40 protein-coding genes (1 of these 40 running past the window's edge) are annotated in these 57,671 nt (G+C 47.5%); 23 read left to right on the plus strand and 17 right to left on the minus strand.

Annotated elements, in window-relative coordinates; genetic code table 11:
- Positions 1-514: 514 nt before the first annotated feature.
- The gene (locus L2712_RS09695) at positions 515-11,551 is read left to right on the plus strand and encodes an Lcl domain-containing protein (RefSeq protein WP_248977677.1); all 11,037 of its coding nucleotides are present in this window, start codon (positions 515-517) and stop codon (positions 11,549-11,551) included.
- 1 nt (position 11,552) lies between these two features.
- Positions 11,553-12,242, plus strand: a complete 690-nt coding sequence (locus tag L2712_RS09700) for a hypothetical protein (RefSeq protein ID WP_248977678.1) — start codon at positions 11,553-11,555, stop codon at positions 12,240-12,242.
- Positions 12,243-12,671: 429 nt separating this feature from the next.
- On the opposite strand, the gene L2712_RS09705 is transcribed toward L2712_RS09700, so the two are convergent.
- From L2712_RS09705 to trhP, 3 genes are all read right to left on the minus strand, one after another.
- Positions 12,672-13,073 carry a hypothetical protein gene (locus L2712_RS09705; protein WP_248977679.1) on the minus strand — a complete coding sequence of 134 codons (402 nt, stop codon included), beginning with the start codon at positions 13,071-13,073 and terminating at the stop codon, positions 12,672-12,674.
- An 8-nt stretch (positions 13,074-13,081) separates the two neighbouring features.
- A complete protein-coding gene (locus tag L2712_RS09710; RefSeq protein WP_248977680.1) occupies positions 13,082-13,360 on the minus strand; it encodes a hypothetical protein in 279 nt (92 codons plus the stop codon).
- 694 nt (positions 13,361-14,054) lie between these two features.
- Positions 14,055-15,413 carry a prephenate-dependent tRNA uridine(34) hydroxylase TrhP gene (gene trhP, locus L2712_RS09715; RefSeq protein ID WP_248977842.1) on the minus strand — a complete coding sequence of 453 codons (1,359 nt, stop codon included), beginning with the start codon at positions 15,411-15,413 and terminating at the stop codon, positions 14,055-14,057.
- 290 nt (positions 15,414-15,703) lie between these two features.
- Here trhP and L2712_RS09720 point away from each other — a divergent pair, with 290 nt between their 5' ends.
- Positions 15,704-16,546: an HDOD domain-containing protein gene (locus tag L2712_RS09720; protein WP_033537449.1), complete on the plus strand. Its 843-nt coding sequence runs from the start codon at positions 15,704-15,706 to the stop codon at positions 16,544-16,546.
- Positions 16,547-16,615: 69 nt separating this feature from the next.
- On the plus strand, positions 16,616-18,124 hold the full coding sequence (locus L2712_RS09725; protein ID WP_248977681.1) for a putative bifunctional diguanylate cyclase/phosphodiesterase: 1,509 nt from the start codon (positions 16,616-16,618) through the stop codon (positions 18,122-18,124).
- Positions 18,125-18,152: 28 nt separating this feature from the next.
- Here the strand turns inward: L2712_RS09725 and L2712_RS09730 are convergent, their stop codons facing one another.
- Positions 18,153-18,596 carry a thioesterase family protein gene (locus L2712_RS09730; protein ID WP_088904128.1) on the minus strand — a complete coding sequence of 148 codons (444 nt, stop codon included), beginning with the start codon at positions 18,594-18,596 and terminating at the stop codon, positions 18,153-18,155.
- A gap of 65 nt (positions 18,597-18,661) precedes the next feature.
- Positions 18,662-19,456: a substrate-binding periplasmic protein gene (locus L2712_RS09735; protein ID WP_248977682.1), complete on the minus strand. Its 795-nt coding sequence runs from the start codon at positions 19,454-19,456 to the stop codon at positions 18,662-18,664.
- A gap of 311 nt (positions 19,457-19,767) precedes the next feature.
- On the opposite strand from L2712_RS09735, the gene L2712_RS09740 reads away from it, so the two are divergent.
- The 5 genes from L2712_RS09740 to L2712_RS09760 all read left to right on the plus strand — a co-directional run bounded on the left by L2712_RS09740 (position 19,768) and on the right by L2712_RS09760 (position 27,966).
- Entirely contained in the window at positions 19,768-22,800 is a 3,033-nt protein-coding gene (locus L2712_RS09740) for an EAL domain-containing protein (protein ID WP_248977683.1), read from the plus strand.
- Positions 22,801-22,886: 86 nt separating this feature from the next.
- Positions 22,887-24,197, plus strand: a complete 1,311-nt coding sequence (locus tag L2712_RS09745; protein ID WP_248977684.1) for a DEAD/DEAH box helicase — start codon at positions 22,887-22,889, stop codon at positions 24,195-24,197.
- Between the two features lie 119 nt (positions 24,198-24,316).
- Positions 24,317-25,366 carry a CobW family GTP-binding protein gene (locus L2712_RS09750; RefSeq protein WP_248977685.1) on the plus strand — a complete coding sequence of 350 codons (1,050 nt, stop codon included), beginning with the start codon at positions 24,317-24,319 and terminating at the stop codon, positions 25,364-25,366.
- A gap of 45 nt (positions 25,367-25,411) precedes the next feature.
- Positions 25,412-26,758, plus strand: a complete 1,347-nt coding sequence (locus L2712_RS09755) for an MATE family efflux transporter (protein WP_033537455.1) — start codon at positions 25,412-25,414, stop codon at positions 26,756-26,758.
- A 143-nt stretch (positions 26,759-26,901) separates the two neighbouring features.
- The gene (locus L2712_RS09760; protein WP_033537456.1) at positions 26,902-27,966 is read left to right on the plus strand and encodes a TonB family protein; all 1,065 of its coding nucleotides are present in this window, start codon (positions 26,902-26,904) and stop codon (positions 27,964-27,966) included.
- A gap of 102 nt (positions 27,967-28,068) precedes the next feature.
- Here L2712_RS09760 and nadK read toward each other — a convergent pair whose 3' ends face one another.
- Positions 28,069-28,947: an NAD(+) kinase gene (gene nadK, locus L2712_RS09765; RefSeq protein ID WP_248977686.1), complete on the minus strand. Its 879-nt coding sequence runs from the start codon at positions 28,945-28,947 to the stop codon at positions 28,069-28,071.
- Positions 28,948-29,308: 361 nt separating this feature from the next.
- Between nadK and grpE the strand changes: the two genes are divergently transcribed.
- A complete protein-coding gene (grpE, locus tag L2712_RS09770) occupies positions 29,309-29,926 on the plus strand; it encodes a nucleotide exchange factor GrpE (protein WP_248977687.1) in 618 nt (205 codons plus the stop codon).
- Positions 29,927-29,993: 67 nt separating this feature from the next.
- Here grpE and dxs read toward each other — a convergent pair whose 3' ends face one another.
- Genes dxs through xseB form a run of 3 tightly spaced genes read right to left on the minus strand, consistent with a single transcriptional unit; the run spans position 29,994 to position 33,006 of the window.
- Positions 29,994-31,862: a 1-deoxy-D-xylulose-5-phosphate synthase gene (dxs, locus tag L2712_RS09775; protein ID WP_088904135.1), complete on the minus strand. Its 1,869-nt coding sequence runs from the start codon at positions 31,860-31,862 to the stop codon at positions 29,994-29,996.
- Positions 31,863-31,884: 22 nt separating this feature from the next.
- On the minus strand, positions 31,885-32,766 hold the full coding sequence (gene ispA / locus L2712_RS09780) for a (2E,6E)-farnesyl diphosphate synthase (protein ID WP_033537460.1): 882 nt from the start codon (positions 32,764-32,766) through the stop codon (positions 31,885-31,887).
- Positions 32,767-33,006 (minus strand): exodeoxyribonuclease VII small subunit, encoded by a 240-nt coding sequence (gene xseB, locus L2712_RS09785; RefSeq protein ID WP_033537461.1) that lies wholly within the window; start codon positions 33,004-33,006, stop codon positions 32,767-32,769.
- Positions 33,007-33,401: 395 nt separating this feature from the next.
- Here xseB and pomA point away from each other — a divergent pair, with 395 nt between their 5' ends.
- The 3 genes from pomA to thiI all read left to right on the plus strand — a co-directional run bounded on the left by pomA (position 33,402) and on the right by thiI (position 36,809).
- Positions 33,402-34,169 carry a flagellar motor protein PomA gene (gene pomA, locus L2712_RS09790; protein ID WP_033537462.1) on the plus strand — a complete coding sequence of 256 codons (768 nt, stop codon included), beginning with the start codon at positions 33,402-33,404 and terminating at the stop codon, positions 34,167-34,169.
- A 4-nt stretch (positions 34,170-34,173) separates the two neighbouring features.
- The gene (locus L2712_RS09795) at positions 34,174-35,118 is read left to right on the plus strand and encodes a flagellar motor protein MotB (RefSeq protein ID WP_088904137.1); all 945 of its coding nucleotides are present in this window, start codon (positions 34,174-34,176) and stop codon (positions 35,116-35,118) included.
- Between the two features lie 233 nt (positions 35,119-35,351).
- The gene (gene thiI, locus L2712_RS09800) at positions 35,352-36,809 is read left to right on the plus strand and encodes a tRNA uracil 4-sulfurtransferase ThiI (RefSeq protein WP_248977688.1); all 1,458 of its coding nucleotides are present in this window, start codon (positions 35,352-35,354) and stop codon (positions 36,807-36,809) included.
- A 234-nt stretch (positions 36,810-37,043) separates the two neighbouring features.
- Here the strand turns inward: thiI and L2712_RS09805 are convergent, their stop codons facing one another.
- On the minus strand, positions 37,044-37,274 hold the full coding sequence (locus L2712_RS09805; RefSeq protein WP_248977689.1) for a hypothetical protein: 231 nt from the start codon (positions 37,272-37,274) through the stop codon (positions 37,044-37,046).
- 182 nt (positions 37,275-37,456) lie between these two features.
- Between L2712_RS09805 and L2712_RS09810 the strand changes: the two genes are divergently transcribed.
- From L2712_RS09810 to rlmM, 4 genes are all read left to right on the plus strand, one after another.
- Positions 37,457-38,368 (plus strand): transcriptional regulator GcvA, encoded by a 912-nt coding sequence (locus tag L2712_RS09810; protein WP_033537466.1) that lies wholly within the window; start codon positions 37,457-37,459, stop codon positions 38,366-38,368.
- 46 nt (positions 38,369-38,414) lie between these two features.
- Entirely contained in the window at positions 38,415-39,110 is a 696-nt protein-coding gene (locus tag L2712_RS09815; RefSeq protein WP_248977690.1) for an alpha/beta fold hydrolase, read from the plus strand.
- Positions 39,103-39,492: a DUF423 domain-containing protein gene (locus L2712_RS09820; RefSeq protein WP_033537467.1), complete on the plus strand. Its 390-nt coding sequence runs from the start codon at positions 39,103-39,105 to the stop codon at positions 39,490-39,492. The genes L2712_RS09815 and L2712_RS09820 overlap by 8 nt, the downstream gene beginning before the upstream one ends.
- Positions 39,493-39,590: 98 nt before the next feature.
- On the plus strand, positions 39,591-40,682 hold the full coding sequence (gene rlmM / locus L2712_RS09825) for a 23S rRNA (cytidine(2498)-2'-O)-methyltransferase RlmM (RefSeq protein ID WP_033537468.1): 1,092 nt from the start codon (positions 39,591-39,593) through the stop codon (positions 40,680-40,682).
- A gap of 95 nt (positions 40,683-40,777) precedes the next feature.
- Here rlmM and L2712_RS09830 read toward each other — a convergent pair whose 3' ends face one another.
- Complete coding sequence (locus tag L2712_RS09830) at positions 40,778-41,785, minus strand: isocitrate dehydrogenase (RefSeq protein ID WP_033537469.1); 1,008 nt, start codon at positions 41,783-41,785, stop codon at positions 40,778-40,780.
- Between the two features lie 266 nt (positions 41,786-42,051).
- Between L2712_RS09830 and L2712_RS09835 the strand changes: the two genes are divergently transcribed.
- Complete coding sequence (locus tag L2712_RS09835; RefSeq protein ID WP_248977691.1) at positions 42,052-44,865, plus strand: S9 family peptidase; 2,814 nt, start codon at positions 42,052-42,054, stop codon at positions 44,863-44,865.
- Positions 44,866-44,961: 96 nt separating this feature from the next.
- A complete protein-coding gene (locus tag L2712_RS09840) occupies positions 44,962-45,432 on the plus strand; it encodes a methyltransferase family protein (protein ID WP_248977692.1) in 471 nt (156 codons plus the stop codon).
- 24 nt (positions 45,433-45,456) lie between these two features.
- Here L2712_RS09840 and L2712_RS09845 read toward each other — a convergent pair whose 3' ends face one another.
- The 5 genes from L2712_RS09845 to L2712_RS09865 all read right to left on the minus strand — a co-directional run bounded on the left by L2712_RS09845 (position 45,457) and on the right by L2712_RS09865 (position 52,111).
- On the minus strand, positions 45,457-45,843 hold the full coding sequence (locus tag L2712_RS09845) for a DUF3192 domain-containing protein (RefSeq protein WP_033537472.1): 387 nt from the start codon (positions 45,841-45,843) through the stop codon (positions 45,457-45,459).
- A gap of 151 nt (positions 45,844-45,994) precedes the next feature.
- Complete coding sequence (xni, locus tag L2712_RS09850) at positions 45,995-46,765, minus strand: flap endonuclease Xni (RefSeq protein ID WP_248977693.1); 771 nt, start codon at positions 46,763-46,765, stop codon at positions 45,995-45,997.
- An 18-nt stretch (positions 46,766-46,783) separates the two neighbouring features.
- Positions 46,784-48,136 (minus strand): nucleotide 5'-monophosphate nucleosidase PpnN, encoded by a 1,353-nt coding sequence (gene ppnN, locus L2712_RS09855; protein WP_033537474.1) that lies wholly within the window; start codon positions 48,134-48,136, stop codon positions 46,784-46,786.
- Between the two features lie 70 nt (positions 48,137-48,206).
- Positions 48,207-49,763: a GGDEF domain-containing protein gene (locus tag L2712_RS09860; RefSeq protein WP_248977694.1), complete on the minus strand. Its 1,557-nt coding sequence runs from the start codon at positions 49,761-49,763 to the stop codon at positions 48,207-48,209.
- 197 nt (positions 49,764-49,960) lie between these two features.
- Complete coding sequence (locus L2712_RS09865) at positions 49,961-52,111, minus strand: tetratricopeptide repeat protein (protein WP_248977695.1); 2,151 nt, start codon at positions 52,109-52,111, stop codon at positions 49,961-49,963.
- A gap of 125 nt (positions 52,112-52,236) precedes the next feature.
- Here L2712_RS09865 and L2712_RS09870 point away from each other — a divergent pair, with 125 nt between their 5' ends.
- Positions 52,237-54,030 carry a M61 family metallopeptidase gene (locus L2712_RS09870; protein WP_248977696.1) on the plus strand — a complete coding sequence of 598 codons (1,794 nt, stop codon included), beginning with the start codon at positions 52,237-52,239 and terminating at the stop codon, positions 54,028-54,030.
- 83 nt (positions 54,031-54,113) lie between these two features.
- On the opposite strand, the gene rdgC is transcribed toward L2712_RS09870, so the two are convergent.
- Positions 54,114-55,025, minus strand: a complete 912-nt coding sequence (gene rdgC / locus L2712_RS09875) for a recombination-associated protein RdgC (protein WP_033537478.1) — start codon at positions 55,023-55,025, stop codon at positions 54,114-54,116.
- Positions 55,026-55,326: 301 nt separating this feature from the next.
- Between rdgC and L2712_RS09880 the strand changes: the two genes are divergently transcribed.
- From L2712_RS09880 to phoR, 3 genes are all read left to right on the plus strand, one after another.
- Positions 55,327-56,277: a porin gene (locus L2712_RS09880; protein ID WP_033537479.1), complete on the plus strand. Its 951-nt coding sequence runs from the start codon at positions 55,327-55,329 to the stop codon at positions 56,275-56,277.
- 187 nt (positions 56,278-56,464) lie between these two features.
- Positions 56,465-57,154, plus strand: a complete 690-nt coding sequence (phoB, locus tag L2712_RS09885) for a phosphate regulon transcriptional regulator PhoB (RefSeq protein ID WP_033537480.1) — start codon at positions 56,465-56,467, stop codon at positions 57,152-57,154.
- A gap of 282 nt (positions 57,155-57,436) precedes the next feature.
- Positions 57,437-57,671, plus strand: the 5' end (the start) of a protein-coding gene (gene phoR, locus L2712_RS09890; RefSeq protein ID WP_033537481.1) for a phosphate regulon sensor histidine kinase PhoR. Its footprint extends 1,064 nt past the window's final position; the window shows 235 of its 1,299 coding nt (coding positions 1-235); the start codon lies at positions 57,437-57,439; its stop codon lies beyond the right edge, outside the window.

Consider the following 57,671-nt stretch of genomic DNA (forward strand, 5'->3'; position numbering starts at 1 on the left):
AACTCTGCACTGAATGTCGGTCTTGTGTTCTTCATTTCTACCACCTTTTTTCTGGAAGTGAGTCTATCACTTCGTCTATTCAGGTGGCCAAATTCACTATGCCACTACATAGCCACCTCCTTGGTTCAGGAATCATCTACAAGGGCGCGCGCTCCCTTGTATTAATAAGTAGTGTCGACTAGGGAGAAGTTACTGATTATTTAATGTACTAGATTGAATTAAAACTGCTTTTTTATGAGCTTTTATTGATTGAAAATAAATTATATTGCCGACTCTGCAATTCACTTTTCGGATACCTATATCTGGGTAGCAGAACTGCTCCAACTCTGATATGGAAAGATTTCATCTAAGTTTGGACGGTTTGAATCGTTATGATTTGCTCATGACTTTTTCATCAACAGTTCATGCTTTCTTCTGAACCACATTCTTTACAGTTGTGATGCGTTTATCGAGATTAATTATGTGAAGATAGTTGATTGTTTTTTGTCCATCATGTAAACATATTGATAACGGAATGGTGGAATACCATATTTCAGGGATGACTGATATGCATTATTTACGGACGGTTGTGTTACTTGTTCTTTTAACTCCAATCTATTCTTTTGCAGTTAATGATACCCAAACTTGTGAGGTATACCCAATAACGGTGCCTCATTCATTGGTTTACGGGGCTGCAAGCGGGACATCCTTTGATGCCATTGCATTCGGCAATGCTACAGATAATCATTCTTGGGTAACTTGGAGTGGAGATACAAGTGGTTCAGCTGCTGCCATTAGCCTAACTCCTCCAGGTAACGATAGCAGTTACGTTAATCCTAATGATGCAACAGACTCAGTACTTGGAATAGGCGATTGGATTTCAGGGCTATCTTCTTTCCCAATTTCTGGGGGGGTGACCGATGCATTAGATTCACAGCTTGGCAATGATTTAATCATTCCGCTATGGGGTCAAGTAGATTCAAATTCTGGAACTGAAAAGTTTAAAGTTGAACAGTTTGGAATCATTAATATTACTTCATATAAATTGAAAGGTAAAACTCCTAGTATATCTTTCTTATATAAAGGAAAAGCTTATTGTGACAATAATTCTCCCATCGCAAATAATATTAACTTAACTACCCCACAAGATGCAGAACTTCTGTTGACCCTAATTGCATCAGATAAAGATGATGACCTGCTAACGTATTCTGTCACTGCCCACCCTCTGAATGGTAATATTGAGGTTCAAGGACAGCATGTGACCTATTCTCCTAATGAAGGTTTTTCTGGAATAGATAGATTTAACTACATTGTGAATGATGGACTGGCTAGTTCAAATATTGCGACTGTGACAATCGATGTAACATTACCAGAAACAAAAAACCTTCCTCCCTATGTAACGGGGTTTAAGTTGTTTACTTCAATGTCGCAACCTGTTGATATTGTTTTGGTTGGTCATGATCCTGAAAATGAACCGGTAGAAATACAAATTGTTACCCCACCTAAATATGGAAAGCTTCAATACGAATCAGGTGTTTATACTTATACTCCAAATTCTCAATATTTCGGTCTAGACAGCTTTTTATATATTGCTGACGATGGAGTAAAAAAGTCTGATGCTGCGAAAGTTTACATTGCTGTAAAAGCTGAAAATGAAGGTGACTATCCATATGCCTATGATCTAGAGAGGGTAATTCCTGAGTATACAAACTTCTACATGTCATTAGATATTTTTAACCCAGATAATATAAGTATGCTTCACTGGAATTATCCGAGTGCTGTCGGAAATGTTGGGGCTTTTAAAGAACTTTATGTAAGATATCATGCTGATGAAGGCTATGTTGGTCAAGATTATTTTAAGTACTGGGGCTATCCTTATTTAGAGAGTACTGCGGAAGAGCAGAGGAGAGCTAAAGAAAATAAAGCTAACGTTAAAATTCATGTTATTCCTAAGAACCATGAGTTTGATTGTAAACTTTTTCCTTTGACCCTTCCAAAGTCTTCTGTAGCTTCAATGTCACAAGGCTCGGTGTTAAGTCGTTTAACAAGAGGTCATGGTGATGGAAGCGACGGGAATGCACCTAACTATGATATTTTACGATGGTCAAAGTATAACTCTGATGCTTATGCATTATATACTTTAGAGCAGAGTTATTTGTACGAAAATCCTTACGATGTTAATGATACTTATTTGGATTATCATGATTGGGTCAGATCGCTTGGTTATAATCTTGCCAGTAACGATTATCCAACTCTTCAATTGTTAGGCAAGACGGTTATATTGCCATTATGGACAGAAGTAAAACCATATAGCGATATTTTTTTATCCGGAATAGTTGAAAGAGAAGCGTATCTAATTGAAGGCTACGCTCGATTTAATATCATTGAGTATTCAGACAAAGGACAGGGGTATATCAGCTTTGAATATATAGAGGATGTTGAATGTAGTAATACTGCGCCTTTAGTTAATAATATAATAGTAGAAGTAGCAGAAAACAAATCAACCATTATACCTTTAAATATTCTTGACCAAGAAGGTGATAGTTACGAATTTTTTATTAACAATTTCCCGACTCGTATGGGAGAATTTGTTAATGAAGAAAATAGTATAATATTCACACCGACGTCAAATACAAGTGGTGAGTTTGAATTTACATACTTTTCTAGTGATTATAAGGAGTTGTCGCGTGATGCCATTCTAACTATTCGTATTATTCCCAATGCATCTGTAGGAAACCTATACCAGTACCGTATTAGTTTAGATGAGAATGACTTTGATGCTATCAGTTTTGTGCTCGGGCCGTCAGCACCGAGTGGAATGACGATAGATGCACAAGGCGTAATCTCTTGGACGCCAGATAGTAGCGAAATTGGAGTTAACTATGTTGAAATCATTGCAACAGATGCATCGGGTAATAATAGGGTAAAGAACTTTAGTATCGATGTTGTCTATGCTGATAAAGATTTCGATGGGGTTTTAGATAGTATAGATCTGTGTTCAGAGACACATGTTACTGAGAGTATTGATAATAATGGCTGCTCTGCCGCTCAATTAAATTTCAAAAAAATAGGTATTTCATTAATTCCAAGTACAGGGGCCGATGAAATAGTTCAAGATTACGATGATGCTTATACCAGAGTTGGGTACACCAAACAATTCTCTCGAGATAATGTTGACGAAATCGTTACTGACTCTGTTAGTGGGTTGCGATGGCAAGACAGTGCTGATTCGAGAGATTTATTATATAGTTGGGTCCAGGCTAATCAATATTGTGAGAATTTGAACCACGCTGGTATTACAGATTGGAGGTTGCCTACTAGTTCGGAGCTGTTTTATCTGGTAGACCGAGCATCGATCTACTCTGACGTGAAGATTCATACCGCGTTCAAATACATTAACGACGATTTATATTGGACCTCAGAAGTAAGTCAGCCATTCTTAGTTGATTTGGTTTTTGGAGGGATAATTTCAATAACAAAAGCTCCTCAAGTAAACTTTGGTTCTGGAAACATTATTTATACTACTGACAGTTCTAGAAGCGATATTACAAAGTCAAATGTTCGTTGTGTTAGTGGTGAACAACAAATAATTGCTAAGCCTTACACTAGCGGTGGAGCAGGTTTTAAGAGTGGATCTAATCTTGCCTTTAGCTCTGAAATAAATCAGGGGGGATGGGATGAGTCTCTAGATTTTTGTAGTTCTTTATCAGAGGGTGGTGCTAATAATTGGAGGTTACCAAATGCTAATGAAATAATTAAAGCCGAGTCATTTGGATCTTATACGCCATCAAGAACTTATTGGACTTCTTCGAGTAATGCTTCAACACCTCTTAAGTTTACCTATTATGGTACGGCTACTTCCAGCGAAATTGACTTTGGAAATTATACCTTAGGCGTTGCTGATTCTTTAGAACAATATACAGCAAAGTGTGTAAGGGAAGCTACAGCTCCTATAATTTCAGCCGAAGTGACTAAACAACAGATTGTTGGATATCCTGTGGATTTTGATGCAACAAATAGCTCGCATGAAAACGGAGAGATTATCAGCTATGAATGGAGTGTTCAACGTATCTACCAATCTGGTAACGGCCCAACCAATATTCTTAGCACAGAGCCTGCATTTTCCGTAAATAATTTAAGTCCAGGTGGTTATAAGGTTTTTTTGAACGTAACGGATAATTTCGGAGTTTGGAGTCGGCAAACATTTGATGTTGTCATTCTTAATGATCCAAATGATTTACCTCCAGTTGCAGTTGCAGGTAGTGATATAACTGTATTTGTAGGAGAAATATTTATACTGGATGGGTCAGGGAGTTATGATGATAATGGGATCATTGAATATAATTGGTATACAGGTAATAATAATTGGCTTGGAGATGGTTCAATATATTCTAATAGTTATTCTACTACAGGTGTTAGATATCTTGAACTTAGAGTTACCGATTTAAATGGTAGTGTGGATAAAGATACCATCATAATTACAGTTGTAGATAAAGACTTTATTGCTCCCACAGCTATCGCTGGTGCAGATCTATCTATACCCGAAGGTGTACAGTTTACTCTAGATGGCTCTGCAAGCACCGATAACCATGCCATAGCCTCATACCGTTGGGAGCTAAACTCAATGACTGTGAGTAATGAAAGTAGTTATTCACCTACTGGTTTAACAGAAGGGGTTTATAACTATACGCTTTGGGTTGAGGATTACGGTGGTAATAGTGCATCGGATACAGTGACTATTACTGTTTTGCCTCAGGATATAATTCCTCCTGTAGCTAATGCAGGGAGCGATAAATTCGTTCGAGTGGGGACTAGTATCTTCTTTGATGGTTCGATGAGTTCTGATAACCATCAGATCAGCACTTTTGAGTGGACGCTAGCTGGCTTACCAATTAGTGATTCTCCTAGTTTTTCTAAAGCAGATTTTTCTGAAGGAACTTATACTCTTGAGTTAACAATCACCGACGCGAGTAATAACTCTTCTACTGATACCGTCTTCGTAACCGTATATCCGCAAATAGAGTTGCAACAGTGTGCAGGTATCGTTGTTACCGACGATTCCAATTATGTGGATGAGTATCCATTGGATGATATCGAATGGTCAGGAGTAACTGCTACCGATGTTGTTGAAATAGAAAAGGCATTTAATTATGCACGGTCAATAGATAAAACCATTAATAAGTTCTTAAAAATGCCATCCCAATCGGTGTGGGACTCATGGTCATCACAACAAAAAGGTCTATTTCTTATTAATAGTGAGAGACAAGCTAGAGGAATAAAACCCTATGAGGGGGTTAGTAGTGAAGTTGTTGCGGTGGCCTCTAATTATGCAGATTATTTATTAAGTAATAATGAAATAATTACTCATTATCGAAGTAGTGATAATGCAAGCCCCAGTGAACGCTTGATGGAAGATCTAAATATATTAAATAGTCATGACGGTTTATTTTTGGAGAATATTTATTCTGGGCCAAAGTTCTCTGAGGGGGAATCTATTGTCTGGGCCATATATCTATGGACTTATGCCGATAAATCTCCATATCAGGGGGCTTCTTGGGGGCATAGAAGTTTTATTCTAAGAACTGGATTGAAAGAAAATAGTGGTGTAAGTGACTTACAAGAGGGCTTGATAGGGTTTGGTATTGCGACCGGCAGTTATGAACCAGGTGTTAATCCACCAACAATTGAGGGAACTATTGTTGTACTAAATCACTTCGATCCATCTAGTAACTGGGAGCATAGTAGTACAGTTTCGGTTGATTTAAGCAATGCTCATCAATGTTATGAGAATGCCACTTTAGAAGTTGACGCGATAAATGCCCCTTCAGATGGACTAAAAGCATTGTCGCTCACACCAGGAAATATAGCTCTTAACCCCGGTGACACAGTTGATCTACAACTTACTGGTTTTTATGATGATGGTTCATCATTTGATCTAACGCCTTACGCCAACTTTGTCCCAGGCAAGAATTCAGTGATAAGTGTTCAAGCTGGGGTCGCTACAGCCTTAACGACAGGGTTCGACTCCTTGTCAGCTAAATTTAATGGCGTAAGCTCTAACAATGTTTCAGTTTGGGTGCGAGACGAAACAGACGTTAGCAATTTAACCGGTACATTTGCTGAAGACTATCTGCAATATTTGCCAACGAATGGCAGTATTGACAGCTACGATCCTAAGGCGTTTAGTCTATTCGTTGGTTTAGTTGTTGATAGGGATGGCAACCCATTGTCAGGAGTCAACATCTCATTTCACGACCAGCCTGAGTTTGGTAGCGTTTTAACCGATATGAATGGACGCTTTATTCTCGCCGGTGAAGCTGGATCACGAAAGTTAGTTTATGCCAAGGACGGGCACCTTACCGTTCATCGTTCAATAATAAGCGCGAGTAATACTTGGGCATCACTGGAAGATGTGACTCTCTTGTCTGTGGATACATTGAAGACGTTCATTGACCTCTCGCTAGGTACACCACAAATTCATCAATCAAGCGTTATTTCCGACGAGTTTGGCGAACGCTCTACAACCTTGGTGTTCACTGGCATCAACTCCGCGACAGTAACAGCAACAGATGGTTCGACTCGCCAGTTAACCGATTTTTTTGTTAGAGCAACCGAATATGAAACTCCTAGTTCAATGCCTGGTGAGTTGCCACAAGAAACTGCTTTTACTTATTGCTCAGAATTAGGGATACCAGGTGTCGGTGATGAAGAGTATGTAACTTTTGATAAGCCAGTCCAAATCTATGTCGATAATTTTCTTAACTTCGCCGTAGGTGAAATCGTTCCTATGGGGTATTACGACAGAGTCGATGGTCAGTGGAAAGCTGAAGATAATGGTGTAGTAGTGAAGCTACTCGATGCCAATCAAGATGGTATTATTGAAGGACTAGATTACACTGGTGACGATGTTGCCGATGATATCGATGGCGATGGGCAAACTGTAGATGAGGTTGTTGGTCTAGGTACTTATCCTGCCGGGCAAACCTATTGGCGGGGCAGTATTACTCATTTCTCGCCCCATGATCTTAACTGGTCGGCAAATGCCGATGGTAGAGGCCCTTCAGATATAGGTGCTGATGCTAATGAAGAGAATGAAGATGAGGATCAATGTGTAGCGGTAAGTTCTTACATAAAGCCTAAATCACTTGTTTTACATGAAGATATCGCCATTACTGGGACTGGATTAACACTTCATTATTCCAGTCAGAGAACCCATGGCTATCACCATAAAATTAGCGCAAACGTCAGTGGAACGGATTTACCAGATGGCGTTATCGAAATGATTGCAGTATTGGAGATCGGCGGAAATCGATTTGAACAATCCTTTGCTCCTTCTTTACTGCAAGATGTTGAATTCGTATGGGATGGAAAAGACCCCTCGGGAGAGTTGATACACGGATTCGTGCGCGGACGAATAAGTATCGGCTATAAGTACCAGTCTGAGTATTATAGCGCTGGAAATGCAGCGACTTCTGAACAACCATTATCAAGTTTTCCTATTGCATGGGCGCAGTGGGGAGAAGTTACAACATCTGTTGTTGGGCGTGAGGATATTATTCGTTGGAGTAACAATGTTGTAACTGTACTCAATGCTCCTGAGAGTCAGATTGCTAATGGGTGGTCACTGTCAAATCACCATATGACCAGCCCTTTTAATATGGTTTATAAGGGGGATGGGGATGTAATTGAGGTAGAGGCTGGCACGAATGTTATAAGAACCAATATTACTCAAAGTCACTATATGGGTGATGATGGCTATTACCAAAAAGGTGGACTCGATATTGACTACAGAATCGATGAGAAAGGAATTCTTATCGATAATGTTACTGGTTTACAGTGGCAATATGTAACCGAACAGCATGCAAAGTATATTGATAAGAGCGATGCTATTGCTTATTGTTCAAGTCTAACTCTTGGTAGTGATGGACAAATATGGCGGCTACCAACATGGAAAGAGGTTGGTTATATAATCGATAAGTCTGGTGAACAACAGAATTATCCTATTTTTACTCTCGAGGCTAGACAGTTTTGGACGGATTCTACTGCAAATCCTACTAATAAGCTGATTCCGGTGAATTGTGTTTCTGGTGAATTACTTGATGATAAATATGTCTCAGGTTTACAGAGGAACAATACAGATGAAGTGGTCATAGATAAGCAGAATGGCTTGATGTGGCAGGATGATATTACTAACAGTACAGCAACTTATAGCTGGATGGAGAGTATAGACTATTGTGAAAATTTAATTCATGCAGGTTTTAGTGATTGGCGTCTACCTAATATCAATGAGTTACTCTATACATTGCCAAATTCTATCTTCGTAAATCAGACTGAACTTGATGTACCTCCTGGAGAGTTATGGTCACCGGGTGTTAGTTTCAGAAAGCCTTACTGGGCATCTACGCCAAATATAACTAATCTAGAGGAACAAGCTTGGGCTGTAGAAAGTCTTAGTTACGCGTATCAAGGGTATAGTAAAACCGAAGAAAACTACTATGCTCGGTGTGTGAGGGACGATCTGACCCGCAGCCGCAGTCCCTATGTATTCGATCATAAAGGACGTCATATTCGAACTATCGATATGACCAGTGGGATCACCCTTACAACCTTTCATTATGATAGTGAAGATAGGCTTATTGAGATTAAAGATAGGTTCGAAAACACTATCACCATTACTCGTGATACTAATGGCCTCGCGACAGAGATAGTCTCACCTGATGGTTACATAACTAAGTTAACAGTCGATCAGTTTAATGACTTAAAAGAAGCTGAATATGCCGATGGTGCTCGTTATTCCTTTGTCTACCAAGACAGCTTGATGATAGAAGAGTTAGATCTAAGAGGGAATCTGTTTACGCGTAGTTTCGATAGTACAGGACGCATCTATCAGAGTCGCGATCCCGAGGGCGGAGTGTGGGATTTCTTCAGTAATAAAGATCCCAGTACCAAAGATCTTACCTATGGTTATTCCACGGCTGAGAGTAATTACTGGCAGTCGCTTATATCCCTGCTACCCAATGGTGATAAACAGAGAAGCACAACTGAGCCAGATAGCACTATACACGTGTTGACAACTCAAGCGGATGACCTGAAAGAGACGATTAGTGCTGCATCTATTAATACCATTATTGATAAAGTCATCGACCCCAAAACTGGGCAGGAGATCCCTCAGCTTATTACAACCAATTTGCCCAGTGGCCTTAAGCGCGTGACGCAAATTGATAAGGCTTATGCCGAAAATGGCACTGATACGACAAAGACCACGTTGACCGTGACTCAAGATGGCCACTTGGCAACGATAGTTAATGATTCCCTTACAGGTATGATGCAAATGACTTCTGCTGCCAAACGTACCGCCAGCTATCAGTATGATCCATTGACGCAACTTCCAATAAAGGAACAGGTAAGTGGCTTACAAGAGGTGCTTTACCATTATGATAGTCGAGGCCGAGTCAAGAGTATCACGGTTGGAGATCGCATTAGCACCTTCTCTTACGACGACCAGGCCAGCAAAGGTGCATTAACGTCAATGACCGACGCTTTGGGACATGTTACTGCGTTTGAATATGATGTGTTAGGACGTTTAAATAAGACCATTTACCCAGATGGTAGAGTGCTAGAACAGAGCTACGATAGTAATGGTAACCTAGCATCACTGACCCCACCAGGGCGCCCTGTACATCTGTTTAATTACAATAGTGTTGATAAAGAAACCGACTATACACCACCAAGTGTAACGGGAGTGGCTACGCCACAAACACGCTATGATTACGACCGTGATCGCAAGTTAACCAGTATTACCCGTCCCGATAATCAACAGTTACTGTTTAATTACACCACAGCAAGCACTGAGTTTATTAGCTTAGATATTCCACGTGGACGCTATAGTTATGGCTATGATACTCATGGCTATCTTACTAATGTGACCGCTCCTGATAGTGGCAGCATTGATTTTGTTTATGATGGGGGCTTGCTGTTATCACAAACTTGGTCAGGTGTCGTCAATGGTGCGGTTAGTCAAAGTTTCAGCGAGGGCTTTGTTGTCAATCAGCAGTGCGTTAATGGCGCTAGCTGTGTCGATATTTTGTTTGATGTTGATAGTTTATTGACTCAAGTGGGGGACTTAACCTATACCAGAGAGTCACAAAAAGCGGGCTTGGTGAATGCCAGCTCACTCTTTAATATCAATACTACGCTGAGTCATAACAACTTTGGGGAGCTCGATAGTGAAACCGTTAAATACAACTCATCAGATCTGCTTGTTGCTGGCTATACCCGAGACAAGCTAGGCCGTATTGCTCAACGAAACCTGACTATCGATGGTGTTAGTCATAATGAAGCTTATGATTACGATCAAAGTGGCAGACTGACAACGGTCACCAAAGTCGATGCAACCGTCACGTATAGCTACGATGATAATGGCAATCGCTTAGCTAAGCAGGTGGTTGATGGGGCTGGTACCACCCTGTTATATGGGACCTATGACAATCAAGACAGGCTGTTAACCTACAATGATTGCAGTTATCAATACACCGATAACGGTGAACTTAAACAAAAGCGCTGCGGCACTGGAGTGGATGAAGAGGTAACACTTTATCAATATGATGTCTTGGGCAACTTGCTCAAGGTGACCCTGCCTGATACCACTGTGATTGAGTATATCATCGATGGTAGTGATAGGCGCATAGGTAAAAAGGTCGATGGCAGCTTGCAGCAAGGCTTCTTGTATGGTGATCAGCTAAACCCTGTTGCAGAGCTTGATGCCAATAACAATGTGGTTTCACGTTTTGTTTATGGCGTTAGGGTTAATGTACCTGAATATATGATCAAAGCAGGTGTAACTTACAAGATTATCAGCGACCACCTTGGATCACCCAGATTAGTCGTTAACGCGCAAACAGGCGTAATTGCTCAGCGTATAGATTATGACGAGTTTGGTATTGTATCGTTAGACACGAATCCCGGCTTCCAGCCCTTTGGTTTTGCTGGCGGATTATATGATTCGTCAACAGGATTAACTCGTTTTGGTGCCAGAGACTATGATGCCTTCACAGGGCGCTGGACGAATAAGGACCCGATACGGTTTGCGGGGGGGGATAGTAATCTCTATGGTTATGTACTGAGTGACCCAGTTCAATTTATTGATATTAATGGTTTTAATGCTCTTAGGCCGAGTAGTGGCAAACCTCGCATCAGACTTAGGCCCGGACAATTTCAAACCCCGACAAAAATAGAAACTGTGGGGATGAGTCAATATAATGAACACGTAGCTAACACATATAACTCCAGATTAAACACGTGGATTAACATATTCAGTATGGTTGATGGTTATCAAAGATTCTTGGCTGATAGAACTGAAATTCAGTGTGAGTGTCCTACAGGAGTTAAGGGGGAATGCTCGGCCAAGGATCCTGATGGGGACGGTATGTATAAGGCTGATGGACCACAGGCACTACCTTCTGGCTATTCGATAGTAAACTCAGGGTGTCAATGCACTGTCACTAATCCTATGGGAGTCTTTTTTTACGGAACTCCACCATCAAATGTAAGCTTAAGTAAGCGAAACTACTGATATGAAAAAATTTAATAAAAGGCAGAGAATTGCTGAAAATATAGCATATACATTCTTGCTTTGTATTTTTTTAACCTTATTGCTAGCAACTTTAAAATCAAGTTCAGTTGATATTGGTTATATCGGCTCTCCTGTTGTTTTTGGTTCTGTTAATGATATAAGTATTGCGATGGTCTCTACGATTATGGTTTTGATTATTTCTTACAAATTGCTTAGGGATATAGTAATGTCAATATTGAAAGGCTCCGGTAAAGATAACATGACAGAAAGAAAAGATACTCTTGGTGTAAGGGAGGTTAAACATTTTAACATATTGATATTTATATATGTATGTTTTTACTTGTGGTATTTTGTCTTGTTGTTCAGAAATATGGATCCTTTATCTGTAAGGTTTCAACATTTAGAGCCGTACGAACTAATTGTAAACCCTGACTTTGTATTTTTACTTAATGTTTTTTTATCTGTCACGTCAATGGTGAGTGCATTCTTTATGTTGTATTTCAACAGGTTGGCGAGATGTTGTTTTACTTTTATATTTGTATATTGGATAGTGGTTTCTATTTTTGAAGAGCCAGTGGTGACAAGTTCTTTGGATGCTTTTTTTGGATACTTTATTGGCTATTCATCATCGGTTATCTTGTATTTGTCTTGGTTTAGTGAAGTAAAAACACTATTTGAAAGGGTTAAATGAAAATAAATGCAATTCCTTTTTGCGGTATTGCTTTTAAATTTAAATTGATTTGTACCACCTTGTCAAATGCAAAGCTTATTCTAGTTTTTTTTGGCCACTTCGTTGCGATAGATTATGCGTTTTGACAGCCTTTGTTAATGTTGTGTCCACTTATGAAATCTTATGTCCATAACTGTATCTAAATACAATGTTTCAATCATCTATCATTAAAATGGTTTGGAAATGCGCCTAGACACGATATTATTGTATGTAGGTGGACGTTAAATTGACGGTGCCGAAGTGTGAATAATAAAATCCTTTAATCGAGTCATTGCGTTAGCAGGGAAAACAGCCCAGATTCTATAGGATGTCTATTTAATAGAGCTAACTTCGGTAATTCTTAGATTAGTTTATAAAAAAAAAGCGAGCCAATTAGCTCGCTAGTAGGTGTTACAAGTCATCATTTAACCTGTCTGCCCAGTGTTGCTCCGCTTGGTCAAAGTACTCATGAGGATAGAGGCCGAATACTTCCAAAAACTCTTGTTTGAACAGGTTACAGAAAGTTCTGATCTCTTCCTTTAGCAAGAGGAGGATGATGTACATATCAATGCCCTCAAGATATTGACTAGTGAACTCAGGAAAGTCCTCTAAGATTGATTTGCTTACGCTGATCCCCAAAATCCTGCCAGCTGAATCCCTATGCTGATAGATGTACTGTCCAAAATTAAGTTCAATTGTTCCCTGAACATCCCCTTGCTGTTCAGCTAGCAAAAGAACTGTGCAGTGGTCATCCCAGGGACTTTTCGATTTCCTTTGATACTCTCTAATGAATAGTGACTTGTTGGTGCTCATAGCTCCTCCTAGTTAATGAAAGGTGTGTCCTCTTCAGTAGCTAGGTTCGTTAGTGGCATATTAATTAAGCATTGATACAAGAACTCCAAAACAAGTTCGCATTCAATTTCTTTCAAGCCATTTTTGCCAAGGTATGATTCAACCGAGTAGAGCAGAAATTCCTGTTCAGTAATTAGTCCGAGTTGAATATCGCTAACGTTTTCAAGCTCTATGTTTATCGCCTTATAAAGTTGTTTAATGATGGCTCTTAGCTTGATGAGCTGAAGAGCGATAGTGTTGTTTTTCATTGGTACTCCTAGTTATGGATATAGCGACCCAAGTGGCCGCATGATTAACTAGGGGAGAGCCGAGCGAATTGTATGAGTTTTCAAATGGTCAATGGGTAATGCGCTGCAGTACGAGCGTTGTTAAAGCATGACCATAATGGGGTTCGGTGAGCAATGTTGGTCGAGTTAAGAATTTATAACAAAAAGAAGCGGTTATGAATTCAGTAGTGATTCGCAAGAGGAAGCGATTTGGGTGGAAGAAACTAGACGGGCTTAGACAAAACTAGTCAAAATGATTTGTGTTACTGAGTGAATAAATAAAATTTTTGGCTGTAACACAAAAAGTAACACAAATTGTTTTTTTCAAATAAGGCATTGTTATTAAAGTAAAATATAATTTGTCTCACACATGTCGCAGTTAATACAGCTGTCGTCGATCAGTAATGCCATCTATTTGTCTTGCCTTCTAAAAAATCTCTATTAGTGCCTTGGGTCATGACCCCGTCAGGTAAGCGTCTTGGCAGACCGCCTGTCGGCCGGCCATTATAGCACAGGCACAGAGTAAGCCTAATCACCAGCTTCGTCTCTACTAACAGTATAGGAAAAATGCCAGGGTCCCCCAAGGGACTGCTTGAGTCCAAAGGCCGTTGGGTTAAGCTTGGGGGGAGAGGCTCATAAAAAAACAGCCCGAAAGGTTCGGGCTGTTGCTGTTGTTTTACGGATGGGGCTGGCGAGTGCTCTGGCCATCGGTGAGGTTACGCATCAAGATGGCGCGCTCAACCTCGACTTCGGCGGGAACCGGTAGGTAGACGAAGTGACCCGAACCTAGTCCTGCCTCGACGCTCTCGCCTTTGCGGTTTTCCAGCTGTTCTATGGTCAGATTCATGTTGCCCTGTTGCGTCATCAACTCGACGCTGTCGCCCACGGAGAACTTGTTCTTCACATCGATCTCCGCCATTCCTTTAGCGTTGCGCTTGCCGGTAAACTCGCCGACAAACTGTTGGGTGTCGCTGATAGAGTAGCCGTAGTCGTAGTTTTGGTACTCGTCATGTACGTGGCGACGCAGGAAGCCTTCGGTGTAACCACGGTGCGCTAGCCCTTCGAGCTGATACATGAGCGCTGGATTAAACTCACGGCCGGCAGCGGCATCTTCGATTGCCTGGCGATAGAGCTGGGCGGTACGCGCCACATAGTAGAAGGACTTGGTGCGGCCTTCAATTTTCAGTGAATCTATGCCCATCTTAGTTAGACGCTCGACGTGCTGGATGGCGCGCAGATCCTTAGAGTTCATGATATAGGTGCCGTGTTCATCTTCGAAGGCGGGCATATATTCGCCCGGACGTCCGGCTTCTTGCAGCAAGACCACTTCGCTACTCGGCGTACCTTCGCCCAGAGTTGGATTATGCATCTGCACCTCAGGGTTAACCGCCACTATGTCACCCGTTTCGGTTTGCACTGCTTCGTGGGCGTCATATTTCCAGCGACAGGCGTTGGTGCAGGTGCCTTGGTTAGGGTCACGCTTGTTGATATAGCCAGAGAGCAGGCAGCGTCCAGAGTAGGCCATGCACAGGGCGCCGTGGACGAAGACTTCGAGTTCAATATCGGGGCAGCGCTGGCGGATCTCTTCGATCTCATCGAGCGACAGCTCGCGAGAGAGGATCACACGTTTGATGCCTTGCTGCTGCCAAAACTTGACCGAGGCCCAGTTGATGGCATTGGCCTGTACCGACAGGTGAACGGTCTGATCCGGAAAGGCTTCGCGTACCATCATGATAAGACCCGGGTCTGACATGATCAGCGCATCGGGCTGCATGGCGACCACAGGCTCCATATCCTTGATATAGGTTTTGAGCTTAGTGTTGTGGGGGGCGATATTGCTCACCACATAGAGTTTTTTGCCTAGGCTATGGGCCTCTTGGATACCTGTTGCGAGGTTTTCCATCTTGAAATCATTGTTTCTGACACGCAGGCTATATCTCGGTTGGCCTGCGTAGACCGCATCGGCGCCATATGCGAAGGCATAACGCATATTTTTAAGGGTCCCGGCAGGAGACAGCAGCTCAGGTTTAAACATCATTTCTCTCAATTAACAGGTATCGAACAAACTTGGGGCGGGCATTTTACTCAATGGGGCAAGGCTTATGCAAATCAGAAATTGATTATTTTATGTTCAACAGGTGGCAAAGGCGGTTGAAGGCCTCATATTCTGATAAAAATAAGGCAATTAATAACCTATAATCTGAAACTTAGCTAAAATTACACAAATTCTTAACTGGATGGGTGATTTTTACCATCGCGGTTAGCAAGAGTGCTGATATACTCTGTGGCAACATCATTTAGGGTATAGTTTTTTAAGGAGTTAGAATGTCTAGCGAGCATCAACTACTGGTTGGGTTACTCAAAAAGTTAAAGGCGGATGCGCTAATTCTGCCCACTTTGCCCGAGGTAGCAATGCGCGTTCAAGAGGTGGTCTCCCGCCCCGACTCCAGCCCGAAGCAGGTGGCCGAAATTATCGGTCAAGACGCTGCCATTTCGGCTCGTATGATCAAGGTGGCCAACAGTGCCATGTACAGCCGTGGCATTAAGGCCGAAAACATTAATGCAGCGGTGACCCGTATCGGCCTGACTCAGATCAAGGCAATTGCCACCTCGGTAGCCATGGAGCAGCTCTTCATCTCGACCAACGAGATGGTGTGGGAGGTGATGGATGAGGTGTGGCGTTCATCCATTGAGGTGACTTCTGCGGCCTGTGCCTTACTGCTTAAGTATTCTAAGACCCATAAGCAGTGTGGTTTAAACTATGACACCTTGACCCTGGCTAGCTTGGTTCACAATATCGGCGCCTTGCCTGTGTTAACCGAGGCTGAGGCAAACCCACACTTGTTTACCAGTATCGAGCAGCTCAGAGCCTTGGTGAGAAAGATGCAGGGACCACTGGGGCGCGCCGTACTCAAGAGCTGGGACTTCTCACCCGAGGTGATGGAAGTGGTCGAGCGCTGGGCCGATCTCCCTTATCTTCCTGATCATGTCACCTATCTGGATTTCGTGCGTTCTGCGGCCTTCTACACTGGCGAACTACGTGCCGGCCATGAGCTGGAAGAGCGTCTGGATGTGTTTGTAAAACGTGGTTTGCCTGTGACGCCGGAGTATCTGGGATCGGATGAGTTTCTCGATAATTATCATTCTATTAAGTTAAGTTATGAATAGTCTAGCGAGCTATGCATCAGGCATAGCCGCTTTTGTTGTTTCTCCTTTCATTTAAGCACTAGGGATAGCGTGGCTGCGACTGAGCTGATTTGGTTAATTGTATATCTGATAGCAATCGGCATCGCTGGTATCATTTATTGTTACTGGCATAGGCGCACTGAGCTTAAGTTTCTTAAACGCTTGGTTACTCAGCTGAGTCAGCAACATAAAGTGCGCCAGCCCCTCAACCTCGTCTCCATTCCCTATCGTTTCATTCCCTTGTATGTGCAGCTACAGCATCTGCTCAAGCAACTGCCTCCCCCAAAAGGGCGCGATAAGCTGACCGGACTGCTCAATCGGGTCGGTCTTAAGGCCGAGCTGACTCGCAAGATGCCGCTGACTCACGGTATGTTTGTGCTTATCGATATTCATCGTTTTCGTTATGTAAACGATCTCTTTGGCTTCTCCCTGGGAGATAAGCTGCTGCAGGCGCTGGCGGAGCGATTGGCGCGCCGTATCGGCCATAAAGATATCTTGGCGAGAATGAATGAAGATGAGTTTCTGATCTATTTTAAGACTCCCATGAGTGAGGCTGAACTTAGCGTTTTGCAGCAGAGTCTGCAGCAGCCAATCGGTATCAAAGGGACTGTTATTAATCTGCAACTGCAAATTGGATATTTGGATTTATCTTTACACCACGCCGATGTCAGTCAGATGCTGCGCCGTCTGGATTTGGCCTTGGTGCGAGCTAAGGAGAGTAGCAATTATATCGCCGCTTACCGAGAGGGCGATGATCGCAGCCAGCACAGGCAGTTGACCATAGTCAGTTGCTTCCCTAAGGCGCTTGAGCAGAACGAGCTCTATCTGGTGTATCAGCCCAAATATAACCTGGCAACGGGCAATTGTACCCATGCCGAAGCCTTGATCCGTTGGGAGAGTTCGGTACTGGGCACACTCTCTCCCGGGGAGTTTATTCCCTTGCTCGAGTGCGCCGGGATGATCAGTCTGCTGAGTCAGTGGGTGATCGATCAGGTGTTGCAGCAGCAGGTGCGCTGGCAAGAGAGCAATATTAGGTTGCAGGTGGCTATCAATCTGGCGATTGACGATCTTAGTGAGAGGCAGCTTAGCGAGCGGATTATCTCACGACTTAAGCAGCAGGGCCTCAGCGCTAATCTGTTAGCGATAGAGATCACCGAGAGCCAGTTGATGACAGACATGGTGCGCACCGTAGCGGTATTGAATCGCCTTAAACGCGCAGGCGTGAATGTAGCCATCGATGACTTTGGTACAGGGCACTCCTCCTTGGCCTACCTTAAACATCTGCCTGTGGATGAGGTTAAGATAGACAGAGCGTTTCTTATGGGACTGGAATCTGACCCCCGAGCCCAGCATATCGTTAGCAGCGCCATCGAATTGGCGAAAGGCTTAGATTTCTCGGTAACGGTTGAAGGAGTGGAGCAGATGAGCGTGTTTAATCTGCTTAAAGATATGGGGGCGGATAAGGTGCAGGGGGATATTTTCGCTAAACCTATGACGGCGGCAGAGCTAGAGATGCACTGGCGCCGGCTTAATCGCCCCATAGGTGAACAGGCCTCTTAGGTTCATCGCGTTTTGAGGCCTGCAGATGTTACAGGCTAATAGGCTGATCAAAACTTTGGCTCAGCTTGGCAATAAGTGGCCCTGACATTGGGGACAGTTGCCTTGCCTTATTCATACAAACCATTTCGATATGCGCCGTAACAGCCGGCTTCTTACCATTAGGCCGCCAGATCTCTTGTTGCCATATGGTGCGGTATTTACTCTCAAAATAGAAGCGGGTACGCACATCTATGATGTCGGCAAATTCCACGCCCTCATGGCACAGCATGTCACTGCGGTAGACGGCAAAGCCGAGCCCTTCTTGATGCCATAACTGAGCCAGATTATCGGCCCCAATCACATGCTCGCGAGCCCGCTCGAAATATTTGAGAAAGTTGGGGTGGTAGACCACACCTGAAAAGTCTGTGTCTTCGTAATAGATCTGAACCGGGAAGTGAAAGGTGGCGCTGAATTTATCTTGCTTACTGCTCATCTACACGTATGCCTAGGCTACAAAGAAAGGCGCTAGCTTAGCATATTCTTATTGTAACTCGCGCCCTAATCTGTCCCGATCGCCTTGAGACTGTTCATGATTGCCTGATAACTACCATCTTGTTTTAAAGCGGTTAGTCCCTGGTCTAATTTTTCGGCATAGTGCTGAGCATTGGGGCTCTGTTTAGAGAAGGCGACATAGAGATCGCCGGTATGATTGTGCACGCTTGGCCCAATCACTCGATCAACCCCCATTTGCTGCAGGTATTGCTTGGCAACCTCGTCATACATAATGGCGGCGTCAATACGGTTGAGCAGTAGTAAATTGATTAACTGATTATGATTGTCCAGTTCGATCAATTTGAGTTGATTTAGCTGCTCTAGCTCGTCGCCGTATTCATATCCCTTGATAATGCCGACCACAAATCCTTGGGGCAGGTGCCACTTGTCTTCGGCCGTTATCGGGTGAGCATTATTTTGATAAAAAGAGGCCGATGCAGTAAACAGGGGCTGTTTACCGAAGATAAACTCCGACTCGGTTTTACGCTCTTTATGCAGGTTAAACACCCCATCGACAAGCCCTTGTTTGGTCATGACCACCCCTCTCGCGTAGGAGATCACTATACTATCGACATCGATATCAACGCGGGCGAAGGCCTGCTTAACCAGCTTGTGGGATAGTCCTTTGCCATAGGGATCGGCAAATGGGGCCCAATTATCTTCCGCCGCTAGTCTTACTTTGGTCGGTTCTGTGGCCACTTGGGGGGCTAGTTGAGATTGGGTCTCGGCCGTAACGCTAAAACTGACAAGCGTCAGCAGCAGGCTCAAGCTGAGTCCAAAAGTGGTGAATAATTGCAGCATCAGATTCCTTGCAGAGTGCGTATCCTTAATGCGCCCATGATAAGGGGTTTTTAGGGGAGATCAACTGCATAGCTTCGTGTTTTCTAATGATTTTTGTAGCCTTATTGCTACAATTGGGCAGATTTGCGGCGTGTCTCGCTGCAACTTATGCCAATCTTGGTGTGATCTCCTGTAGTGAAGGCTGTGCAGGAAGGAGTGAGTTACTTTCAAAATCATTGGCTTAAACTGATTTTTGTCAGTCCTTTTTTGTGGGGCTTCTGCTACACTCAGATTGATGTTATCAGATTGATAATAAAAACCTTAGATCCTCTATGAACCAAGATATTTTATTTGCGCTTTCTCAAAATGCCGCACTCTTGTTGATTTTGGTGTTTATCTACGATGCGGTGCCTCGTCAGCAACGCAGCGAGTATTTTCTATTGTGGCGTTTGGGTATAGGTGTCGTTATAGGTGGCATGACTGTGTTAATCATGGTCACCTCCTGGGAGTATCAAGAGGGCTTTTTCATTGATACCCGCTCAGTCGTCTTAGCCATTAGTGGTCTCTTTTTTGGTGGCTTACCGACCTTTATTGCCGCGTCGTGTGCCGCAGCTTACCGCCTGATTCAAGGTGGAGAGGGCATGTTTCTTGGACTAATCGTCATCATTGCCTCCGCCTTGTTTGGCAGTATTTGGCGCTACAATCGAAAGAGTGCTATTGCCGATTTAACTTTTACCGAACTCTATCTGTTTGGTTTTTTACTCCATTTTTCAATACTTTCTCTGCTTTTTGTTGTGCCATTCGCAATGTTTGTTGAGCTCCTGCTTCAGGTCGCTCTACCTGTGATGTTGATTTTCCCCTTGGTGACCGCGTTGATCGGGCTGCTGCTTGCAAGGCGGCTGGAGATTGAGCGCGACGCTAAGATTTTGCTACAAGACGATTTTATTTTTCGTTCGCAGTTTAATGTCGGCAACATGGGGATCGCCATTACCTCAGTCGATCAACGTTGGATGAAGGTAAACCCTCGCTTGTGCAAGATGCTTAAATACACAGAGGCTGAGCTGTTAAATCGTACCTGGTCGGAACTCACCTACTTTGAGGATCTTAATGCTGATTTAGAGCAGTTTGAGCGCATGCTTAAGGGGGAGATTGACGCTTACGAGATGGATAAACGTTTCGTTGCCAAGGATGGAGAGATTGTTTATACCCACCTGACCGTAGGGTGTCGACGCACCCACAATATGGTTGATATGGTGATCGCCGGTTTTATCGATATTACCGAACATAAAAGGGCTGAAATGGCGATGCGTACCAGTCAGGAGCGGCTAGCCTTGGTACTGGAGAGTAGCGATCTTGGCCTGTGGGATTGGGATATAAAGAGCAATCAAACCAAACGTAACCCATGGTGTGCCAGGGTGCTGGGTTGTGAGCTGGAGCAGCTCAATCAGGATAGTCGACTCTGGATCGACGCGATTCATCCCCAGGACAGAATGGAGGTGCTTAATTCTATCGAGCGCCATCTGAAAGGGGAGACGCAAAAACACAGCATAGAGTATCGCTTGATAAGCCACAGCGGAGAAGAGCATTGGATTTTAGATACGGGTAAGGTGGTGAGCCGGGACCGCAATGGTTTACCTACCCGTATGTGCGGCGTGCATTCAGATATTACCGAGCAGAAGCAGGTGCAGGAGTCACTGGAATTGGCAGCATCTGTGTATAACAACTCGAGCGAAGCTATGAGCGTGCAAGATGACCAGGGATTCATCATCACCATCAATGCCGCCTTTACCTCAATCACAGGTTATACAGAAGATGAGGCGCTGCAAAAAAATATCCGTATCTTACAGTGCTCGCGGACGCCCAAAAGTCAATATGATGAGATGAACCGCGCCATTCGCGACAGTGGCTATTGGCAGGGGGAGCTCTGGATTAAGAGCAAGAGTGGTGATGAATACATGGTCTGGCTCACCATTAACACCATTTTCGACCAGTACGGTGAGGTTTACCGCCGGGTGGCCTTATTCTCCGATATTACCGAGAAGAAGGAGGCGGAGCAGATCATCTGGAAGCAGGCTAACTATGACCCGCTGACAGGCTTACCTAATCGCCGTATGTTACTGGAATACTTAAGTACCGAGATACTGCGAATCGATCGTAATAAAAGTCATTTTGCGCTGATGTTTCTCGATCTGGATTTCTTCAAAGAGGTTAACGATACCTTAGGTCATGATATGGGGGATCTGCTTCTGCAGGAAACCGCTAAGCGCCTTAAGGGCTGTATTCGTGAGTCGGATGTGGTGGCACGTTTAGGCGGTGATGAGTTTACCGTGGTGCTGACGGGCATTGATGCGCCCAGCGGCGTCGAGCGGGTGGCGCAGAGTATTCTGGAGCGGATTGCCGAGCCCTATAGTTTAGGCGATGAAACCGCCTATATCAGTGCCAGTATTGGTATCACCATCTATCCCGACGATGCGACCAGTATCGAAGGTTTGCTTAAGCATGCCGATCAGGCGATGTACGCCGCCAAGGAGCAGGGGCGCAATCGTTTTCACTATTTCACCCCTTCGATGCAGGAGTACGCCCGCTATCGTATGGCTTTGATTAAAGATTTGCGTAATGCCATCAATCGTAAGGAATTTGAGCTGTATTATCAGCCGATTGTCGATATGCAAAAGCAAGGTGTTTACAAGGCGGAAGCCTTGATCCGTTGGCAGCACCCCGAGCGGGGGCTGGTGTCGCCGGGTGAATTTATTCCTATCGCCGAGGAAACGGGGTTGATCAACGATATCGGCAACTGGGTATTTGAGAAGGCGGCCCAGCAAAGTGCACGTTGGCGCACTCAGTATGGCGTTGAGATCCAGATCAGTATCAACAAGTCGCCCATCCAGTTCCGTGATGAAGGAGATACCTTTGCCGAATGGCTGGCGCTGCTGCGTCATTTAGAGCTATCGAGCAATGCGATTTGTGTCGAGATCACCGAGGGCTTACTGCTCGATGCATCCATGGGGGTCAAAGATAAGCTGCTGGCCTACCGTGATGCGGGGATTCAGGTGTCACTGGATGACTTTGGTACAGGTTATTCTTCTTTGGCTTACCTGAAAAAGTTTGATATCGATTATCTCAAGATTGATCAATCTTTTACTCGCCACCTAGAATCAGACAGCGATGGTGTCGCCCTGTGTGAGGCCATCATAGTGATGGCCCATAAATTAGGGATCAAGGTAATTGCCGAAGGGGTTGAGACCCAGTTTCAGCATGACATTCTCGCTAACGCCGGCTGCGATTTCGGCCAGGGGTATCTCTACTCACGGCCTGTATCGCTGGCTGAATTTGAGCGCTGCTATGTGGTTAATCGTGATAGCTAGCCCTTTCCTACTCGATATAGCGATACCTTTAGTCCGGCATTTTTGCTAGACTCCGCGCTCACTTTTTGTCACCTCATAGGTCCCCCATGAATTTTGATGCACTCTCATTAAACCCACTGCTCGCTCAGGCTGCCGAGGCATGTGGTTATCAGGCATTGACTCAGGTGCAGGCCAAGGTGATCCCCAGCGCCTTAGCTGGGCAGGATCTGATGGCCTGTGCCGAAACGGGCACGGGCAAGACGGCGGCCTTTAGCTTTGTCCTCTTGCAGCGTTTGCTGAATGAGCCAAGAAGGCTAGGACAGCTCACGGCCTTGGTATTGACCCCGACCAGAGAGTTAGCCATGCAGGTCGCTGAGAGTATCAGCCGCTACAGCCAGTTTACCGAGCTGACGACCCTGGCCATTTATGGCGGCGCCAACATCAATCCTCAGCGTAAAGCTTTAGCCAAAGGGGTGGACATTTTGGTAGCGACCCCAGGACGTCTATTTGACCTGATTGGTCAGCAGGCGCTGGATCTTGGCGAGGTCGCGCATCTGGTGATCGACGAAGCGGATCGCATGTTGGATATGGGGTTTGTCAAAGATATCGAGCGAACCAAGCGTCTGCTGGCTGAGCCTCATTCCACTATGATGTTTTCCGCGACCTTTAGCCCGCAGGTCAAAGCCCTGGCAACCACTATGCTGGATAACCCTGAGTGGATTAACGTTGTCCGCCAAGGCAGTGGCCCCAAGATAGAGCAGAAGGTCTATACCTTGGATGGCCGTCGCAAGGCCGAGCTGCTCGCCGAATGGGTAGGGCGTCATAACTGGCAGCAGGTGCTGGTGTTTGTGAACACTAAGGAGAGCGCCGAGCGTCTGCACAGGGAATTGACGCTGGATGGCATTAAAAACGCCGTATTTCATGGTGATAAAACCCAGGGGGCGCGCAATCGAGCGTTAGAGCAGTTTAAGGCTGGTGAGCTCAGGGTATTGGTGGCAACCGATGTGGCCGCCCGTGGTCTGGATATTGCCGCCTTGCCTTTGGTGATCAACCTGGAGCTGCCAGATGATCCTCAGGATTATGTGCACCGCATAGGTCGTACCGGCCGTGCAGGGTTAAGCGGTGTCAGTATTTCTTTGGTGGCCAAGAAAGATGAAGCCGCCCTGGCGACCATAGAGAGCCTTATCGGCATGACACTAGCGCGTCATGTTGAGCCTGGCTATGAACTCGGGGCGCCACTACCGGCCAGATACCGTGAGCTGGAGAGTGCGTCTCAGCCGAAGGCTGCAAAACGCGATAAGTTTAACAGCAAATTTAAGGGTAAGTCCCAGGGGCGATCAAATGGGGGCAAGCCTGGTGGCGCGAAACGTGGTGCTGGGCGTACACACAAGAGCGGCCCTAAAGTAAACAAAGGCTGACCCAAACGAGCCGCCAATTAGCCCTGCCGTGTTATTGAGTCCTTATATATCCTAGGGCGTGTCGTGGTATCTTGTTATCACTCGCGCCGTCCTAGTGATTGTTGATGTTGGAGCCTTGCATGATCCTCAAACCTATACCTACCCATGTTATCACCGGCTTTCTTGGCGTAGGTAAAACCAGCCTTATTAAATATTTGCTGTCGAATAAGCCTGCCGATGAAACCTGGGCCGTACTGGTGAATGAGTTTGGTGAGATAGGCATAGACGGCGAGCTGTTAAAAGGAAGTGATACGGGGATTGCCATCAAAGAGGTGGCGGGTGGTTGCCTGTGCTGCGCCGCTGGCGTACCGACTCAGGTGGCGGTGAATCAACTGATTGCCCGGGCCAAACCCGACAGACTCTTGATTGAACCGACGGGTCTTGGGCACCCCAAGGAGATCGTCGAGGTGTTAAGTCAGGGGCATTTTCAGCAGGTGATCGCGCTAAAGAGCACTATCTGTCTGGTGGACCCGAGAAAACTACAAGATGATCGTTATCTACAGAGCAGTCTGTTCATCGATCAGTTAAGGATTGCCGACCTTATCCTGGCGACCAAGATGGATCTTAGCGATGAGGCGGATCTTACGCGTCTGCAAGGTTTTTTAACCCAGCAGGGGATCACGGCAACTCCCGTACCTGTCAGTTTGATGCAGACACCTAAGGTGGGTGAGCAATCTCTGTTTGCCTTTATTTGCAGCCACTATTTTGAGCGGGCTACGGCCTGGCACACTCAGCCAGCTACCAAGGCGCCTGCTAACGCTATGATGCGGCCAGCACTGCCGTTTGAAGAGGCACCAGAAACAGAGATTGCATTTGATGAGCAGGGGATCTACCGCGCCAGTAATCAGCATGAGGGAAACTATAGCGCCGGTTGGGTGTTCGATTGCCGGTTTGAGTTTGATTTCGAGGGGCTGATCGCCTGGGTGAAGGGACTGGAGTGCTTACGTTTTAAGGCTGTGGTGATCACCGATGAGGGGATTGCTGCGCTTAACTTGGTGGATGGTCAACTGACGGTGATGGAGCTCGATGATAGTCTGGATTCTCGTCTCGAATTGATCGCCTCAACGGCTATCAATGTGACTAATATCGAAGCGGCGCTGCTGCAGCTATCTAAACCGCTTGCTATCTGATATCTTCGCATCCCAACAGCCGTTTGTGTCGATTTATTAACCCCTATGCTTGAAAGCAGCCAGAGTTCTCCCTTAGCCACTGAGCCCATCCCTAAACTGGTGTGGCGTTATGCCATTCCCACCATTCTCTCTATGGTGGTGACAGGCGTCTATGTGGCTATCGACGGTATGTTTGTGGGCCACTATCTGGGTGAGGTGGGTCTGGCCGGCATGATGTTGGCCTATCCTGTGGGCGCCATTCTCTATGCCATCGGCGCCCTGATCGGCATGGGCGCTGCTGCGTTAGTCTCGATTAATCTCGGGCTCAACGACGTTAGCCGGGCCAGACACCTGTTGGGTAACGCCTTTACTCTCTGTTTGCTGGCGGGGGCGGTTTTTGCGCTGGTGGGTACCCAATGGAGCGAAGCTGTGCTGATCTGGCTTGGCGCCGAAGGTGAGGTGCTGAGTAGTGCTCTGGAATATCTGTTTTGGTATTTTGCCCTCGGCGTCTTCCCCATCCTCGCCATCGCCTTTACCGCTTTGCTGCGAAACGATGGCAGGCCAGGATTTGTCACTGTTGTATTGATTATATCCGGATGCCTGAATGTGTTGTTAGACTGGCTCCTGATTGTCGTTTACCCCTTTGGATTAGCCGGGGCGGCGATTGCGACCATGATCTGTCAGGCCGTTACCGGGCTTCTTTGTCTGCAGCATTTCTTCACGTCTAAGACACGCCTGGGGATTAACTGGCAGCAGATGCGTCTTAATCTGGACCACTGCATTAATATCCTCAGAGTGGGCTTTCCCAGTTTCCTGATGAACCTCTATCTGTCTATCGTGCTCACCTTGCACAATATGGCGTTTCTTTGGGTGGGCGGCCCTATCCATGTGGCGGCTTATGGTGTGGTCAGTTATGCCGAAGCCCTCTTTTATCTCATTTTCGAAGGGATAGCTTTTGGCACGCAGCCGCTTTTGAGTTTCAATACCGGGGCTAAGCGTTTTGACCGGGTCTTTGAGACCCTGAAAATCGTTATCATCATGACGCTGGTAACGGCGCTGGCTGGTGTTGCCTTTATCTATTGGGTACCAGAGTACCTGGTCTACATCTTTGCCGGCGATAACCCTGAATTAACGCCTGTGGCGATTGAGGGCATGCGTCTCTATTTCTGGGGGCTGCCGTTCGAAGGGCTGATCTTGGTGGGCGCGGCGTTTTTCCAGGCCATTAACCGTCCGCGCGAGGCGTCGATACTGACCGGCAGTAAGCTCGTGTTAATTGCTCTGGTGCTGTATCTGTTTGCTTGGTTGTTTGGCGTAGCTGGCGTGTGGGTCTCTCTAGCGACTTGCTCTTTAGTGCTGACACTTTGGATGATTTACGTTATGAGTAAGCTTTCAAAGGATTTAAGTCAGTCCTGATTCCTGATACCCTAGAGGGGATTTTCGTTTCCAGACCGAGAGTGGATACGCAGGATGTGCCAAGGTGGGCCTATCCTGGCTGTTAGCGGTAAGGCTGACAACGGAAACCTATGTTGGACGTTCACAAATAAGGATATTTGTTCATGAAAAAGTTTTTCTCCGGTGCGGCGTTATTAGTCTGCGCGCATCTTATTGCCCCGTTTGGCATCGCTTCCCCTTTTAGTGACAGTTACACGGCCTATCAGCAGGCACTTGCCGAGCAAGATAAGGCGAAGGTGGTGCTCACCGCAGCGAAAGCCTATGAGCTTGGGCAGGGCTATTTTGAGCCAGGCAGTGTGGATGTCGCCAACCTTGAGCTTAATTTGGCCACGGCGCTACAAGACAATGATGAGATACAGACTGCTCATCAACACTTCAACAATGTTATTGAGATCTATCGCCAGCACTTTGGTCGCGATGCCTTGGAGCTTATTGACCCCTTGATTGGTGCGGCGCAGACCATGGAAGCTTCTAAAGAGAAGGTGAAATTATTCCAACAGGCGATCTCTATCGCCCAGGATAGCGATAAGCCTCTGCTGCAGGCAGAAGTAAAGATGCTGACTTTTCATGGTTTGGTTTCGACCCAATTCTATACCCGAGATATTCGAGACGAGGCCTTAGAAGCCTACCAAATCTATCGTCATGAGCTGCCAGCCGATGCAATGGCGCGGATTAAGGCTACTTACTATGCCGGGATGATTAAGGCGGCGGAGAAAGATGAGGATGAGGCGATCGCCCTGCTGGAGGAGGTCGTCAAGCAATTCTCTGTACTGGACTATAGTCACCCCTATAAACTGGCCGCCCATGCTCGGTTGGTGGAGCTTTACGAGGCAGAAGGCCTCAGTGACAAGTCGACTCAGCATTGTGTGGCCATTGGCAGCATGAGGCCTTGGTCAGATGAACAGGATCAGGCACCTATCTACCGTGAGCCACCTAAATACCCTCTCTCATACGCCAGAGATGGCCGGGAGGGGTGGACTCAGATGAGCTTTACTGTGGATGAGCAGGGCTTTGTGCGCGACCCAGTGGTGCTTGCCTCTGAAGGGGGACAGTTGTTTACCCGAGAATCGTTGAAGGTGATAAAACGTTGGCGATATGCGCCTAAGTTTGTCGACGGAAAGCCGATACCGGCAGAGGTCACAGTTCAGCTACACTATCAGCTGAATTAATCTTAACGCCCGAGCTCAGCTCGGGCTTTTTGTTGCCAGTCTATAATCAGCTTTACCCACTTAAATTACTTGCTATATCGCCGCAGAGTGTTTCCAGCGAGGTTAAAACAGCTTGCTGCCCCAGCCAAGCTTGTTTCTTAGTACGTGGAAATAGTTGTAGCCCTTGGGGTGGATCAGTCTGAGCCGCTCTGAGCTGCGGCGCACTAGGATCTCATCGCCAGGCAAGACTGGCAGGGTGACGTGACCGTCACAACTAACCTCTAAGGCGTCGCCATTATGGGGAGACACAACCAGCTTGATGATGCTGCAGGCGTCGACCACGATAGGACGGCAGGAGAGGGTGTGTGGGAACATGGGGACTAAGATTAATGCCTCAAGATTGGGCGTTAAAATTGCACCGCCAGCCGATAGCGAATAGGCGGTCGAGCCTGTTGGCGTCGAGACTATCATGCCGTCAGCCCGCTGGCTGTACATGAACTTGTCGTCGATGTAGACCTCAAATTCGATCATATGGGCAATCTTTCCTGGGTGAAGTACCGCCTCGTTGACCGCGGTATTGCTGGACTTCATCTCGCCGTGCCTGTGCACCTCAGATTCCAGCAGGAACCTGTGCTCTGTTTCGTACTCGCCTTGCAGTACCTTGCCCAGTGCCTCTTCGAAAGTATCAGGGGGAAGATCGGTCAGGAAGCCTAAATTGCCGCGGTTAACTCCGATGACGCCGATATCGAAACGTGCGAGCACCCTTGCAGCACCCAGCATATTACCGTCGCCGCCTACGACAATGGCGAGATCGCAATATTCGCCTATTTGCAAAAGATCGACCGATTTGACCTGAGGACCAATCTCTGCGGCCACCCGCTCTTCGACGTAAACATCATAAGACTGCATGGTTAACCAATGATGCAGGCGTTTAAGGGTCTTATGCGTACCTGAATGGTGGGGTTTGCCGATTAAGCCGATTGTTTGAAACGCTTTGCTCATATTTCTGTTCGATCTATGCCTAGAGGCTATTGATCTTTCCTATTTGTTTTTGCAGCAATTTGTGGGCGATTTATATCAGGCAGAGCCCGAGTCGTTATTCTACATAAACGGTCGATAATCCAGTAGAAATCGCCTATATAAAGTTGCCTGAAGGGTTCATCTAAACGTACCCAGCTCTGTGTTGCGTGCTATTTACATAGCATAAGGATGCGACACAGTACGTGCCTTGAGCAAAACACGTTTAGATTGAACAAAAATCAAATCTGAAAGATAAACAGACCCTAGGGCTTGAAACCTCAAATTTGATCCCCATAATATGCCCAGAGCATGCAGAAACAAAGCATTTTTAGCTGGAGTAACAATGAGCAAAGAGTCAGACAAAGCCCAAAAACCACAAATTGAAGAAACTGAAGCTGTAGAAGTTGAAACCGAGGTGGTTGAAGATGCAGCCAGTTTGATGGATGAACTTACCCAAGCTAATTTCCGTGTTGAAGAGCTAGAGCAAGCCCTGGCAGCTGCCGAGGCTAAAGTGGAAGAGCAGAAGGATTCTGTTATTCGCGCTGCTGCCGAAGTGGATAACGTACGTCGCCGCGCGGCTATCGATGTCGAGAAGGCGCATAAGTTTGCCCTGGAGAAGTTCGCAAATGAGCTTTTGCCTGTGATCGATAACATGGAGCGCGCCCTGCTAGGTACCAGCCCCGAAGATGAAGCCACTAAGGCGATCTATGAAGGGGTAGAGTTGACGCTGAAGAGTTTTACCAGTGCGGTAGAGAAGTTTGGCCTGACCCAGGTGAATCCACAAGGTGAGGCGTTTAACCCTGATCATCATCAGGCGATCGGTATGCAGCCAAGCGAAGAGTTCCCGGCTAATACTGTAATGATGGTAATGCAAAAAGGTTATATGCTGAACGAGCGTCTATTGCGCCCTGCCATGGTGATGGTGTCTCAGGGCGGCGCGAGCGTCGATACTCAGGCATAAGTTGATTGCTTTAAGAGATTAAAAAAGGCCTCATTAAGAGGCCTTTTTTATGGGCTGAGGATCAGGCTTAGTCCGCCAGATAGGCGCGGATCTGCGCTTCGATACCCGGGCCATCGAGTTGCAGCTCAGCGAGGATCTCGCCGCATTCACCATGCTTGATAAACTCATCGGGCAGGCCGATATTGAGCACAGGCATAGGTTGCTTCAGCTGCTGTAATACTTCCAGCACACCAGAGCCAGCACCGCCCATGATGGCGTTCTCTTCAACTGTAACCAAGAGGTCATGGCTGTCTGCCAGCTGTTTAATCAGCGCCACATCCAGTGGCTTAACAAAACGCATGTCGGCCAGGGTGGCATCTAAGGCGTCTGCGGCCTGACGCGCCGAGGCGAGCGTAGTGCCAAAGTTAAGGATGGCAATCTTCTTACCCTGACGTTTGATGAGGCCCTTGCCTATCTCCATCGCCGTCATGGTTTCAACCTGAGGCTCTCCTGTGGCACTGCCTCTTGGATAACGTATGGCCGTGGGGCCCTCGTTATAGCAGTAACCTGTGTAGAGCATCTGACGACATTCGTTTTCATCCGAGGGTGCCATGATCACCATGTTTGGAATGGCGCGCATATAGCTGAGATCGAAGGCCCCTTGGTGGGTTGGGCCGTCTGGACCCACGATACCGCCGCGGTCGATAGCAAAGATCACCGGTAGCTTCTGTAGCGCCACGTCGTGGATCAGCTGATCATAGCCGCGCTGCAAGAAGGTGGAGTAGATAGCCAGTACAGGTTTATATCCCTCACAGGCAAAACCTGCGGCTAGGGTGACCGCGTGTTGCTCGGCAATGGCGGCGTCGAAATACTGTTTCGGGAAACGCTGAGAAAATTCCACCATGCCAGAGCCTTCACGCATGGCGGGAGTGATCCCAAGTACCTTGTCATCCTTCTCTGCCATGTCACACAACCAGCGTCCAAACACCTGAGAGAAGGTGGGGTTAGCGGGTTTCGCGGCAGGTTTGGCGAAGGTCGATGGGTCAAACTTAGGTACGGCATGCCAGCCGATAGGATCTTTCTCGGCAGGCTCATAACCGCGACCTTTCTTGGTCATGATATGCAGTATCTGCGGGCCTGAAAGGTTACGCATGTTGCGTAACGTCTCGACCAGAGCGTCGACATCATGGCCATCGATAGGGCCGATATAGTTAAAGCCGAGCTCTTCGAACATGGTGCCAGGGACAACCATGCCTTTTAGGTGTTCTTCGGTGCGCTTAGCCATCTCTTTGATGACTGGCATTCCCTTGAGCACCTTCTTACTGTTTTCGCGGATCGTGGTATAGAGACGACCCGACATCAGCTGTGCCAAATGATTGTTGAGTGCACCGACGTTTTCCGAGATAGACATCTCGTTGTCGTTGAGTACGACCAGCATGTCGTTGTGCAGATCGCCGGCGTGGTTCATGGCTTCAAATACCATGCCGCCTGTCATGGCGCCGTCACCGATGACGGCAACCACCTTACGACCGGCTTGCTCTTTTTCAGCGGCCACGGCCATAGCTAGCGCGGCACTGATAGAGGTGCCAGAGTGTCCTACGCTGAAGGTGTCATATTCACTCTCTTCACGCCAAGGGAAGGGATGAATACCGCCTTTTTGGCGTATGGTGTGCATTTTATCACGGCGGCCCGTGAGGATCTTATGGGGGTAAGCCTGATGACCCACATCCCAGATCAGGCGATCGAATGGCGTGTTGTAGACATAATGCAGCGCCACTGTCAGTTCAACCGTGCCTAGGCCAGAGGCGAAGTGGCCGCTGGAGATGCCTACCGACTGTAGGAGGTAACTTCTGAGTTCATCAGCAAGTTTTGGTAGCACCCCTTGTGGAAGCTGTCGTAATTCGTCGGGGGTGTCAGCCTGTGCCAGCACAGGGTATTTCGTAATATCCAAACTCATAGCGAGATTCTTTGGCTCTTTATTATACTCTTCGCTCAATGATGAAACGGGCGAATTCGGCAATTAACTGGCTATTGTATGGTAATTTAGCCAGCGCTGATAGGGCGTCTTCAATCAAACTTTTTGCAGTCTCTTGTGCCCCGGATAAACCAAGTAGTTTCGGATAGGTACTTTTGTTCGACTCACAGTCCGATCCCTGGGGTTTACCTAGCTCTTCTGTGCTGGCAATAATATCCAGTACATCATCTTGTACCTGAAAGGCGAGGCCTATTGCATCGGCAAATGTTAACAGATGGCGAGCTTGTTCATCTGTGACCTTGGCAGCAATGATAGGTAATTCTACTGCGCAGCGAATTAACGCACCGGTTTTTAATCTGTGAAGTCGTTTTAATGTGTCGAGATCTATCTGCTTATCTGTGGCGTTAAGATCCATCGCCTGACCACCACACATGCCGCTGTAACCCGAGGCTTTGGCGAGAGCCCGTACCATGGCCAGTTGCTGCTCGGCGGTGAGTTCGCTCTCTTCTCGGCTGATGATCTCAAACGCCAGGGTTTGCAGGGCATCACCTGCCAGTATGGCCGTTGCTTCATTAAAGGCGATATGTACAGTCGGTTGACCACGACGCAGGGCATCGTCATCCATGGCGGGGAGATCGTCATGGATCAAAGAGTAGGCATGAATACATTCGATGGCAGCGGCGCAGGCATCGAGTCTTTCCAGTGGCACGTTAAGCATTTCGCCTATGGCATAGACCAGAAAGGGGCGGATACGCTTGCCGCCGATCAGGGCGCCGTGTTTCATGGCGGCCTTCAGCTGTGGCTCAGTCTCGTCTTGTGCCTTGATAAAATGGCGCAGCTGTTCATCGACGCGCTGCTGGTATCGCGTTATCGCTTCGTTTAGCAATTATTCGCCCTCTGGCAGATAGGGTTGCAAGCTGGGTTGATCCTGTTCCTGGGTCAAGATGGAGACTTTCTGTTGGGCCTGTTCGAGTTTGCCTTGGCTATTTCTGACCAGATTGATGCCGCGTTCAAATTGTTTGAGGGCGTCGTCTAAAGCCACATCGCCTTGCTCTAAGCTGGTGACGATCTGTTCTAATTCTGTGAGCGACTCTTCGAAGGTCAGGTTTTCAGGTTTTTTGGCCACGGTGATTTTCCCAAGAATTTAGCGACAGACAAAGTATCTCAGTCGACCCTAGGGGTCAAATTGCGCTGTCGTATATTTGTGCAATAGCACGCTTTAAGGAGGTTTTTTTATAAAAAATTGAATTTGTAGCTAAACTTGCGTGTAAGCTGTCCGATAATTGAATTAGAACAATACTCAATTTTGTCAGATATTATATCGTAAACTCCCGCCTGCGGTTAGGTGAATTCATGTCTAATTGGCGACTTTTATGTCACCACCCAGCGCAAATGAGATGTCTTAGATTATAAGAGTGAGTAGAGTGGATATCCGTCTCGAGATGATTATGGTGTTGACTGAGAGCTTGGTCATTAGGCCGAGATATTAGCAATAGCCGATACTGTATAAGAGGAAGAGTTGTGGATTTAGCGACCCTGATAGGCCTAATTGGTGCGTTTGGTTTTATTATCGGAGCTATGATCGGTAGTGGCGGCATTGCCATATTTATCGATGTGAATTCAGTGCTAATCGTATTGATAGGCTCGCTGTTTGTGGTGATGATGAAATACAACCTCAAACAGTTCCTCGGTTCGGTCAAGATTGCGGCCAAAGCCTTTATGTTTAAGATAGATAAGCCGGATGAGCTGATCGAGCAGGCGGTCACTATGGCCGATGCCGCGCGTAAAGGGGGCTTTTTGGCCCTTGAAGAAGCGGAGATCAGCAACAGCTTTATGCAAAAAGCGGTCGACATGCTCGTCGATGGGCATGATGGTGACGTAGTACGTGAGGCGCTGGAAAAAGATATCGCCCTCACCGAAGAGCGCCATAAAACCGGAATCGGTATCTTTAAGGCGCTGGGGGATGTGGCGCCCGCCATGGGGATGATTGGTACCCTTATCGGTCTGGTGGCCATGTTGTCTAACATGGATGATCCTAAGTCCATTGGGCCTGCGATGGCGGTAGCCTTGTTGACGACTCTCTATGGTGCCATTCTTGCCAACATGGTGGCCTTGCCTATTGCCGACAAACTCACGCTACGCATGAGTGAAGAGATGCTCAATCGAAACCTTATTATGGACGCGGTATTGGCTATTCAAGATGGCCAAAACCCAAGGGTCATCGAGGGATTCTTGAAGAATTACCTCTCGGAGAAACAGCGAGAGATAGACACGACGGACGGGGAATAGCCAGATGGCTAAGAAGGTCAAATGCGATTGCCCCCCAGCCGGGGCGCCTATGTGGTTGGCAACTTTTGCCGACCTCATGTCGCTGCTGATGTGTTTTTTCGTCTTGCTGCTCGCCTTCTCTGAGATGGACGTCATGAAGTTCAAGCAGATCGCCGGGTCGATGAAGTATGCCTTTGGGGTACAGAATAAGGTCGAAGTTAAAGACATTCCCAAGGGAACCTCGGTGATCGCACTGGAGTTTCGTCCTGGTAAACCCGAACCCACACCAATTGAGATCATTAACCAACAAACCAACGAGATGACTGAGCCCATCATTGAGGTGCAAGCCGGTGAAGATGACAGCGCCGGCGGCGTGCAGCAACAGCAGGGTGAGCAACGTGGTGGCGAGGCATCATCGACGGCTCAGGAAGAGTCTGACGCTGAAGCGCAGGCCAAGCAACAGCAGCAAGAGGCAGCATCACAGGATCAGATCAATGATCAGGTGAAAAAGATGGCCCAGGAGCTCAATAAGGAGATCGTCGATGGGGCGATCGAGATTGAATCTCTCGGGCAGCAGATCATTATTCGCATCCGAGAGAAGGGGGCTTTTTCATCGGGTTCAGGTTTCCTTCAGCCTAGGTTTAAGCCTGTAGTGCGCCGCGTGGGTGAACTGCTTAAGGATGTGCCGGGGATCATTACCGTCTCGGGTCACACCGACGATATGAAGATCAGTAACGAGCTTTACAGTTCTAACTGGGATCTCTCCAGCAAGCGTGCGGTGGCCGTCGCCCATGAGCTGGTACGCGTTTCAGGGTTTGATCAGCAGCGTATGAAGGTTGTTGGCATGGCCAGTACCGCGCCGTTAGTGCCCAATGACTCCGCCGATAACCGCGCTCGCAACCGCCGAGTTGAAATTGCGATTGAGCAAGGCAAGGCGAAGGAGTCTGATGAGATCCTCGTTGGGCAGTAAAATGAAATAAAGCTCCATAATGAAAAAGTCCACTTAGGTGGACTTTTTGCATTTTCATCACTCAGGCTAGGCCCTATCCCTTGTGAGCTGGCAAGGCATCGCTGAATAAAAAGTGCTCACTTCTGCCTGACATGGCAGAAAATCCTTCCCGAGCCGCTGATTTATGGGCATTTGTGCAGTGGGCTTGGTATAATGGCAAGATTGCTGTTTAAATTTATTCCCTCGGAACGCCCATGAAATTTATCGTAAAACTGTTTCCTGAAATCATGATGAAAAGCAAACCGGTAAGAATGCGTTTTACCAAGATGCTTGAAACCAATATCCGCAATGTGCTGCGTAAGGTCGATGAAGAGGCCAAAGTACAGCGTCAGTGGGATAAGATCATGGTCAGGGTGCCAGAAGACAAACCAGAGATGATTGAGCGTTATGCCGAGCGTCTCGCCTGTATTCCAGGTATTGCCCATGTTCTGCAGGTGCGCGAGAGCACCTTCGAGTCAGTCGACGATATCTATCAGCAAACCTTGGCGCTTTATAAAGAGCAGTTAGCCGGTAAAACGTTCTGTGTGCGGGTTAAGCGTAGTGGCCAACACGATTTTAACTCGATAGAGGTTGAGCGTTATGTTGGTGGTGGGCTAAATCAGTTTACCGAAGCGGCTGGGGTTAGGCTTAAGAATCCCGATATGACGGTCAATCTTGAGATAGATAAGGAAAACCTTTATCTGGTTGAGAAGCGTATCCAAGGTTTGGGAGGCTTCCCGATGGCAACTCAGGAAGATGTATTGTCATTGATCTCTGGCGGATTCGACTCTGGCGTTTCTAGTTTCCAGTTTATCAAGCGTGGTTCTCGTACCCATTACTGTTTCTTTAATCTGGGCGGCGACCAGCATGAGATTGGTGTGAAGCAGGTGGCCTATCATCTGTGGCAGAAGTATGGCGAGTCACACAAGGTGAAATTCATCTCAGTTCCCTTTGACCCTGTGGTGCAGGAGATCCTGGAGAAGGTCGATAACGGTCAGATGGGGGTTATCCTCAAGCGTATGATGATGCGTGCCGCTAGCCTTATCGCCGAGAAGATGGGTATTCAGGCCTTGGTGACGGGTGAAGCTATGGGGCAGGTCTCGAGTCAGACCCTGACCAATCTAAACGTGATTGACCGCAGCACAGATATGTTGATTCTGCGTCCGCTGATCGTGATGGATAAGCAAGACATCATTAATATAAGTCGCGAGATAGGTACTGAAGACTTTGCCAAGTCGATCCCTGAATATTGCGGCGTGATCTCGCAAAAGCCGACGGTGAAAGCTGTGATGGGTAAGATTCTCGCCGAGGAGGAGAAGTTCTCCGAAGACTTAATTGAGCGAGTAGTGGCTGCCGCCGAGGTGATTGATATTCGCGATATCGCTGCCAGCATGGATACTAAGATCACCGAGACAGAGACGGTTGATGCGGTGTCGGGCGGTGAAGTGGTGGTGGATATTCGCGCACCGGAAGAGGAAGAGCAGAGTCCGCTTGCCCTTCATGGCATAGAAGTGAAGTGTATTCCCTTCTTTAAGTTAGCGACACAGTTTGCCGATCTCGACAAAGAGAAGACCTATCTGCTTTATTGCGATAGAGGCGTCATGAGCAAGCTACAGGCGCTTTACCTGCAAGAGCAGGGATATCACAACGTTAAGGTCTATCGTCCTGTATAGCGCTTTGTAGGTGTCAGTGTAGTGACGAGAACTAAGTGTTAAAGATAGAGGCTGCCAAGTGGGCAGCCTTTTTTATGAGCGACTCTCACTATTACAGCTATAAATGCTTGGATTTATTGAGGGGCTGGCGTAATTTAACTGGGCTGATGCCTCACTCGTGGGTAACCGTCTTGGGTAACCATGGGCATAAAAAAGCCGCATCGAAGATGCGGCTTAATTGAAAAGGCTTTGAGATTATTCAGCGCGTTGAGCACTGATGCTGGTTTCTTGCTGCTCATTTTTTTGAGCGACCAGAATAGCGTTAAGGTCTTCGTTAAGATCTTGTTGCATCTGTTCTAAGCCTTCGGCCAGTTGTGCACTGATAGATGCATGCAGATCTGCGGTGTCGATAACTATCTCATCGGCGTTTGCAGCGGTTGATGCTGAGAGCAGTGCGATGGCAAATACAGTTTTAAAGTTAATCATAGTGGTCGCCTCCGGGCGGCATATCTTGGGGTGTCAGACACTCCCCATATACGTCGTCGAGGCTGTCTAACTATACTCATTTCGTTGGCGCAAAATTTAACCAAAAACCCTTCCCTTTACAAACGATAAAATGTAACAATACGGATTAGAAAAACTAATTAAAATGTGAGACAAGGATCACTATGTCGAGACGTTTACCTCCATTGAATGCAGTGAAGGCATTTGAAGCTGCTGCCCGTCACTTAAGCTTTACGCGCGCCGCGGAAGAACTTTTTGTGACACAGGCCGCGGTAAGTCATCAAATTAAAGCATTAGAAGAATATTTAGGGCTAAAACTTTTCCGTCGTAAGAACCGTTCCTTGCTATTGACCGAAGAGGGGCAGGGCTATTTTCTCGACATCAAAGATATTTTTGTTCAACTTGCTGATGCCACAGATAGATTATTGGCTCGAAGTGCCATCGGTTCCCTAACGGTAAGCACTTCACCGAGTTTTGCTATTCAGTGGCTGGTGCCTCGTCTGGCTAATTTTAGTGAGAATAATCCCGATATCGATGTGCGTATCAAGGCGGTGGATGATGAAACCAGTAGCCTGACCGATGACGTAGACGTGGCCATCTATTACGGCATGGGCAACTGGCCTGGCGTGCGTGCCGATAAGCTAAGAAATGAGGTGTTGATCCCCGTTTGTTCTCCACTTTTACTTAATGGACCTAAGCCTTTATCTGAGCCGAGCGACCTTAGACATCACACCTTATTGCACGATTCCAGCCGCCATGATTGGCAGGCGTGGTTTAGACAATGTGGGATTAATGATATTAATGTGAATCAGGGGCCTATCTTTAGCCACTCCTCCTTGGTGTTACAGGCTGCTGCTCATGGTCAGGGTGTCGCGCTGGGTTATAGCGTATTGGCCCGACCCGACATCAAGGCTGGACGCTTGGTCTGTCCTTTCCCCGAAGTGCTCGTTAGTAAAAACGCTTACTATCTAGTGTGTCAGCAAAATCATGCCGAGATAGGTAAGATCGTGGCCTTTAGAAAGTGGATGCTAGACATGTTTGAAGAGGAGTCTCGCAGCGAGTTGTTGCCGGGATAATCTATTGGCGAGCATTTTAGGTGCCTCGCCATTATTAAGGGATAAGATGAGTTTTAAGCAAGTATTGAATGAACGGCTTGGCGCAGCCGAGTTACCGCCTAGCCAGTGTCTGTTTTCGGGCCCAATTAAGGCGCAACAACTCCAGAGCGATACCCTGGTGGTGTTGGCGCACGGGGCCGGGGCCAACATGGAGCACGACTTTATGGTGCAGATGGCCGCTAAGCTCGCAGAGCAGGGCGTGGCCGTGGTCAGGTTTAACTTTCCTTATATGCGCAATAATGTCATTGATGGCAAGCGCCGCCCGCCGGATCGCGCGCCTAAGCTATTAAAAGATTTCTCTGTGCATCTAGATACCCTGCGCCAGGTATATCAGCCCAAACGCTTAGTGGTCATGGGGAAATCCATGGGAGGACGTATGGCCGCCATTCTGGGGGCTGAGATGCCACTCGATGGGGTGATCTGTCTAGGTTACCCCTTCGTGCCGCTTAAAGGGGGTGACCCCAGACTTGAGCCTATCGCCAAGTGCCAAGCACCGCTACTGATCCTTCAAGGTGAGCGGGACAAGTTTGGCGCCAAGGGGCAGGTGGAACCTTGGCTTGCCTCCTATAGTGCAAAACTTGAGTGGTTAGCCGATGGCGATCATAGTTTTCAACCAAGAAAGTCGTCAGGTACCAGTCTAGGCGCTAATCTGGATCTAGCTGTCTCACATAGTATCCATTTTATTAGGGGGTTAGATGCGTAAAGGGTTTTTATTGCTAGCAGCGCTAAGCGGTTTTTTAGCCGTTGCCTTAGGGGCTTTTGGTGCTCACGGACTAAAGCAGGTCACGACACCCGAGATGCTCGACATTTTTAACCTTGGGGTTGAGTATCAGTTTTATCATACCTTTGCCCTGATAGCCGTTGCCTTTAGTGGCCATTGGCTCAAGTCGCGTTTGATTGACTGGGCAGGTTATCTGTTTCTGTTGGGTATAGTACTGTTTTCCGGCTCGCTTTATCTCTATGTGCTGGTCGGCAGTAAGTGGACGGGCCCGGTAACGCCTATGGGCGGCGTTTGCTTCCTGGTCGGCTGGTTGTTTATTGCGGTGGCCGTGTGGCGTAATCGCGTAGTGGAGCTGGATGATTAGCCTGTGGCTAAAGCATTAAGATAATCGTATTCATTTTCGAGAAAGTGTAGAATGGCGGCCAATTGTGTGGGTCGCCATTTTTTATTCAGGATGTTCTGATGATAAACCTATTTTTATATTGCCGTGCCGGCTACGAGAAAGACTGCGCCGCCGAGATTCAGGAGCGGGCCGCGGAGCTGAATATTGGCGGCTTTGTAAAGACAAACCGTAACGATGGTTATGTGATCTTTCAGTGTTTTCAAGCGGGAGATGCGGATCTCTTGGCGGAGCAGCTAGAGCTGGACTCTTTGATCTTTACCCGCCAGATGTTTGCCGCCAATGAGCTGCTAAAGGATCTGCCTGAGGGTGATCGGGTGACGCCTATCGTCGAAGCGCTGGCGAAGGTACATAAGGCGGGTGAACTGAGGGTTGAGACGCCTGATACTAATGAGGCCAAAGAGCTCTCCACCTTCTGCCGTAAATTTACCGTGCCTTTGAGACAGGCACTGAAACGCAGCGGCGCCCTGCTTGAGAAAGAAAACCCAAAGCGACCCATTATCCATGTCTGCTTTGTTGGCCCGGGAACCGCTTATGTGGGCTATTCGCTTAGTCATAACAGTTCACCCTATTTTATGGGGATCCCGAGACTCAAGATGGCCAGCGATGCACCGAGTCGCTCGACGCTCAAGTTGGATGAAGCCTTTATCCACTTTATTCCTAAGTCAGAGCAAGAACAGCGCCTGCGCAGTGGTATGAACTCGGTGGATCTCGGTGCCTGCCCTGGTGGCTGGACCTATCAGCTGGTGCGCCGCGGTATGTTTGTGGCGGCGGTTGATAACGGCCCCATGGCGCAGAATTTGATGGATACCGGTCAGGTGAGGCACTATCAGGCCGACGGATTCCGTTTCGAGCCGCCAAAGAAGAATATCTACTGGCTGGTGTGCGACATGGTGGAGAAGCCTTCGCGTGTGGCCGAGCTGATGGAGGCCTGGGCGATTAACGGCTGGTTTAAGGAAGCGATCTTTAACCTTAAGCTGCCGATGAAGAGCCGTTATAAAGAGGTGTCGACCATCTTGGCAACCATGAAAGAGGTGCTGAGAGAGAATGGCATCGATGACTTCCACCTAGCCTGTAAGCATCTTTACCACGACAGAGACGAAGTGACTGTGCATCTCTGGTTGCGCCCAGGTGTCGGTTTTAATTTCGGTTAGCTTTGCTCAGCGTGCTAGCTAAGTGATAAAACAGCTAATAAAAAGCCCCGCGTTAAGCGGGGCTTTTTTGTCACTGATAGACCTTCAGGTGTCGATTACAGACGTTCGATAACCGCCTGAGTAAAGTCAGTCGTACCATGAGTACCGCCCAAGTCGCGGGTAGTACGGTCGCCTTCTTCGATAACGGCTGAAACCGCGTTACGAATAGCTTGTGCCTTGTCTGACATACCTAAGTATTCCAGCATCTGAATCGATGCCAGGATCACTGAGGTAGGGTTCGCCAGGTTCTTACCTGCGATATCTGGTGCACTGCCGTGAACCGCTTCGAAGATCGCTGCGTTTTTACCTATGTTGGCACCCGGTGCCATCCCCAGGCCGCCAACCAGACCGGCGCAAAGATCCGATAGGATATCGCCAAACAGGTTAGTGGTTACGATCACGTCGAAGTTTTCTGGGTTCATCACCAGTTTCATACAGGTCGCGTCGACAATCATCTCTTCAGTGGTGATGTCTGGGTAACGCTGGCTTACTTCGCGAGCCACTTTCAGGAACAGGCCTGAAGTTGACTTCATGATGTTAGCCTTGTGTACGATAGTGACCTTCTTACGACCCTCTTTACGCGCTAGCTCGTAGGCGAAGGTAGTGATCTGCTCTGCGCCCTGACGGGTGATGATACTGGTGGCTTCGGCGGTGGCACCGTCTTCAGAAACCGTTTGGCCTAGGCCTGAGTACATCCCCTCGGTGTTTTCACGTACCGTGATGATATCGATATTGTCGTAACGAGCCTGAGTACCTTTAAAAGACAATACAGGGCGTACGTTTGCGTAAAGGCTGAATTTTTTACGTAAAGTGACGTTGATTGAGGTAAAGCCTTCGCCAACTGGGGTGGTTAGCGGCCCTTTTAGGGTGATACGGTTCTTTTCAATCAGGTCTAGTGTGCGTTGGGGTAGAAGTTCACCTTGCTTCTCAAGTGCGGCTAGGCCAGCATCGGCGAACTCGTATTCGAAATCACATCCGGCTTTATCTAAGATCTTGATTGCTGAGTCGATTATGCTCGGGCCAATCCCATCACCTGGGATAACGGTAATTGTTCTTTTTGACATGGAGAGTCCTTCCACGGTTGGTCGTTACTGCTATTGTCTGACCATGTCGAAAGACACGGTTTTATGACTATGAATTTTTAGAATCTTATCGGCTTTATTTTAACTACTTTCGCGCAAATTTTACAGGAAATAGTGAGCAATCTCACGTTTTTTTGTGTAGGCTAACTTGCAATAATAGAGGCTAATCACGATGATTGATCCTTAAGCGTTAAAAAAGTCTACTTTAGTCTAACGTCCGTTAATAACAAGTTAAAACGAGGAAGACCTTGAAGCCATTACCAACCTTATCTTTGTTATGTGCCAGTCTTTTTTCTTGCGCCGCATTTAGCGCCGATGTGACACCCGATGTCATCATGAAATTCGAATCCCTCAATAAACCTGTCCTGTCGGCAAAAGGCAATGCTTTCGCCGTAGAGGTAAGCCCTGATAGAGGCGATAGCCATGGCTTGGTGAAACGTCTCGATGCAGACACTAGCTTTAGTGTGGCAGGTGGTAGCAAACCTATTATCAGCCACGATGGTCGTTTCGCCGCTTTCACCTTGGCGCCTAGTCTACTTGAGCAGGAACAAGCCACGCCCAAGGCGCGCAAAAAACTGAAGTCAGGCGTTGTATTAGTCGACACTCAAACGGGTAAAGAGACTCGCTATGACAAGGTAAAGCAGTTTGCCTTTAATGAAGCGGGGAGTCATTTGGCCATCTGGTATGAGGCGGGTGAAGAGGCCGATAACGACGCGGATGATGACGGGCAAAGTAGCGATAAGAACAGTAAGCCTAAGGCATCTGAGACAGAGAAGCCGTCAAAGGTCGACAAGTTTGATGAAGGGCGGACCTTAGAGCTGGTCAACCTAAAGAACGGCAGCAGTGAAAAGTTAGCCCATGTTACGGCTTACTATTTTGACAAAGTGGGTCATTCCTTGGTGGTTGCGCAAAATGATGCGGCCAACAATCTGCACAGGGTTCAGCGCCTGGACCTCAATAGTGGCGACTTGCAGGTGGTTTCGGGATATGTGGATCAGCAGATCGGCGCAGTGTCGGTCAGTGAGGATGGTAAATACATCGCCTACACCTATGGCAAGGCAGCTGATGCGCCTTGGGGGCGTGAATATCACCTAGCCTTGTATCAGACGGCAGATGAGGCGCTGCACCAGGTGGCTAACACCAAGGAGTGGACCTTAAATCGTTACAGCGAGCTGACCTTCTCAGACGACAGTAAGCGACTCTTTTTCGGCCGTGTGCCTGAGGTGAACCAGCAGCTTGAGTTGCCTAAGGTGACCAAGAGTGAAGATCTTTATGACAACCAAGTGATCACCGGACAGCGTGAGCTGAGGGTTTGGCATGGTGATGACCCGCGCATTAAGCCTAACGAGGTAAAACAGTACAAGAAGGAGCTTAAACGCACCTATTTGGCTGTGCTGCATCTGGGCTCCAAGCAAGTGGTGCAACTGGCCGATCAGACGGTGCCTGATATCGAGTTAGGTCAACAGCAGCGCTTCGTGCTAGCCAGCACTGATGTGCCATATCTAAAGATGATCACTTGGGCGGGTTTCTACCGCGATTACTATTTGGTGGATCTCAATACGGGACGCAAGCAGGCGTTCTTGATCCAGCAACCTGTGGGTCAAAAGCCATTGCTATCACCTAACGAGCGATTCGTCGCCTATTACCAGCAGGGTAATATTTTCCTTTATCAGATCGCCCAGGATAGTCGGGTTAAACTGACTAAAGACTTTAAGACGCCATTTGCTGACGAAGACCATGACTACCCTTCGGCAGCACCAGGTTATGGTCTGGGGCCTTGGCTTGAAGATGGTTCGGCGTTTCTTGCCTATGATAAGTACGATATCTGGCAGTTCAATACCGACTCTTTCGATGCGTTTCGCATAACCGCAGCCAAGGGACGTAAGGCGCAGATCCAGTATCGTGTCACAGGTCTGCTAGAAAGAGAGGACAAGCCGGATCTGCTTAAGGAAAACCAAACCTTGCTGCTTCACGGCTACAACGAGCGCACCAAGGGTGATGGGTTCTATGAAGCCAAGGTAGGCGTCTCTGGCGTTAAGCCTTTGATGGAAGGCGATTACAAGCTCAAGTTGTTGGCCCGCGCCGAACAGAGCGATGCCATTCTCTTTTCCAAAGAGCGTTATGATCTCTACCCAGATCTTTACGCCAGTAAGTTGTTGAGTCCGCAGCAGGCAAAGCGTCAGACACGTTTAGACGATCAGAAACGTCAACTTGACTGGGGCAAGGCCGAGTTGGTGCATTGGACTAATGGTGACGGTAAGCCACTCGATGGTGTGTTAATTAAACCATCTAATTATGTGGCGGGTAAACGCTATCCCGTGCTGGTTTATTTCTATCGCTTTATGAGTGACAGGCTGCATGCCTTCCCTGATATGAAGCTTAACCACAGACCTAACTTTGCCTGGTATGCCGATAATGGTTATGCCATCTTCTTGCCCGATATTCGCTTTGAAGTAGGTTACCCTGGCGCCAGCTCAGTGCAGGCCTTGACCTCTGGTGTGCAGAAGTTGATTGATATGGGCATTGCTGATGCCGATGCCGTGGGTATTCAGGGGCACTCATGGGGTGGTTATCAGACAGCCTTTGCTGTCACTCAGACCTCTATTTTCAAGGCGGCAGTTACCGGTGCACCTGTATCTAACATGACCAGCGCCTACAGTGGTATTCGTCACGGTACTGGTCTGGCACGTCAGTTCCAGTATGAAACGGGTCAGAGCCGTATCGGTGAGAGTCTGTTTAAGGCGCCGCAGAAATATATCGAAAACTCACCCGTTTTCTATGTTGAGCGCATTAAGACACCTATGATGATCATGTTTGGTGATAAAGATGATGCTGTGCCTTGGGAGCAGGGCGTTGAGCTGTACCTAGCGATGCGCCGCGCGGGTAAGGATGTGGTGTTCCTGCAGTACCAGGATGAACCTCATCATCTGAAGAAGTACCCAAACAAGCTCGACTATAGCCTGCGTATGATGCAATACTTCGAGCATTATTTGAAAGGCAAGCCAGCGCCTAAATGGCTCTCTGAAGGAGAGGCCTATCAGGAGTATAAGAAGGCGGGTTAACCTCTTCTCGATACATCAAGCCGGGCTTTTGCCCGGCTTTTTTGTGGGAAGAAATGGTTGGTTTGGTCAGGAGATAGCGAATTTATGGAGAAGCATATGACAGGAGAGGATCGCCGAGGCGCCAGGGTAAAAGTGCCGCCACCGTTAATTTTTCTGGTTGCCATGGGGGCTGGTTACGCCTTGGAGCGGATCTGTCCACTAGCGCTAACACCTCATCCGGTTGGCCAGGTCGGCGGCGGGCTAATCTTGCTGGCTACTTGCCTGGTGTTATTACATATCATGTTGATCTTTAAGCGGCGTCATACGGCAATCGAGCCGTGGAAGCCCACGAAACACATCATCACCTCAGGCTATTACGCTTATAGCCGCAACCCCATCTATGTGGCTTTTTGTGGCTTTCCTGTGGGGCTGGGGATCATGCTGGGATCCCCCTGGCTATTGCTCAGCACCTTGCCTGCCTGCGCTGCAGTCTATTGGCTGGCTATTCGTCGTGAAGAGGCTTACCTGTTGGCTAAATTTCCCAAGGAGTATGGTGCGTATCAACAGAAGGTGAGGCGCTGGTTATAGCAGCGCCATTTCGAGCTGTAGTGATCAGCCGCCGATGGGAGAGTTGAGATATTGCTGGTAAGTATCTTGTCCCCAGGCGATTAGCTTATTATTTTTAAACAGCAGCGGCGTACATTCATCTCGGGTGGTTTCACCATCAGATTTGCTGTGGTGGGTACGATAGAACAGCACCTGTAGTGTGTCGTTGTTACTGCTTTTTGCCTCGGAAAAGTCAGCCTTACCCAAGAGGGTTTTTATCTGCTCTATGGGTTGGCCGATAGATAACTCGGTGAGTTTTGCATTGTTGTAGGCTTGCCTGTCCTCCCAATCCATATCATCAGGTGTTGGCTCATAAACCAGCACCACGACGGCGACAAAGGCAAGATAGGCCGCAAATATAGTGCCTATGATCACTGGGACTTTAGATTTCATATTTCGTAGAGATCCTTCCATGTAACGTGCGCATCTGCAGTGAATAAACCACTGCAACATATTGGTTACAATATAAAGCAGATGAAAAACGTATGGTAGTACCGTTTTCGCTTGTGATGGCCTGAAAGCCAAGAAATAAGTAACCGAATGTTTACGCCTCAGTCGGTTGTTCTGCCCTGAAATTCGCCAGGCGGGTGTTCAGGGGGATATCGGTTTGCAGTTGCACCAGCTTGTAGCTCAACCTGGCCATTGGCCTGCCGGCTTCGAGTTTCTTAGCCTGTTTGGCGCCAATCTTATCGAGAGAGGCATAAACATTGGCCAAAGTTCGAAAGGTTTTGAGTAGTTCACAGGCCGATTTGGGGCCTATTCCGGGTATGCCGGGGATCTTATTGCCGCTGTCGCCAGCCATGGCAAGATAATCGATGAACTGACTACGATCGACGCCCAATTGCTGCTCGCGATCTTCGATGGTGATCTGTTGCTGGTTAAAGTAGTCCCATAGGCTGATGCCAGGGCCGAGCAACTGGGTGAAGCCTTTATCGGTGGAGATGATAAGCGCTTCTCCCTTAGCTTTTACCGTCTTACTGGCCAGGGTTGCGATCACATCATCGGCTTCGGCATTGGCATCGATGGAGTGAAATCCTCGCTGCGCCAGATGCTCCTTTAGATTAGGTAGGGCATCGCTTAAAGCCGTGGGCATCGGCTTGCGGCCTTTCTTATAATCTTGATATAGCTGTTTACGCCAGGAGATGGCATCGCCGTCCCATACGAGGGCTACATGGGTGGGTTGATGTTTGGCCATGAGTTTACGACAGGCAGATGTCACGCGCTCTGGTAGTCCATTGACATCATTTTCATCGGGCTGGGCGGCGTGTATGCGCCGCACCAGGTTGAGTCCATCTATGATTAAAAATCGATTCATCGTCTATCTAGCGTTAAGTTAAGTGGCGATTCGGTAGCAGGGCACATATTCGCTGCCGGGCAGCTTCATACGTTGCTGACTGACGAAAGCCTGTAGCAGGGTGTCCATCAATCTCATTAACTCTTTGTCGCCTCTGAGCTCGAAGGGGCCTAAACGCTCTATCTCTCTCATGGTATCCATCTTGACGTTACCCGCGACTATACCAGAAAAAGCACGTCTCAGGTTGGCGGCCAGCTCAGCCTTGTTGTGCTGAAAGTAGAGATTGAGATTGCCCATGATCTCATGATCTGGGGTAAAGGGCAGCTGAAATTCAGGTTCTATCTTGAGTGACCAGTTGTATTGATAGGAATCGCCAGTATCTCTACGGTGTTGCTTAATCACAGTCATACCATGGCTCATGATCCGCGCAACGCGTACAGGATCGTCGATAACGATTTCATACTTGTTTTGCGCCTCTTCGCCCAGGGTCGCACCAATAAACTCATCTATCTTAATAAAGTATTCGGCGCTGTCTCTCGGGCCTGTGAGCACCAATGGGAACGGAATGTTGGCGTTCTCTTTGCAAAGTAAGATCCCCAGCAGATAGAGTAGCTCCTCAGCGGTACCCGCGCCGCCGGGGAAGATCACTATGCCATGACCTAAGCGCACGAATGCCTCGAGGCGCTTTTCGATATCTGGCAATATCACCAGCTCATTGACGATCTGATTGGGTGGCTCGGCGGCAATAATGCTGGGCTCAGTCAAACCGATATAACGCGCAGTGCGTACCCGTTGTTTGGCATGACCAATGGTGGCGCCTTTCATCGGCCCCTCCATGGCGCCAGGTCCACAGCCGGTGCAGATATCCATGCTGCGTAGTCCCAACTCATAACCCACTTCGCGGGTGTATTGATACTCTGTTGAATTGATACTATGACCACCCCAACAGACCACTATGTTAGGCTCTTGGCGAGGAATAACCTGAGCGTTACGCAAGATATCGAACACCACATTGGTGATATGGTTAGAGTTGGTTAAATTGATATTTTTGAGGTTGTCGTAGCGATCGCTGATATAGACGATATCCCTCAGCACGGCAAAAAGATGCTCTTGAATGCCAGCAATGATATTGCCATCGACAAAGGCCGCTTCGGGCGGGTTAACCAGTTCAATTTTGATGCCGCGTTCACGTCGCAGTACATTGATATTAAAATTGCGGTACTGCTCAAATAGACTGCAAGCGTCATCGCTCTCTAATCCAGAGGCGAGCACTGCCAAAGAGCAGTTGCGAAAGAGTTGGTAGAGTTCACTACTGGCATTTTGCTTGAGGCGATCGACTTCCAACTGGGAAAGTTGATCCATGCTGCCTCTGGGACTGATATTGACGATCATGGCGACTCCTTAGCAGTAGACGCAAGCCATGACACCGGGGGAAAGGATGAAATACCCAGGTTGCCCTGGGTTAGGCGTCAATAATCACTCTGTCTCTGCTTTCATGTTTGGCCTTGTAGAGTGCTGCGTCGGCGCGTTCGAAGGTTTCGCTTATCTGTTCGTTTTCAAGAATTTGTGCAGCACCTATTGATACTGTAACTGTAATTCTCTGATTTTTAAACTTAAAAGGAATATTTTTTACTTTCTCACGTACGCGGTTCAACAGGTGCTCAATATCGCTGGCCGAGACGTCAGGGATCAGTAGCACAAACTCTTCGCCGCCATAGCGAGCCACAAACTCAGATTCACGCAGCGAGTTCTTTAGCGCCATGGCAATCACCTGCAGCGTCTTATCGCCAGTGCTGTGACCAAAGTTATCATTGATCGATTTGAAGTGATCTATGTCTGCCACGGCGACCCAGAGTGGATGACGATGGCGCTGGTAGTTGCGGAACTCCTGTTCCATACGCTCTTCCAGCGCCGCACGATTGGGCAGCTGGGTCAGGGTATCGAGCAGGTTGAGCTTTTGTTGTTCAAACAGGCGCTCTTTGTAGGCGTTGGCTTCTTTACTCAGCTCGTTAAGCTCATCGCGCATGGTTTCCATCGACTTGCGCAGCATCGCCTGTTCACGTTGTTCAAGCGCTTCTTTGCGCCCTAGCGCGGTGCGAATCGAGGCGAGCTGTTCGGTGACCTGTAACTTGAGTTGGCCGAGATCATCAATGTCGATAATGGCATCACCAACGTTATCGACGCGCGAATTGATCTCGCGGTTGAGCTGCTTCTTGAGCTGATAGCTGCGCTGGTTGCTGTTATAGGAGTCGTTGACCACCTCACGCACCGCAGAGAGAGCATCATTGAGTGCGTAGAGAAATTCCTGTGAGGCACTTTTTTCTAGGGCGATATTTTCCAGCAGCAGTGAGAGTATGGTCTGGTAGGCATCTATTAGCCCATCAACATCAATCTCGGCGGCCAGATAATCTTTGATCACTAACACCTGATCGCGCTGATCTTTACGAAACTCGATCTCTGAGATCATCTGCGCCAACTCATGAGCCTGCTGCCTGTGCTTGGGTAGTACGACTAACTTATCGCCCTGGTTGAGCTGCTCATTCATGATGGCTTCGAAAAAGCCAACCAGCCGCTCTACTTTGGGGAAATAATCCCAATAGGTATGAAATGGCTTACTGAGATCTTGCTTATAATAGGCGAGCTCTTTTTTCAGTTTTTCCGGTACAGAGTCGACACGCTGTAGCTGACGAATCACCTTAGAGAGACTGGTCCGCCCCTCTTCGAGCTGACTTATTACATGGTGGTATTGCTGCTTGAGAAGTTGCTCCACCTCGAGCAGATCGGGTAATGCTTCATCGATATGTTCGATAGTGCTCAGGTTGTGGCGTAGCTTGGCCAGCTTGTTGTCGAGTTCAATGCTTTGACCCTTACAGGCCAGGCTAAGGTGACCAATAAATTGCAATAGTGAGTTTTGGCTTTGGTTTTTTTGTTCTGTGAGTTCAGCTAATGCAGATTTGGCAGAATGAAGTTTCTGCTGAAGGAGTGATACCTTGGAAAGGCTTGTCATCGCGTCTTTCATTCTAGACCTTGTAAATAAGCTTCAGCGTAGGTTGAAAGTTGAAACTTCTATTTGGTAATGCGCTTAGAAGTCGCCGAATTATTTTACCATTGGCTAATAGAGACCTGTATGACTTCAATGGTATCCGATCCAATAGGTTATGCAAATAAACGTTAGAGGGTATGTGACCCACGCAGGATAGTTTCGTTAAATTATATCTACAGCTCATTATTTGCTCCCTGCCATTTGGGCCATTGGATGAGGGCCTTGTTCTCGTTGCTTTCGACCTTAACCAAGCCTCGGCCAATTCCTTTTTCCAAGTGTAAGTATAGCGGGTTAGACAAAATTGCAGCAGGAGCAAAATTAAGTGGCGTAATGGTGACATAACAATCTTTGTGTTTACCTAGACTCATAGCGCCTGCGACCAGCATCTGTAGTACGTTAAAATAGGTCTCAGGTGTCACTTTTATGTCGGGATTGCTTAGTAAAGGCACCTTGATAACGCCCAGGCTGAAATGAACTGATTGCATCTGAGGCTGTTCATCCAATACTGTTCGAATCTGTTCCAGCAAGGCCTCTGGTGACTTGAACTGTTTGAGGCTGATCAGCAGATGCCCTGGGCGGATTAAGAAGCTTTCCCCGTCTAAGCTGCGATTCAGGGTATCCATTAACCTTGCCGTGGTCTCCAAGTAGATGTCGCTGCCTAGAGTGAGATCTTGTTTATAGCCGCCATCGAGAGAGATAAGAGCTAACTGCACCGTTTCCTTACTGTGGGCAAAATGTTCGATAAAGCCGTTATAACCGGGCAGCTGAGTCATTGGCTCCTGCTTCACTTTTTGCTTCAGTGTGGCCAACTCCTGTTTCAGTTTGGCTTTGCCGCGCCATTGGTTGAAGCCCACCAGCGCCAGTAGCAAACTGATGATAAAGATGAGGCTCGCTGCTAGTCTGGATTGATGGTTCTGCTTCTCTTGCGCTTTAGCTTCTGATTGCAGTTGGTTCAACTGCAACTTGAGTTTCTGCTCTGCCAGCACGCTAGGGTTATAGTCGGAAGGCGGGGCGCTGTTTGTGACGAGTTCTTGGCTGAGCTTGCTTAACTGATCCAGAGCATCGAGGGCTTTTTCGATATCGCCAAGCTCCTTTAGGGCGCGCGTTTTATACTCTAATGCCTCGAACATCTGTTCGGGGAGTTGCTTTTCTCGCGCCAACACGAAAGCTTTGGAGGCATAGGCATTAACCATGCTCCAATCACCTAATTTAGTGGCGACTTGAGCGATCAGCAGATCGTTATAGATAAGGTAATGATTGCTCTTTTTTTGTAAGAAGAGGCCGTTGGCCTTGAGCAGGTTAGTCAGCGCTCTTTTAGGCTCATTATTGTTAAAGTAGGCCTCGCCTAAGTTGTGCAAGTTCAGGGCTTGGGCGGTGAGGTTGCCGCGTCTGACATCTATCTGTTGGGCGTTGAGGTAATAATCGATCGCCTGGTTCCACAGTTGCTGCTCACCATAGACCATAGCGATCACCGTCATGGCGCTGGAGAGGAAGTTGTCTTTACCTACTAGAGTAAAACCATCTGCGGCTTTATGAGCATAGGTGAGGGCTTCGTCCCAAGACTTAAGATCTCTGTATACCCTTGCTAAGCGCAGCGACAAGATGGCATTTAAGAAGGGCTTGTCTAAACCTTCGGCTAGCCGAATCGCCTCAGTATAATGTTGTAGTGCCTTGGCATATTGCTCCTCGCTGTTGTAATAGCGCCCGAGTGTCGCCTCAGCCTTGGCAATCAAATAATCGTCTCTTAGTTGGTAAGCGAGTTCACGGTATTGATTCAAGTGAGTGAGAGCTGCGCTTTTTTGCAGAGTAATACGATAAACGTCTCCCAATTGGTATTGAATACTGTGTAATAACAGTTGAGTGGGGAGATCTTCGCTCTGTTTTAACTGCTCCAGAGCCTGTTGATAGTAGATGATTGCTTGCTGATAATCTTGCTTGTCTCGACCGGCCTTTCTGCCCTCTAGCATTAATAGGTAGGCCTTGTCGTAGGCGGTATCGGCGATGCTCCTTAGTTGGGTCATGATGCGCTGCGCCTGCTCTAGCGCATTGTCTGCTCCGATGCCTGGCTCCAGATAGACTCGTGCAAGCCATTGCAGTTGCTGCTCTAACTCTTCTGGGCTGTAGCCTTGGGTCTCTGCCAGTCGGTTAAACTCTATCTCATTGGTAAAATCAATCGGGAAGGAGAGGCTGGCACTGATCTCTTGATAAAATTCAGCTGCCGATTCTTTAAATTTGACCTCTTTGCTGATCAATTGGCTGAAGGCCGCGTTGGCCGTGGCTGAGTAGCAAAAAAACAACACAAGGCTATAGAGAAAAATGCGCATTTTGTAGCATCACCGAGCCGCAGGCGGGCATATTATGTTTTTAGAATTCTGTCCGCAGTGGCGGGGTAAATCGGGTTATACTGACGAACTTCACATAACAACTATGATAACAGAAGGAAGCCAGAGTGAAACTAGCTGTACCCTTGATTTTGATTTTTAGTCCTTTTTTCCTATCTCAAGCCCACGCAGATGTTAATTATAAGATCGATCTGACAACACCAGACCATCACCTGGCCAAGGTGGAAGTTGCGTTTCCTGCCTCTAACGCCAAACAGCTTAAGATCAATCTCCCTGTATGGCGCACCGGCAAATATCAGGTATTACCATTAGCCGATGCCATTCGTCATTTTAAGGCTGAGGATGATTCAGGTAAGGCGCTCGAGTGGCAGCGCACCGCGAGCGGCGAATGGCAGGTTAGTCTCGTTGAGCCCTCTCAGGTTAAGGTTTCTTACCAAGTCTATGCCAACACACTGGGTCAACGTGTGACGCATATCGATAGCAGCCATGCCTATTTAGATGCCAGCGGGGTGTTTGTTTACAGCCCTGAATTTCGCGACCAGCAGGTTAAGGTGTCGCTAGAGGTGCCTGAACAATGGCGTAGCTACTCAGGTATGGACGCAATCGGCCCACATAGCTTTAGCGCTGACAATTATGATGTGTTGGTGGATTCCCCCATAGAGACGGGAATTAACCAACATAGACGTTTTTCAGCTGATGGCCGCGACTATGAGTTAGTCATATGGGGAGAGGGTAACTATGATATCGACAAGATGGTTGAGGATCTCACTAGGCTCAGCGGACAGGCAAAAGCAATTTGGGATGGTTATCCTTTTGAGCGATATGTATACATGGTACATGCAACGAGCGGGGCAAGCGGCGCGACAGAGCACCTTAATTCAACCGTTATCCAGCGTCCGCGCTTTAGTTTTCGTGAGCGCAAAGATTACTTAGGTTTTATCAAGACCGCCTCCCATGAATTTATTCATACCTGGAATGTGAAGGCTTATCGTCCTCAGGGATTGGTGCCCTATGATTATCAGGATGAGGGGATCACCGAGTTGCTTTGGATAGCCGAAGGCTCGACCAGCTATTTTCAGAGTCAGTTGCTCCTGCGTGCAGGCGTTATCACGCCGAAAGAATTTTTAGAGGATCTGGCCAAACGCATCGGCCGTAACGAACAGACTCCTGGGCGCGAGGTGCAAGCGATTGCCGAGGCGAGTGCCGGTCAGTGGGTGAGTGGTGGGGGAGATTATGCCCGAAATCACAGCAGCAATATCTATTCAGAGGGCTATTTGACCTCATTGGCGCTGGACTTCAGCCTACTGAACGAGACTCAACTAAAGGCATCTTACCGGGATCTACATGCTAAGTTGTACCAAGAGTACAGGCTACCGGCCGGTTACCGCGTTGCCGATGTGCAGCAACTACTCGCTGACTTGTCCGGCAAAGATTATGCTGACTGGTGGCAGCGCCATGTCAATCAGCCCCTGGCGCTAGATTTTGACGCCTTGTTGGCAAAGGCGGGTCTGCAGCGAGACTATGGCAAAGATAATAAGGCGATTGCCGATGCAGGTATGGAGATTGCCGGCAGCTTGCGCCTGAGTCATGTAAGGCGTGAAGGCCCGGCTTGGCGTGCTGGCATAGTGGCGGGCGATGAGCTGGTGGCGATTAATGGCCTTAAGGTGACTGCAAAGGGGTTTGAGGAGCGTATTAAAGACTTTAAGCCGGGCGACACTATCCGTGTGACCCTGTTTAGCAATGACACCCTGAAAGAGGTTTCCTTAACCTTAGGCCTGCAGCCGAGTGAGAAGCTAAAACTGACCAGTGTAGATAAGCCTAACCGTCAACAAAAAGCCTTCTTCAAGGCTTGGCTTGGCATTGACTGGCCCTTTGATGCGTCGGGCAAGTTGAAAGATTAAGTCGGCGCGAATAATAAAAAACCACCCATTCGGGTGGTTTTTTTACTGCCTTACTGTGGAAAGCAAAGCTTGATATGGCTGGCTTACAGACTATCTTCCAGGCCGCCAAGCACTTCAACTAGCGAGTTCATCAAGGCGATCAGTTCGCTGCCCATCAGGGCAAAGTCGGCATCGAGACGGGCGAGCGGGTCTTCGTTACCCACTTCGTCATTGTGAGCCCTAAACTCTTCGGAGAACTTAAGGCGTTTGATGCCAGCATCTGATTGCAGCACGAAGGCGATAGACTGACCGAAATGCAGCGCCAGTTTGTGAACCTGTTTGCCTACCTCGATATGTGCAAGCACCTCGTTTTCGGTCAGGTCTTGTTGCTTAAAGCGCACTATGCCGCCTTCATCAGAATCAGACTTGAGCTCGGCTTCATCTTGCATCTCAAAAGGGGCTGGCGTGCTGTTGCTCTTGAGCCACTCGGTCATCTGGGTCTCGATAGGCGTCTTGAAGCTCATAGGGATCACAGGTAGCGAACCTAAGGCTTTACGCAGCAGAGCCAGCAGTTCTTCTGCTTTAGTAGCGCTGGATGAGTCGACTAAGATCATCTCGATTTCAGGCAGGATCAGCGCGTGGATCTGGCTACGACGAGAGAAGGCGCGCGGCAGTAGGGTAGTGGTGATCTCATCCTTAAGAGCGTCTTTCTCTTTCTTAGCCAGTTTGCGGCTTTCTTCGGCTTCGATCTGCGCTACTTTTTCATCTAAGGCTTCTTTGATCACCTGTGATGGCAGGATCTTTTCCTCTTTCGTGGCACAGATAAGATGTCTGTTTTCGGCGCTGTGTACTAAGGTGTGGCCGAGTTTGCCCAGTGCCTTTGAAAAGCCAAATTTGCTGATGTCCTGGCTGGAACAGGGAGAAAAGGTAAAGTCTTCCAGGGACTTCTCTAGCGCTTCGGTATCGACAGAGAAAGGTTTATTAAAACGATATACAGTAAGATTCTTAAACCACATGATAGGCGCTCAATCAAAAATAAAGCCGCAGTGTAAGCCATTGCGCCGCGCGGGTAAACCGCTAACATTTTTCGCCAAAATGTCACAAAAAACGCCCAGGTGACATAATTCATTAAACTGTAATATTTCTAATCCTTGCTCTGAAGTGCCCATGGTTGCTGGGATTGCCGCTAGCGGGCCTCGTTGACTTCTAATCAATTACTCAGTCGCTAAATACTTGAAATAAAACTGCAACATAAAAATTGCAAACTTTCGGCCGTCCAAACCAATAACCAAGACGAACAAACGTCGAAAGGATTAAATGATGAACGTTTTTTGTAAAACACTACTCGCTTCTGCGCTAGCTACTGCCACTCTTGCTTCTGCACACGCTGCAGATCCTTTGACTGTTTACGGCAAACTAAACGTAACGGCTCAATCCAACGATGTAGATGGTGATGCAACGACGACTATTCAGAGCAACGCTTCTCGCTTTGGCGTGAAGGGGGCTTTCGAGCTAAGCAGCTCGCTGGAAGCTTTCTACACTGTTGAGTATGAAGTGGACACTGGTGATGACGTTAAGGAAAACTTCAAGGCTCGTAACCAGTTCGTTGGTGTAAAAGGTAACTTCGGTGCTGTTTCTATTGGCCGTAATGACACCATGCTTAAGATTTCACAAGGTAAAGTTGATCAGTTCAACGACCTGTCTGGTGACCTGAAAAACCTGTTCAAGGGTGAAAACCGCATTGAACAAACAGCGACTTACATGACGCCTAATTGGAGTGGTTTCAAGTTAGGTGTGACCTATGCTGCTGAAGGCGCAAGCTCACAGTATGGACAAGACGGTTTCAGTGTTGCCGCAATGTACGGTGATGCCAAGCTGAAAAAGACCCCAGTATTTGCCTCTATTGCCTATGATGCTGACGTTAAAGGCTACGAAGTTGTTCGTGCCACCATTCAAGGTAAGGTTGCAGGCCTGAAGCTTGGCGGTATGTACCAGCAGCAGGAAGAGACTTATAAGAAAGATGGTACTGAGGTTGTCGGTGCAGACAGCAAGACGGGTTACCTGTTTAGCGCATCTTACACAATTGATGCGGCAGTATTAAAAGGTCAGTATCAAGACATGGAAGATAAAGGTGATTCTTGGTCAGTCGGTATTGATTATAAGCTAGGTAAGCCAACTAAAGTGCTGGCATTCTACACTAACCGTGATTTTGAAGGTGACGACACTACCGATAAGTTCTTTGGCGTAGGTCTAGAACACAAGTTCTAAATTATTGATAAATAAGAGTCACCCGCGAGTCGGGTACTTGATAAAGGGAGGCTGATGCCTCCCTTTTTAGTGTAAGATTTATGACAAAATTAGCCGTTTTATGACAAACTAGCCCGGCGGTTTCATAATTTTGTAATAAAAAAGACCAATAATGGACACGTGGGAATTCACAGATAGAAGATCGCATATGACTGCTAGGATTTTGATAGTTGAAGATGAGCTAGCCATCCGAGAGATGTTAGCTTTTGTTTTAGAACAACATGGATTCACGACAACTACAGCAGAGGATTTCGACTCGGCATTGGATATGTTGTCAGAGCCCTATCCAGATTTGGTATTGCTTGATTGGATGTTCCCAGGTGGAAGTGGTATCCAGTTAGCGAAGAAGCTACGCCAGGATGAGTTTACTCGTCACATCCCGGTTATCATGCTGACGGCGCGTGGTGAAGAGGAAGATAAGGTCAAAGGGCTCGAGGTGGGCGCCGATGATTATATCACCAAGCCCTTCTCACCTAAGGAGCTGGTGGCACGTATCAAGGCGGTTATGCGCCGTGCTGCGCCGACGGCTCTGGAAGAGCCAATTGACGTACAAGGATTGGTACTCGATCCTGTGAGCCACCGCGTGACGGTAGGTGAGCAGGTGCTTGAGATGGGACCGACCGAATTTAGGTTGCTCCATTTCTTCATGACCCATCCCGAGCGCGTCTATAGCCGCGAGCAGCTGTTGGACAACGTTTGGGGCACCAATGTGTATGTCGAAGACAGAACTGTCGATGTGCATATTCGTCGACTGCGTAAGGCGGTAGAACCGTCGAACCATGATCGCCTAATTCAAACCGTTCGTGGGGCGGGGTATCGTTTTTCGACCCGTCTATAGGGCCTGTATATTTGTGGCTTACTTTATGTTCAGGCTAAACACCTTTAAGCGGTAGTAATGAGAAAAGGTGTTTAGATGACCCTTAGGGGCAGCGGCTATTATCTCTTTTTTTCAGTAATCGCATGATGATATCGAGTAAGGATATTACTCATGTTTAGCCTTGAAAAAACATAATAGCGCGCTGCAGACACATACAGCAAAGGTCAACAGACCCTAGCAAATGGATAGGCACAAGAGGCAATATAAGCTATCTTGTGCCCATTCGCTCACTATGGCTTATCTATGTTTGATTCATATTCAGGGTATCAACTACTCACTCGACTAGTGATATATCTACTGCTCTGTCTTGCCGTTGGATTACTCATAAATCAAGTGCTGTGGATCATGTTGCTCGGCAGCCTCGCCTTGCTCGCCTGGCACTATAAACAGATATCTAGACTCAATTATTGGCTATGGCGCGATAAGCGTCTGACACCGCCCAATGGCAGTGGCAGCTGGGAAGGGGTGTTTAATGGTA

It is taken from the genome of Shewanella marisflavi (genome assembly GCF_023283925.1).
Classification (GTDB): Bacteria; Pseudomonadota; Gammaproteobacteria; order Enterobacterales; family Shewanellaceae; genus Shewanella; species Shewanella marisflavi.

What these genes read in the sequence shown, in the direction of transcription:
- nadK (WP_248977686.1), bottom strand. Translation starts at nt 28,947, where the DNA reads ATGAGCAAAGCGTTTCAAACAATCGGCTTAATCGGCAAACCCCACCAT.
- L2712_RS09815 (WP_248977690.1), top strand. Translation starts at nt 38,415, where the DNA reads ATGAGTTTTAAGCAAGTATTGAATGAACGGCTTGGCGCAGCCGAGTTA.
- rdgC (WP_033537478.1), bottom strand. Translation starts at nt 55,025, where the DNA reads ATGTGGTTTAAGAATCTTACTGTATATCGTTTTAATAAACCTTTCTCT.
- phoB (WP_033537480.1), top strand. Translation starts at nt 56,465, where the DNA reads ATGACTGCTAGGATTTTGATAGTTGAAGATGAGCTAGCCATCCGAGAG.
- L2712_RS09735 (WP_248977682.1), bottom strand. Translation starts at nt 19,456, where the DNA reads ATGCTGCAATTATTCACCACTTTTGGACTCAGCTTGAGCCTGCTGCTG.
- L2712_RS09865 (WP_248977695.1), bottom strand. Translation starts at nt 52,111, where the DNA reads ATGCGCATTTTTCTCTATAGCCTTGTGTTGTTTTTTTGCTACTCAGCC.
- L2712_RS09830 (WP_033537469.1), bottom strand. Translation starts at nt 41,785, where the DNA reads ATGTCAAAAAGAACAATTACCGTTATCCCAGGTGATGGGATTGGCCCG.
- L2712_RS09695 (WP_248977677.1), top strand. Translation starts at nt 515, where the DNA reads ATGGTGGAATACCATATTTCAGGGATGACTGATATGCATTATTTACGG.
- L2712_RS09730 (WP_088904128.1), bottom strand. Translation starts at nt 18,596, where the DNA reads ATGAGCAGTAAGCAAGATAAATTCAGCGCCACCTTTCACTTCCCGGTT.
- L2712_RS09820 (WP_033537467.1), top strand. Translation starts at nt 39,103, where the DNA reads ATGCGTAAAGGGTTTTTATTGCTAGCAGCGCTAAGCGGTTTTTTAGCC.
- xni (WP_248977693.1), bottom strand. Translation starts at nt 46,765, where the DNA reads ATGAATCGATTTTTAATCATAGATGGACTCAACCTGGTGCGGCGCATA.
- rlmM (WP_033537468.1), top strand. Translation starts at nt 39,591, where the DNA reads ATGATAAACCTATTTTTATATTGCCGTGCCGGCTACGAGAAAGACTGC.
- L2712_RS09740 (WP_248977683.1), top strand. Translation starts at nt 19,768, where the DNA reads ATGAACCAAGATATTTTATTTGCGCTTTCTCAAAATGCCGCACTCTTG.
- L2712_RS09750 (WP_248977685.1), top strand. Translation starts at nt 24,317, where the DNA reads ATGATCCTCAAACCTATACCTACCCATGTTATCACCGGCTTTCTTGGC.
- L2712_RS09795 (WP_088904137.1), top strand. Translation starts at nt 34,174, where the DNA reads ATGGCTAAGAAGGTCAAATGCGATTGCCCCCCAGCCGGGGCGCCTATG.
- L2712_RS09710 (WP_248977680.1), bottom strand. Translation starts at nt 13,360, where the DNA reads ATGAAAAACAACACTATCGCTCTTCAGCTCATCAAGCTAAGAGCCATC.
- L2712_RS09720 (WP_033537449.1), top strand. Translation starts at nt 15,704, where the DNA reads ATGTCTAGCGAGCATCAACTACTGGTTGGGTTACTCAAAAAGTTAAAG.
- L2712_RS09755 (WP_033537455.1), top strand. Translation starts at nt 25,412, where the DNA reads ATGCTTGAAAGCAGCCAGAGTTCTCCCTTAGCCACTGAGCCCATCCCT.
- L2712_RS09805 (WP_248977689.1), bottom strand. Translation starts at nt 37,274, where the DNA reads ATGATTAACTTTAAAACTGTATTTGCCATCGCACTGCTCTCAGCATCA.
- L2712_RS09745 (WP_248977684.1), top strand. Translation starts at nt 22,887, where the DNA reads ATGAATTTTGATGCACTCTCATTAAACCCACTGCTCGCTCAGGCTGCC.
- L2712_RS09845 (WP_033537472.1), bottom strand. Translation starts at nt 45,843, where the DNA reads ATGAAATCTAAAGTCCCAGTGATCATAGGCACTATATTTGCGGCCTAT.
- ppnN (WP_033537474.1), bottom strand. Translation starts at nt 48,136, where the DNA reads ATGATCGTCAATATCAGTCCCAGAGGCAGCATGGATCAACTTTCCCAG.
- L2712_RS09760 (WP_033537456.1), top strand. Translation starts at nt 26,902, where the DNA reads ATGAAAAAGTTTTTCTCCGGTGCGGCGTTATTAGTCTGCGCGCATCTT.
- dxs (WP_088904135.1), bottom strand. Translation starts at nt 31,862, where the DNA reads ATGAGTTTGGATATTACGAAATACCCTGTGCTGGCACAGGCTGACACC.
- L2712_RS09860 (WP_248977694.1), bottom strand. Translation starts at nt 49,763, where the DNA reads ATGAAAGACGCGATGACAAGCCTTTCCAAGGTATCACTCCTTCAGCAG.
- L2712_RS09880 (WP_033537479.1), top strand. Translation starts at nt 55,327, where the DNA reads ATGATGAACGTTTTTTGTAAAACACTACTCGCTTCTGCGCTAGCTACT.
- L2712_RS09840 (WP_248977692.1), top strand. Translation starts at nt 44,962, where the DNA reads ATGACAGGAGAGGATCGCCGAGGCGCCAGGGTAAAAGTGCCGCCACCG.
- L2712_RS09705 (WP_248977679.1), bottom strand. Translation starts at nt 13,073, where the DNA reads ATGAGCACCAACAAGTCACTATTCATTAGAGAGTATCAAAGGAAATCG.
- L2712_RS09810 (WP_033537466.1), top strand. Translation starts at nt 37,457, where the DNA reads ATGTCGAGACGTTTACCTCCATTGAATGCAGTGAAGGCATTTGAAGCT.
- grpE (WP_248977687.1), top strand. Translation starts at nt 29,309, where the DNA reads ATGAGCAAAGAGTCAGACAAAGCCCAAAAACCACAAATTGAAGAAACT.
- L2712_RS09700 (WP_248977678.1), top strand. Translation starts at nt 11,553, where the DNA reads ATGAAAAAATTTAATAAAAGGCAGAGAATTGCTGAAAATATAGCATAT.
- thiI (WP_248977688.1), top strand. Translation starts at nt 35,352, where the DNA reads ATGAAATTTATCGTAAAACTGTTTCCTGAAATCATGATGAAAAGCAAA.
- trhP (WP_248977842.1), bottom strand. Translation starts at nt 15,413, where the DNA reads ATGTTTAAACCTGAGCTGCTGTCTCCTGCCGGGACCCTTAAAAATATG.